Source organism: Pedobacter arcticus A12 (assembly GCF_000302595.1).
GTDB lineage: Bacteria > Bacteroidota > Bacteroidia > Sphingobacteriales > Sphingobacteriaceae > Pseudopedobacter > Pseudopedobacter arcticus.
Map to the genome: position 1 here is coordinate 921,998 of NZ_JH947125.1, position 57,671 is coordinate 979,668.

Here is a 57,671-nt window from a genome sequence, read left to right on the forward strand (position 1 = left end):
GGGTTTTTTAAGCTTACGGAAACAACTGCATTACAATACGAAACCGAAGCGGATAGGCAAACAGCAGAGCTTTTTAAAAGCATCGTAAAAGAGAAACAAGGATTTGAGCTGGTTTTAGCCAAGAATTTTATCCAAGCTCCCGAAAGTATGATTTCGTTTAACTCAGCTAACCCTGCAGGTTTTGCGCCAGAAGCTTATGTTTTAGACGTAAACGCAAACCGCATACAATTAACTGGAACCAGTAAGGGTGTTTTTTACGCAACACAGAGTTTAATTCAGCTTTATTTAAACGGGTTAGAAAACCACCAGATCCAGCAATGTAAAATTGTAGATCAGCCTCGTTACGCTTACCGCGGATTACATTTAGACGTTGGACGGCATTATTTCCCTGTTGATTTTATCAAAAAATATTTGGATTTAATGGCAATGTACAAGCTTAATAATTTCCATTGGCATTTAACAGAAGATCAAGGCTGGCGTATCGAAATTAAAAAATATCCAAAATTAACGCAGGTAGGTGCCTACAGAGCGCAAACTATTATTGGTAACTACCATGATAGAAACCCACAGTGGTTTGATGGAAACAGCTATGGTGCGTTTTACACCCAAGAAGAGGTTAAGGATATTGTTGCATATGCTACTAAAAAATACATCAATGTAATTCCAGAAATTGAAATGCCTGGGCATGCGGTGGCCGCTTTAGCATCATACCCCGAATTAGGCTGCGGTATAAATCCTGGTCCATATCAAGTTGAACAGAAATGGGGCGTATTTCCAGATATTTATTGTGCCGGTAAAGAGCATACTTTCGACTTTTTAGAAGATGTATTAACGGAAGTAATGGCACTTTTTCCATCACAAAACATTCATATAGGTGGCGATGAGGCACCAAAAACCAGGTGGAAAACTTGTCCGTTTTGCCAGAAACGAATGAAGAAAGAAAAACTTAAAAACGAAGAAGAACTTCAGTCGTACTTTATTCATCGCATAGAAAAATTTGTGAATAAAAAAGGTAGATCAATAATTGGTTGGGATGAAATTTTGGAAGGTGGTTTAGCACCAAATGCAACCGTTATGAGTTGGAGGGGAGTACAGGGCGGGATTTCAGCTGCAAAGCAGAATCATTACGTAATTATGTCGCCAAGTACAGATGGACTTTATTTAGATCATACGCAAGGTTTGTCATCTTTAGAACCTGTAAGCATTGGTGGTGATGGAAGAATTCAGAAAATTTACGATTATAACCCTACACCATCGGTTTTGCCAGTGGCACAGCAGAAATATATTTTAGGTGTACAGGCCAATTTATGGACAGAATATATTACAACGCCTGCGCATGCAGAATATATGTTGTTACCGCGTTTATTTGCGCTAGCAGAAACAGCTTGGACCAATCCTAACAATAAAAATTATAAAAATTTTAGCGAAACCCGCGTTCCCGTTCACCTATCATGGTTAGATGAAACGAATACGCTTTATCGTGTTCCAACAGTGATTGGAGCAAAGGATACAACCATAAATGTAAGTAGTAATTATACCTTCAATTACGCACCATCTGTAAAAGGAGCTAAAATTTATTATACCATTGATGGTTATCAGCCATATGAAACCACAACTTTATACAACCAGCCTTTTACGGTGAATGTTCCAAAAGGAGAGTACAGACCGGTAAAATCGGTAGTGATTACACCATCGGGTAAGCGAAGTGCAGTTACTACAACCATTTTACGTAATATGGATACGCTCAAAGCAGTTTCCAATACCGGCAACTTAAAGCAAGGCGGACTTAAATACCATTATGTTCCCGGCAAGTTTAAATACAGCTCAGAAATTGATACAGCTTTGGCCACTCAACGTGGTATTGCTCCGCAGATTTCCTTTGTTAAAGGATTGACCAGGGCAAGGGAATACGGAATGGTTTTTACTGGCTACATCAACGTAAATGAAAATGCAACTTTTGAATATTCACTTTACAGCGATGATGGCAGTAAGCTATATATTGATGATGAGTTGATTATTGATAACGATGGAGAGCATGCCCGTTACGAGAAATCGGCTGGCGTAGCTATGCAGGCTGGTTTGCACAAAATAAAAGTTACTTATTTTGATAATGGGCCTGGGTCAACTTTAAAAGTTTATGTAAAAGGAACAGATGGTAAGAAAATAGAAATACCGTCTGTGATGTTATTCAACTAGGTATGGTTAGCGTTCGTAATATTTGTTTTTTGTTAGGGATTTGTTTTCTGCTTTTTTCATGTAGAGAACAACAGCAAACTGATAACTCCAAAAAGAAAGTCGTTACAACGGAGCTGTCTGCTCCGTTTAAAAAGCATCTGAAAATTGAGATTGGTCCAGAGATTATTTTTGATGTTTTTGCTTGGGGCAGAGGTTCAGATTCATCCTCATCAATGTTAATTCTTCGTTCAGATTCTTTAAAGAATGATTTTACTGTTGCTTCCACCGATAATTTAGACGGTCATTTAGAGGAAGTTTTTAACACAGATATGGATAAAGACAGCAATCCAGAAATTGTAGTCTACTTTACCAAAAATGATAAATACCACACAGCTGACGTTTTTTGTTACGAGTTTAATGGCAAAAATGTCAACAAAATCACTTTTCCAGATTTAACATCAAAAACTCAAAAGCAGTACCGTGGAAATGATAAGTTTTATGTGAAAGAGGGAGAACTTTACAGAGAATTTAACGTCTTCGCTGATGCGGATAGTGCAAGTAAACCCAGTGGTAAAAGCTTTTGAAATACTTTTTAAAAGGAAATAAATTCGCTCTGGAAGAAATAGAATAGGTTAAATTGAGAAAACCGCGAGATTATCGCAAAATCTCGTGGTTTTTACTTTTATTAACGGGCAACAAGCTAAGAATTACAGAGATTTATACCTTAGAATAAGTAGATTGAACCAATTATTTCCCAATACTGGTAATCGTAAACTCAGTTCGTCTATTATTAGCCCTTCCTTCTTCCGTATTATTATCAGCCATCGGTGTTGATTCGCCGTAACCTTTATAAGTTAATCGCTTGCTGTTTATGCCGTTGCTTATTAAGTAATTGTAAACAGCTTTAGATCTGTTCTGAGACAAAATCAAGTTGGACTGATCATTCCCGATATCATCAGTATGTCCACTAATCTCAATCTCCGTTTTTGGGTTTTCTTTTAAAAACTCAATTAACTTTTGTAATTCTGTTTTAGATGCTGGCTTTAAATCGAACTTATTGCTATCGAAAAATATATTCTTAAGCACTACTTTTTTACCAATAGCAATTTTTTGTAAAGGCACTTCAATTATAATAGGTTTGCCAATCTGATTCTTTTCTATCGAAAAATTCTCGGAATAAAACAGGTAGCCATCTTTAGAAACATTGATGCTATATTCTTTCCCGGTTGATAGGGTAGTCAAAAATGTACCGTCAATTCTATCAGAATAAGAGATGTGCAAAGTTTTCTCATCTTGTAAATCACTAATATCTACTAAAGCACCCAGCCTTACTTTTGTTTCTGCATCAAAAACAACTCCTTTTACGTAGTTAACCGCAACCGGACGGATGTTTTCGGGTAAAGGGAATGAATAAATATCAAAACCACCGTAGCCGTTAAAATTATCAGACGAGAAATAAGCTTTTGTGCCACTGGCGTTAATCGTAAGGCCACTTTCTTCGCCATAAGTGTTAATGGGGTAACCCAAGTTTTTGGGCAAACCCCAGTTGCCAGCAGTGTCTAATCTCGAAATGAATAAATCTTTATTACCTAAACCTACCCAACCGTTTGAAGAAAAGTAAAGTGTTTGATTATCGGGATGTATAAATGGCGATTGCTCATCGTAAGGAGTATTGATGTTAGGACCTAAATTTACGGGCATTGCCCATTTTCCTTCCTCATCAATATCACTTTTCCAAATATCGTAACTTCCAAAACCGCCACGTCTATCACTTACAAAATAAAGCGTTTTACCGTCTGCAGATAACGAAGGTTGAGATTCCCACCCTTTGGTGTTGATTGGAAATCCTAAATTAACGGGCTTGCTCCAACCTTCACCTTCTTTTTGCGAAACGTAAATATCACACCTGCCCAAACCATCGGGTCTGTTGCAACCGGTAAAAAATAAAAATTGTCCGTCTGGCGATAAACATTGTGCGCCTTCGTTGTACGACGGTGTATTGATGTTATTACTTAAATAAGTAGCTTTTGTCCAGCTGTCCCCATTTTTATAGCTTCGATAAAAATCCTCATTACGGTTAATCTGGCGGGTGAAAATCAAGGTGTTTTCGTCGGTGGTGATTGTTGCTAAGTATTCTTGTTCTGCCGTATTTACGTTCGGACCCAGGTTTTCGGGTTTGAAAGGAACAGGGTTTTTTAGCGCTTCTATTGCAAACTCACAGTCTTTAATATACTTGTCAGCCAGTACAATCCGCTCAATAGATGGATTCCCTTGACTTTTATAAAGTTTATAGTGGTTTAATGCCTGCTCATAATCGCCGGTTTTTAGCTCACTTTCTGCAAAATAGTAATAACGCTCTGGCGCAAAATTCGGGTTAATTTTAAATGCTTGTTTATAGTTTTCTTTGGCTTTTAAATAATTAAACGTTACCCGATAAACATCTGCCAACAGTAAATGTGCTTCTATAAATTCTCCATCTTGTTTAATCGCAGCGATGAGTTCACTGCCGGCTTGTTCAAATTCGTTTAAATCTAATAATGACCTCGCTTTTTCGTAGCTTTTTATTGCATTTCTGCTGTTAGATGAATATTTAGTTTGTGACGCACCAACTTGGAAAGCTAAGAGTAAGATTACTAGGTGAGCGAGGCGTTTCATAAAATTGGTTTAACAATAAAGCTAAAAATTTTAAGGGATATTTAAGAATTTATGCGTTTGTAAAGATATTTCCCATTTGGGGTTGTTCATTACGTAGTCAATAATTAAGGGTGTCATCTCCGACGATTTAGACCACTCTGGCTGTAGGTACAATTTACAATTTGGTGATACCATTTCGGCATGCTCCTCTGCCCATAAAAAATCGCTTTTATTAAAAACAATCACTTTTAATTCATTTGCGAAAGGTGCAATATCTTTTCTAGGAGCTTTAAATTTCTTTGGCGATAAACAGATCCAGTCCCAAAATCCAGAAAGCGGATAAGCGCCCGAAGTTTCAATAAACGTTGCGATACCTTTCGCTTTAAGTTGTTGGGTAAGGTTGTCTAAATTATATAACAATGGTTCGCCTCCGGTTACTACAACAGCTTTTCCTGGATGTTTATCAGCGTTTTCAACAATGGTTTCTATAGGAGTAAGTGGGTGCAAATCTGCATCCCAGCTTTCTTTAACATCACACCAGTGGCAGCCTACATCGCAACCACCAAGTCTAATAAAATAGGCTGCTTTTCCAGAGTGGTAACCTTCTCCTTGTATGGTATAAAACTCTTCCATTAAAGGAAGCAATGTCCCGTCTTCAGGGATTATATTTTTCGTTTTCAATAGTACAAAGATAGGTTATTTTATAAATACAGGATGATTAGCATCATTTTTTGACATAATGTTACAAAACATAAAAGCTGATTATAGGTGCGGTTAGCCATAAATGACGTGTATTTTTTGTTGAACCTCGAAAACCTGGTAAACAATGTTTGCCTATCCATAATAGCAACAATACTTTACGGAGGTATTGACAAGCGATATAGGATACTTGCGAATGCATTTTACCAAACTTCGGTAAGAGATGGGAGGTAAAGCATTAAGGCGATGGATAAGAATTCGCCATATGTACAAGAAATGGCTGGGGTAAATTTACGGAAAAGTAGCATGAGTTAAACCAACAGCGATTCTACCGTTGGTTTAACTAATTTTTTTTAGGCAAAAAAGATCGTCTGGCGCAATCTTATTCTGCTACCCTAATCTTTATCACTAGTTTCTTTACTTTCTCTTGGTTTACCATAATGCTGGGGCGGTGTGTGGTGCCTGGGAAAAATAAATAGAAAGTACTTGAATCTGCTACATAAAATTTTCCGCCATTAATGTCAAAAATGGCAATATCATGCGCCGCATCATAAGGGCGGATTACTTTCTCATTTTCAAAAGATGCTTCTCCCATTTTTTCTTTTCCGCGGATAATATACTGCAGATCAATATATTTTTTATGCGCTTCCCATTTAGTGTCTTCAAACCGTTTGTCCACAGATTCCGTAATGGATGCAAAAACGTTTTCGCCATCAATCGGGTATTTCCCCGGAGCTAATTCTTCTAAATTATGCGTCGCCATAAACTGAAATGCTTTGTCCCAAGTGCTTTTGTTTGCATAATATTGTTTCTGAAATTCTGTAAGGTCTACATCTTTGTAAACTACAGGTTTTAAAGTCATTGCAGATGGTTGCTTTTTAAGCCAGTGTTGAGCTTTGTTTGTACTACAGGCAGCTAGTAGGGTAGTTGCTAATAAAATAGCGGATATTTTGAGTCTCATAATTGTGTATTTCGGTATTAAAAGTACGACGAAATGTATTTAATATTTTAAATTTCTTCATTTTAATTGTGTAAATCTTTTTGAATGGCCACATCATTGTGAACAACTCGATAAGCCCAACGCAATTCTAATTGTTGGTGATATTTGTAAAAATTAGTTAATTTCACGATTTATAATAATATTTAAGCATGAAATTGTTGGAAGGAAAAACTGCTCTAATTACCGGAGCTTCTAAAGGAATTGGTCGTAAAATCGCTGAAAAATTTGCAGAACATGGAGCAAATGTTGCTTTCACGTATCTATCGTCTGTTGAAAAGGGTTTGGCTTTAGAAGAAGAGTTGAAATCTTTTGGAACGCAGATTAAAGGTTACCGTTCTGACGCTTCAAAATTTGCAGAGGCAGAACAATTGATTAATGATATTGTTGCAGATTTTGGCACTTTAGATATCGTAATCAATAACGCAGGGATTACAAAAGATGGATTGCTAATGCGTATGAGCGAGCAAAATTTCGACGACGTAATTGAAGTGAACCTGAAGTCCGTTTTTAATACTACAAAAGCGGCTTCGAAAATAATGATGAAGAACCGTAAAGGTGTATTTATCAATATGAGCTCTATTGTTGGTGTTCAAGGAAATGCCGGTCAAGCTAATTATGCGGCTTCAAAAGCCGGTATTATTGGTTTTACAAAGTCAGTAGCTAAAGAATTAGGTTCAAGAAACATTAGGGCAAACGTGGTTGCGCCAGGGTTTATTAAAACCGAAATGACAGAAGTTTTAGATCCTAAAGTTGTAGAAGGTTGGGAGAAAGATATTCCGTTAAAAAGAGCTGGAGAAACAGAGGATATTGCAAATGTATGCGTGTTCTTAGCGTCTGATATGAGCGCTTACGTTACCGGGCAAGTACTTAGTGTTTGTGGCGGAATGCTTTAAGCTAAGAAGCAGAAAGTTAAAATCTTTCTGATAATCGGAAATAATAAAAAGAGCAAAGTACTAAATTTTGCTCTTTTTAGTTTTAGAAGTAATTATTAAATTTATAAAATGAAAAACAGATTTATATTACCAGCAATAATTATGGGCGTTTCGGCTATTATCGTTGCTTTTGTACTCGCCAAAGGGTTGAAAAACATTAAATCGGACCAAACAATAAATGTAACTGGTTCGGCAAAGCAACTTATTGTTTCTGATTTGGGGATATTAAAAGGTAATTTTAATATCGAAGCGTCAACAGCTCCGGAAGCATATAATGAATTGTCTCGTCAGCGACCATTAGTGGTGCAGTTTTTAAAATCGAAAGGGTTTAAGGATGCAGATATTGATCTAAAAACAATTAATGTTTATCCGCAATATAATTACAATAATGGCGGGCAACAGCTAGGAGTGAGGGCGTATAGTATAAACCAGTCTCTAGAAGTTAGTTCAACTGATGTGAACAAAATTAAGGATGTTTCAATAGCTATTGCTTCCTTGTTTGCGCAAGGTTTAAACTTTAATGTTAACGCACCAGAATATTATTATACAAAACTGAGCGATGTTAAAGTGGATATCCAAGCGGCTGCGGCAAAAGATGCAATGATCCGTGGAGAAAAAGTAGCCGAAGCAACAAACCGAAGTTTAGGAACTTTAACAAATGCGAGAATGGGCGTTTTACAAATTACTCCAGAGAATTCAAACATGACTTCTGACTATGGGATAAATGATGTGAGCTCTATCCGTAAAGAAATTACAGCGGTGGTTAATGCCAATTTTGAGATTGAGTAGTTTTTTTAGTTAGTCGACTCTACTGTAAAGTCTGCATTGACAAACAATTTTAATGTGACAGTAATTTCAGATGGACACACTACAGCAGACAGACCATCTCTAACAGCCAAGCAAGTTATTGCACATTATAATTGGGTTTGGAAAGAGATGACACCTGCGAGAGGACAAATTGAAATAATTACCTGTAATGAATATTTAGAAAAAAGCAAAAACGTTCTATAAACATAGGTTCGAATCATTTCGGGCCATAACTTTCAATCCGTTACTTCTTTTTATTGAATTTTGCCAGCAGACACAGGTTCTGCATTAAAATTACAATTTTTCAAACCTTCCAATCGTTTGGTTCTTCTCATAAAAAACGAAAAGCCCTCAAATTGATTATTCGTCCGAGGGCTTTTTAATTTTGAAGCTAAGCTTTTTTAATTTTTTAAACTCGCCATATCAATTACAAATCGGTAATGTACATCACCATTTAATGTGCGCTCATAAGCTTCATTAACCTGGTCAATATTAATCAGTTCAATATCCGAAACAATATTATGCTCGGCACAGTAATCCAGCATTTCTTGGGTTTCCTTAATTCCGCCGACTAAAGATCCAACTAAACTTCTGCGGCCTAATATTAAACTAAATGCCGAAACAGGTAACGGTTCTGGTGGCGCACCCAACAAAACCATAGTTCCGTTAGTTTTAAGCAAGCTCAAATATTCGTTGTAATCATGTTTGGCAGATACGGTATTTATAATCAGATCAAATGAACTTGCCATTTTCTCCATATTACCTTTATCGGTGGTCAGTTTAAAATGGTGTGCACCTAGTTCTCTTGCATCCTTTTCTTTTTCTGGAGAACGGCTCAACATGGTAACTTCTGCACCCATAGACGATGCAATTTTAACTGCCATATGTCCTAAACCACCCAAACCTACAACAGCTACTTTATCCCCTTTTTTACAGTTCCAATGCTTTAATGGCGAGTAAGTGGTGATCCCAGCACACAAAAGCGGTGCAACAGCTGCTAAATCTAACTTGTCAGAAACTTTTAAAACAAATTTTTCTGTCACTACAATATGGCTCGAGTATCCACCGTAAGTAATCGTTTTTTTATCTTGTAAATGGGAATTGTATGTCTGCGAATGACCATTTTCGCAATACTGTTCTAAATCATCTTCGCAATTTCCACAATGCCCGCAAGAATCTACAAAGCAACCAACACCCACTGTATCACCAATCTTATGCGATTTAACTTTTGAGCCTATTTTGCTTACTTTTCCAACAATTTCGTGACCTGGAACTACAGGATACATTGTTCCGCCCCATTCATTACGGGCAGTATGAATATCGGAATGGCAAACGCCACAAAATAAAATTTCAATTTCCACGTCATTTTCGCTTACACCTCTTCTGTCTAGCTGAAAAGGGGCTAATGGTTTATCTGCTTTCTCAGCAGCATATGCTTTTACTTGAGTCATAAATCTTTTGTTATACTTTTAAAACGTTTAAATTGGGTTTTAGTTTTTCTGATGTGAATAAAAAGGAGCGGTAAACGCAAACTCCTGTAAAATTGAATACTGCGAAACTTTATTTATCAATACTAAAGCCGCATCTTTACAGTCAGATATGCCTTTACTGTTTTCTTTAGTTTTTAACGATTTAAGCGTTTGGTGGCTAATACCTTGTGTTGGCTTAGGCTTTCTTTACGCTTGGCTTTTTTATCAGAAATCGGTGATAGAAAATCGAGCGTTGAAAAATTCACTGTTTATAATGCGATCGGTTACGGTGGGTTTATTGGCTATTCTGTTACTCTCCCCTTTAATAAAAACCGTTAAACAACGTTTACAAAAGCCGTTGATATTCATCGCTCAAGATGCGTCTGCGTCAGTAGCTTTACTACAAAAAACCGGCTTCGATTCAATAGCTTATCATCAAAATCTACAGCATTTAGCCAAAAAATTAAGTGATGATTATGAGGTGAAACTCCTGAATTTTAGCGACCAAGCTAAAGCTGGTTTTAATTTTGAACAAAGCGGAAAGCAAACAGATATTTCAAGCGTTCTGGATTTTATTGATGGGCAAAGTCCAGATCAAAATATCGGTGCATTGATATTAGCCACAGATGGCATCTACAATAAGGGCAAAGATCCTATCACACAAATTTCTGATAAGCGATTTCCCATTTATACGGTAGCCTTAGGCGATACCATTTCCAAGCGAGATCTGGTGTTGATGCCTCCCACTTATAACCAATTGGTTTATTTAGGCAACAGCCACGAAGTTGAAATTTCTGCCAAAGCCTTTGGTGTAAAAGGTGTAGCTACAACGCTAAAAGTAAGCACTAATGATGGGCAGTTAAAACAGCAACAGGTGTCTTTTGGTAAAGATGACGAAACAAAAACCTTTAAATTTACGCTTGACGCGAAAAAGAAAGGCATTCAGAAAATAACACTTTATTTAACGCCTATAGCTAACGAGGTTTCAACGGAAAACAATAAACAAACGATATATGTTGAAGTATTAGATGGTAGAGAAAAGGTTTTGCTTATTGCTGATGCACCACATCCAGATATCAGCGCTTTAAAGCAAGCAATATCAACGAATAAGAACTATGAAGTAAACGTCGCTTTCGCTGATGATTTTCCCGCGACAATAACAGATTATGGTTTGATTATCTTACATAATCTACCTTCTACCACACATAATATTGGCGCTTTTTTAAACAGTATTAAACAAAAAAGTAAATGGTTTATTATTGGAACGCAGACTGATATAAATACCTTAAACAAGCAACAGTCCGTTTTAGAAATATCCGGAGGCAATCAGACACAAGCCTATTCCTCCATTCTAAATCCTGATTTTTACGCGTTTACGTTGAGCGCCGGTACTCAAAGTAATTTACAAAGCCTTGCACCCATTTTTGCCCCTTTTGCAAATTATAAGCTTAAATCGGCTGGCAAAACACTGTTGAAACAACAAATTGGTAATGTAGAAACCGAGGCGTCTTTATTGGTTTTTGATGATGCAGGTGCAACGAAGACTGCAATATTAACAGGTGAAGGAATTTGGCGCTGGAGAATGGAGGACTTTGAGCGCAATAACAATACGGAGGCTTTTGATGAGTTGATTAATAAATCTGTACAGTATTTAAGTGCAAAAGAAGACAGACGTAAATTTAGAGTGCAAAGCAATGAAAGTAGGTATTTGGAAAATGAAGCTGTTTTGCTGAATGGCGAGCTTTACAATGATGCTTACGAACTTGTTAATGAACCCGAAGTAAGTTTAGAGCTAAAAAGCGCCGAAGGTAAAAAATATAGTTATGTGTTTTCTAGAGTTGGCAATGCTTACGAATTGAATACAGGATTTTTGCCCGTAGGAGCATATGATTTTGTAGCGAAAACAAAACTGGGCTCTATGTCATATACTGCAAAGGGTGGTTTTTTAGTAGAGGCCTTAAATGTTGAGTTAATGGAAAGTAGAGCAAACCATCAATTGCTATACAATATAAGTGAAACAACAGGCGGGATAATGGTTTATCCTGAGGATATGATGAGCTTGATTGAAAAGATTAAGACCAACGAAAAGGTGAAAACGATAAGCTATCAGGAGAAAAATTACGACCCATTAATTAATTTGAACTGGATTTTTGCATTGATTATAATATTGCTGAGCTTTGAGTGGTTTTTGAGAAAAAGAAATGGAGCAGTATAATCTTTTGATTGGTGACGTAATTACCATTTGTGGTACATTCTCTTTTGCCGTTTCGGGTGCTTTTGCAGCCATGCAAAAGCGTTTAGATGCATTTGGAGTTTTGATTGTTGCCTTTGTAACAGCCGTTGGTGGTGGTACATTGCGAGATTTGTTGATAGGCGCTACGCCGGTATTTTGGTTAAAGGATGCAAATTATTCTTTGCTGATTATTGTTACCGCAATTGTAGCTATGATTTTTTGGAAGCGAATAAAATCCCTTAAAATCACTTTGTTTCTGTTCGACTCTTTAGGTTTGGGGTTCTTTACCATATTGGGTGTACAAAAAGGCTTAACTTATGATTTGAGTCCCGGAGTATGCGTTGCTTTAGGTACAGTTACCGGCTGTTTTGGTGGTATAACCCGTGATATTTTACTGAATAATATTCCCTTAATCTTTAGAAAAGAAATTTATGCAACTGCCTGTATTTTAGGAGGTGTGATGTTTTTGATATTAAGATACTGGGGAGTTGATGATACCGTCGTAAAAGTGACATCTGTTGCGGTAGTTTTTCTGATTAGGATAATCGCTGTAAAGTATAAATTATCCCTACCTCGTATTTATTGACAGTTACTGCTTTGCCAGTTTATCATCCATAACTACATATACGTCTTCGTTCTCACGTTTCATATAATAACGCTCACGGGCAAATTTCTCTAAACTTTGAATGTTGGTGGTTAATTCTTTAAGTTCAGTGTCTGCTTTTGTAATTTCTGAGGTATAAAATTCTTTTTCTTCTTCTAGCTTTTGCACCCTGGTACGATATTCATATTGCGAGGCTAAGTCATTTCTATCAAAGAAAAGCATCCAAACTATAAATGCCATCCCTGCTATGAAAAACTTGTTTTTAAGAAGATTTAATAAATTTTTCATTGTTTAAAAAAGACGGCTAATTTTTACAATTCAATAATTTAAAGCAATTGATATTAACAATAGTCGCTATCAATTGCTTTAATAATATGATGTTAAATTCCTTATAAAGTGTGTGCTGGTGCATGCACTTCTTCCTGGTCTTTAGTGGAGATTAACGCACAAAGAGCAACCAAAACACATAAAGCCACTAAAATCCAAAACCAATTAGTGTTCAAAAGCTCTGCACCACCTAAATTTGTAAGCGATGATCTGGAAACATATACATCTGGAATTTTTGCTGATGCAAACGATAGGCTGTTTGTTAAAACTAAAGCAAAAAACAACATTGCAGATTTCAATAACGTTTTCATATAATATTTTATTAAGTGATTTTACGATTAATATTCCAAAAATAGTAAGCTTTAGGCAATATTAGAAGTTTAATTCAAATTAATCTTCTAATTTCTCTAATTCCAATTTTACAAAATCCATCAGTTCTTTAATATAAGTTGCGCTGAAATTAAATTCGATGCCTGCGGTTTTATAAATTTCTTTAATGTTTTTAGTATAACCCAATTTTAAAGCAGCAATGTAATTTGCTAAACCTTTCTCTGGATTTTGTTTGTAGTTTTTCCACATTGCAATAGCACCTAATTGAGCAATTGCATATTCGATATAGTAAAAAGGAACTTCAAAAATGTGCAATTGCTTTTGCCAAAGGTTTTCTAAAGCTTCCTGGTGGTCTGTCCAGTCCACAAAGTTTGCACCGAAGCGGTTGAAAATCTCAGTCCAAGCTTTAGTTCTTTCGGCAGTTGTATGCGTTGGGTTGGTGTAAATCCAATGTTGAAAAGCATCTACAACAGCTACCCAAGGCAAGGTTTTTAAAACGTCACGTAATTGGTAGCGTTTTGCTCTTTTTAATTCCTCGGGGTCTTTAAAAAACTCATCCCAATGATCCATAGAAATCAACTCCATACTCATTGATGCCAATTCTGCAACTTCAGACGGGCAATGTTTAAAGTCGTTCAACTCTAAATCAGCGGTTAAAAAAGTATGTACTGCATGGCCACCTTCATGCACCATAGTGGTTAAATCTCTAAAAGAATTTGCCGAATTCATGAATATGAAAGGTGCACCAGTTTCTGCTAATGGATAATTATATCCTCCTGGAGCTTTTCCTTTTCTGCTTTCTACATCAAAAAGTCCATTAGCTTTCATGATTTCTAAGCGAGAACCCAAATAAGCATCCAATTTATTGAAGCACTTAGTCGATTTTTCGATGAGCTCTTCGCCATTGTTAAATGGTTTCAACGGATTTTTTCCAGAAGTATCAACTTCGGTATCCCAAGGCTTTAACTCCTGTAATTTTAAAAGCGTTTTTCTTTCTTCCGCTTGCGCTGATAATAACGGAACAACTTCCTTTTCTATGGCATCATGGAAATCGAAACAATCTTTAGCAGTGTAGTCAAATCTGCCTAAAGCGGCAAACATATAATCTCTAAAATTATCGAAATCGGCGTTTACTGCAACTTGGTGACGTAGCGTTTTTAGCTTGTTGAATAAATCGTTTAACGCGTCCTTATCATGCAAACGTCTTTCTGTAATGCTTTCCCAAGCTTCTTGCCTAACGTTGCGGTTTAAATCTTTTAAAAAATTAGCAGCCTGTTCTAATGTATATTCCTGCCCGTTTAAAGTAACAGACATGGCGCCGGTTATCCCTTGGTATTTTTGCTGTTCAACTTGTAACTCTGTTTGTAAGGGAATGTTTTTCTCTCTAAAAAGCTCAAGCGATTTTTTTATGGCTCGCAGGTAAACAAAATATTTTTCTTGGTTCAGTTCTTTTACGTAATCGCAATCAATCAGTTTTTTGTTAAGCTCATTTGCGATAGGTGCAATTTTAGGCTCAATTTCCGTCGCAAAATATTGGAACGATTTTACTAAATCGTCATTTGCAGTGTCGCAGCTCATTTTTATGTATCGCCATGCAAAATCTTCTTCTAAAGCAGCTTCAACTTCACTTTTATCTTTTAGCCATTTTTCTAATTCTATTACAGAATTTATTTTTCTGTTTAATAGTTCATTTAATATAGGTTCTAACGTATCCCAGTCTATGTTTATATTTTCTGAGAGATAATTTCTTTGGGCTTTTTGTAAAATCATAGGTGTGTACGGTAATAAATATCAAATAAGAAAGATACAGCAAAAGCTACAGACGCTATGCCATTTGTAGTCATAAAAGCAAAGTTTACCCTGCTTAAATCATTTGGTTTAACTAACTGGTGCTGGTAAATCAACATTCCAATAAAAATTAATAAACCAATATAATAAGGCCAGCTTAAAGGGGTGAAAAATAAGGGAGCGATTACAAAAAGTGCGGCAAAAACATGTAATATGTTACTTGCCAATAATGCGTTTTTTTTACCCAAATAGGAGGGGATGGAGTGCAGGTTTTCTTCCCGATCAAAATCTTCGTCTTGCAATGCGTAAATAATATCAAATCCGCTCACCCAGCATAAAACAGCCAGAGAGAACAAAACGGGTAGTAAAGCAAACTCGCCTGTGACCACCAGATAAGCGCCAATTGGTGCTAAAGACAACCCTAAACCTAAAACCAAGTGGCACAAAGCGGTAAAGCGTTTGGTTACGCTATAACCTAAAACCACCAATAAGGCAATTGGTGAAAGCATAAAGCACAGGCTGTTGATAAAGTACGTTGTAACTATAAATAGTAAGCAATTGATAATGGTAAAAACCAAAGCATTTTTTGCAGTAATTCGCCCGGCGGGGATATCTCTTACTTTTGTGCGAGGATTTTTGGCGTCAATATCTCTGTCAAGATACCTATTAAAGGCCATTGCCGAGTTGCGGGCAAATACCATACACAAAACCATAAACAACAATTTATACCATAAAAAAGGTTCATTTGTAGTGTTTATCGCCAAAAAAAAGCCAATAAAGGCGAAAGGCATTGCGAAAATAGTATGCGAGAATGTGACTAATGAAAGGTATTTTTTCATTCAGTAAATAGCTTAGTCAAATGTTTTATAATCTGGAATTTCAAAAACCTGATTGATTTGATCAACCAGTTTCAAAATCTCATCTTTTCCCTGTTTGTTTTCTGCTGAAGTTAAAATCATCTCTGGCACTTCCTCAAAATATGCAGACAGTTCTTTTTTAAACTGTGCCATGTGCTGTTGCGATTTAACCTGACCTTGCTTGTCAGATTTGGTGAAGATTAAAAAGAACGGAATTCCTTTCTCTCCTAACGAACAGCAAAACTCGATATCTATTTTCTGAGGTTCTAATCGGCTATCTATCAATACAAAAACGCATTGCAAACTTTCCCGCTTTTCTAGATAATGTTTGATGAATTTCGCCCATTCCAGGCGGTTGCTTTTTGAACTTTTAGCGTAACCGTAACCGGGTAAATCAACGATATACCAGCTTTTATTAATCAAAAAGTGATTGATCAATTGTGTTTTTCCGGGTTTTTGGGATGTTTTAGCTAAGCCTTTTACATCAACCAGCATATTTATTAAAGAAGACTTCCCTACGTTTGAACGGCCAATAAATGCGTATTCTGGCAATTGGGGAACAGGAAGCTTGCTTATTTTTGTATTACTAACAGTAAATTCTGCAGATTTTATAATCATGCCCAAAATTACGATTATTTATAGTTTACAGGTAAATAAGTTTTTGCCTTTGAATAAGAAGCTATTATCTTCGCCAAAAAAGATATGAGAAAGTATATTACATTAGTTTTAGCGATTTTAGCTGTAACATACGGTTTTGCACAAGACAAAGTTGAAGAGAAAAAAGATGGTTGGGTAAAGAATGGGAATTTCTCTTTCCTGCTGAACCAATCTACTTTTAGCAACTGGCAAGCCGGTGGCGAGAATAACTTGTCGGGTAATCTTGGTGTTAATTACGACTTTAATTATAAAAAAGGCGATTTAAACTGGGACAATAAGGTGATAGCATCTTACGGACTGGTTAAGACAAAAACGAGTGCTTTTACACAAAAAACTGATGACCGGATGGAGTTTAATTCTCTAATTGGTAAAAAAGCGACTGGTAATTGGTTTTATTCAGGGATTTTAAACTTTAAAACGCAGTTTACAAAAGGTTATAACTATAGCAAAGTAGCAGGGGTTGAAACACGAACTGCTTATACTAACTTTTTTTCTCCGGCATATTTAAACGTAGGTCCGGGTATGTTATGGAAAAAGTCAGACAATTTGAAAGTGAATATATCTCCGGCATCGTCTAAATTTATTTTCGTGGATAAAGCTTTTACGCTACCAAACGCTGCATATTTTGGTGTTGATGAAGGGAAAAGTTTTAGGTATGAGCTTGGTTTTTACACCTCGGCTTATTACAAGTTTAACATTATAGAAAATGTATCAGTCGAAAATATATTGAACTTATATTCTAATTATTTAGAAGATCCTCAGAATGTTGATTTAGATTATCAATTAAACATTGTATTGAAAGTGAACAAGTATTTATCAACCAACATTGCCTTCCAAACGATATATGATGACAATGCTTTTGCAGGTTTTCAAACTCGGCAGGTTTTTGGTTTAGCTGCGAATATTAAATTTTAAAGCTATTCGAGATAATTTAGACTTATATTTGGGTCTAGATTATTGTTTACCCAGGTGGCGAAATTGGTAGACGCACCAGCTTGAGGGGCTGGCGCCCTTATGGGTGTGGGAGTTCGAATCTCCTCTTGGGTACTAAAAAATATAAAAACAGCGTTTAAATTAGTTTAAACGCTGTTTTTGGTTTTAAATTATTTTTTTAATAGTTCTCTTAAACCTATTGAAGGACGTTTTCTTAAAGATGTTTCCTAATTTAAACCAAAAAACAGAAACATTAAACTGTATTTATTTTATAAGATAATCGGAATATTTCCGATTATCTTATTTATTTTATACATTTGATTGTGGATTTAATAGAGAACCTTCGTTTATATAAAAATCAGCCAATTACTCATCAGTTATTGATGGATTCTCTGGCGGAATATAAAAGGCCAAACGACAAAGTTTACGAGCTGCTTAAAAGTGGCGTTTTAAAAGCTGTAAAGAGAGGGATATATTTGCCAGGTCCGATTTTAGGAAATCAGCAACCAGAGCCCTTTTTATTGGCAAATCATATTTTAGGGCCAAGCTATGTTTCTTTTGATGCTGCACTTGCCTACCATGGCTTAATTCCCGAACGGGTTTTTGAAGTATCTTCTGCAACTACTAAGGCAACCAGAAAATTTAATACACAGGTTGGCGTGTATAGCTATATACATTTACCACTTCCTTATTATTCGTTTGGAATTAATCATGTAGCTTTTGGAGATAAACAATATGGAATGGTGGCCTCGCCAGAAAAAGCCTTATTTGATAAAATAATTGGTTCTGCTGGTGTTGTGTTAAGAAGTGCTGTAACTGCCTATGATTATTTACTGGAAAGCTTACGAATGGATGAAGAAAGGTTAAAAGAACTTAATATAGATGAAATGGAGAGTTGGTTGCCAAATTCTCCAAAAAAAGAAAGTTTATTGATGATTATTAAAATGATTAAAGCCTTATGATAAAGGAATGGTTGGATAGTTACGAGCCAGCAAATCAATATGATGCATTACAGGCTTTACGAGAAATTATGCAAGAAATTGCTCTTGCCGGATTATATAGGGCGGGTTTTTTTGAGAAAGCGGCTTTTTACGGAGGGACAGCTTTACGTATTTTTCATAAGCTTGACCGATTTTCTGAGGATTTGGATTTCTCTTTGTTAGTGCCCAATGAAGATTTTTCACTCGCGAAATATTTAGATGCAATTCTGGTAGAATTCGCCTCGCAAGGAATGGAAGTATCTGTAAAAGAAAAGAAAAAATCTGTACAGACCAATATAGATTCTGCGTTTTTAAAGTCGGAAACTATTTGGAAGGAACTGGTTTTAGAAGGCATTATTCCACAAAGTGGTATAAAACAGATTGCCAATATTAAAATTAAGCTCGAAGTTGATAAAAAGCCACCTTTGGGTTTTACAACAGAAGAGAAGCTGTTGCTGCGCCCGTTTTCATTTTATGTAAAATGTTTTGTAATTACCGATTTATTTGCGGGTAAAATGCATGCTTTACTTTTTAGAAAATGGGGCGAAAATGTGAAAGGAAGGGACTGGTATGATATGGAATGGTATATCAAAAAAGGTGTCGCTTTAAACCTTGATCATTTTTTGTTGCGAGCAAAAGATAGTGGAGATTGGCAACAGGAAAATATTACAGAGTTAGAATTTAGGGATTTATTGTTAACCAAGATTGATTCGGTTAATATGCAACGTGTAAAGGCCGACATCAGTAGATTTATAGCAGATCCAGATTCTTTAAATATATGGTCTGATGATTATTTTAAGGATCTGATAAATCACCTTAAAGTTGGTTAAAGCATTTAGCGAAACAAAAGTAAAACAAAAAAAGCTATTCATTATTGAACAGCTTTTTTTGTTTCACGAGTAAATTTAAATCAAGGATTTTATGAGTGTTTCTAACTCTTCCAAATCAAATGGTTTTGCTAAATGTGCATCAGCACCCGCTTTTTCGGCTAAACTTTTAATATCGTTGTTTGCAGAGAAGTAGATTACCGGGATGTGGTTAAACTGTGGGTTTTTCTTAAGAATTCTAGTGGCTTCTATCCCTCCAATGTCCGGAATCCAGTTGTCCATTAAAATAACATCCGGATTTGTTTCTGTAACTTTTTCTATAATATCGTGTGACGTTTCCGATGTTGCAACCTCATAACCACACTCCGTTAAAATAATAGAACATAATTCTAAAATATTTACGTCGTCATCAAAAATTAGTACTGTTTTTTTCAAGGATAAAAAATTGGGGGTTAAAAATTATTTATAGCGGCTATAATTTCGTCAACGTTAGCTATAAAGTCAGGTTTAAATAATTTTAAAGCTTCTTTAGGCATTGTATCTATCTCCGAACTAACTGGATCTTGTACAATAGTTGTTCCATTTTTCTGATTAACATATAATAAACCTTCGGCACCGTCAGAATTTGCGCCCGAAAGTAGTATAGCTGCCATTTTATCCCCGTATAAATCTGCTGCAACTTTAAAAGTAACATCTATAGATGGTCTGGAATAGTTCATTTTTTCAGAATAATCTAAAGAAAATGTATGGTCGTTTTCAATTAAAAGGTGGTAATCTGCTGGTGCAAAGTAAATATTGCCCGCAATAATAGGGTCTTTATCCTCGCACTCAAAAACATTGATTTCTGTTTTTAAGTTGAAAACTTCGCTAATACTTGTAGTTGATCCGCTTTTGCGATGCAAAACAACAATTATAGCAAAATTGATAGGGGTTTTAAGTTTTGGTATGAGTGCTAATAGTACGTTGAAAGAACCCGCAGAACCCCCAATTACCAACAGTTCAATTTTACTTTTTAGGTCACTTTTCTCCATATCTTTTCTTTTTCGATTTGCTGATAGCGATTTTCAAGCTCCGAAAATTTGATTGTTTCTTTTGAACCCAGCGCTAAATAACCCAAACTTTCTAAGCTTGAATCAAATAACTTGAAAACCTTTTCTTGTAAATTTTTATCAAAATAGATCAAAACGTTACGGCACAAGATAAGTTGAAACTCATTGAAAGAACTATCTGATACTAAATTATGAGTGGCAAAAATCATGCGCTCTCTTAATTTGCCAATAAACCTTACGTGGTCATAATTTGCAGTGTAATAAGTGCTGAAATCAGTTGTTCCCCCGCTGTTGATATAGTTTTCTGAGTAGTTGCGCATTAAACCAATTGGATAAACGCCGTGTTTGGCGGTTTCTAATACGCTTGGATTAATATCTGTAGCATAAATTATAGCTTTGTGTGCTAAATTTGCTTCATGTAATAAAATAGAAAGTGAATAAGCTTCTTCACCGGTAGAGCAACCTGCCAACCAAATTTTAATGTAAGAGTTTACGCCAAGCTGAGGGATTATTTGTTCCCTTAAAGTTTTGTAGAAATGCCTATCTCTAAACATTTCTGTAACGTTTACCGTAATTTCTTCAACAAACCTTCCGAAATAATTTTCATCGTTGGTTATTCTGTAACGTAGTTCCGCAAAGCTGGTGAACTTATCTAAAGCACACAGCCTGTTTACTCTTCTTTTAATTGATGCTTTGCTGTATTCTGTAAAATCGTACCCGTACTTGTTGGCTACATCATTTAGTAAAATCTCTAGCTCCTCATCGTCAACTAAATTGTAACCAAGCATTTTATAGGTATTTTTCAATATAAACCATAAGGTGGTCAATATTAACCGGTTTTGCAACGTACCCGTCTGCACCTGCTGCGATACATTTTTCTTTATCGCCTGTCATAGCTTGCGCTGTAAGGGCAATTATAGGTATTTCACTGCCTTCTTTTTTTAATAGATCAATAGCTTGATAGCCATCCGTTTCTGGCATCATCATATCCATCAAAATCAACGCAACATTATTGTTGGCATTCAAAATCTCTTTTGCGTCTTTAAAACTTAACGCCGTTTGGCACTGAAGCTTTCTTGCTTGAAGAACCATCTTTAACGCAAAAATGTTTCGGTAATCATCATCAATGATTAATATTTCTTTTTTGTGCATAAAAAAACTAGCCTTTATATAACCACACTCTTAGTAAAGACAATAATTGGTCGATGTCAACCGGTTTAGAAATGTAATCCGACGCACCAACCTTAATACATTTTTCTCTGTCGCCAATCATCGCTTTAGCGGTAACCGCAAAAATTGGCAAATTTTTATACTTCGGATTTTCTCTAATTGCGCTTATAGTTTCGTAGCCATCCATCTCAGGCATCATAATATCCATCAGAATAATATCAACCTGTGGGTTTTCTGCTAACTTTTCAATCGCTTGCTTTCCATCAATAGCACTTATAACTTTCATGCCATTTTTCTCCAGCGCTTTTGACAGCGAGAAGATATTTCTTACATCGTCATCAGCAATTAAAACCGTTTTGTTTTTAATCACTTCAGTTAGAGTTCCTAATCTCACCGTGGAGTTCTCTTTTTTAGGTTTTTTACTTTCATCTATCAGGTGTAAAAATAAACCAACCTCATCTAGTACTCTTTGGTAGGAGTGCGCTGTTTTGATGATGATAGAGTCAGCATACTTTTTGATTTTCAGTTCCTCAACCTTGGAAATGTTTTTTCCGGTGAAGATAATAATCGGCAAACTCTCTAAACCAGGGTTTTTTCGAATGGTTTCTAGTGTTTCGTAAGCAGTTTCATACGGAACGCCCATATCTAATATTACACAGTCAACAGCTTCTTGCTGTAATGCATCGGCACTTTCAGAAATGGTGGTTTTTATCTCTGTACTGATGTCAAAGTTGCCTAAGAAATAAGAAAGTGCATTCGCATGCTTATTGTTTTCCTCGATAATAAGCACCTTTCTTGATCCTTTATTTAACGCATCTTCAATCTTCTTAAATACATCGCCCATCTCTGAAATAGCGAACGGTTTGTTTATGAAATCTACAGCACCTTTCAGTAAACTTTCTTTTTTCGCCTGTAAAGACGACATAATGTGTACCGGGATATGCTTGGTTTGTGCATTGGATTTTAATTGGTCCATCACCATCCAACCGTCCATAATTGGTAACTGGATATCTAAAAGTATGGCTTTGGGACTAAACTCTAACGCCGCTTTTAATGCGAAATCTCCCTGTACTACTACTACGCCTTTATAATTTTGCTTTCTAGCAAAACTTAATAGTGTTTTTGCAAAAACGGTATCATCTTCAACAATTAAAATAACATTGTCTTCTTCTTTAATGGAAGCTCTATCATCGTCTACTTGAGCCGGAATAATATCAATCACGTAATTGGAAGGTGCGTAGTTTACATGCTGACTCTGTAATAGCTCAGGTTGAGGCGTGGTCAATACAGTTTCGATAACAATGTCTTCTTTGTTTAGCGGAAAACTGGCTGTAAACCGACTTCCTTTTCCCAAATTACTTTCCACACTTATTTTACCACCTAAAAGCTTTACTAGTTCGCGACTAATTGATAAGCCTAAACCTGTGCCACCGAATTTTCTCCGGGTAGTGCCATCCGCTTGCTGAAAAGCTTCGAATATGATCCGTTGTTTATCTTCTCGTATCCCAATACCAGTATCTGTAACTTTAAATACAATATTTTTGTTTTTATCGCTAATATCTAAGGTTACACTTCCTTTGTCGGTGAATTTAATGGCATTAGAAATAAGGTTTTTAAGTACTTGGCCTAACCTTACAAAGTCCGTATCTATTTCTTTTAATTCTGTGTTTTTATTGATTATGAAATCAATGTTTTTGTCTTTGGCTGCAGGTGCAAAGAGGTTTTTCAGTTCGGTAGTAATCGTACTTATTGGCGTTGGCTCAATATGTATATCCATTTTTCCCGACTCTATTTTAGATAGGTCAAGTATTTCGTCAATTAAGGATAATAAACCGTTTCCTGAGCTCTGGATTACTTTAGCCGATTCAATTTGGTCTTCATTTAAGTTCCCGTCTGGATTTTCGGCCGTTAATCTGGAAAGTAAAAGAATAGAGTTTAGCGGTGTTCTTAGCTCGTGAGACATGTTTGCTAAAAACTCTGATTTATACTTTGTACTTAGTTCAAGCTGTTCTGCTTTTTGCTGGATTTCATTATTCCTTTCTATAATTTCAGAATTTTTTTCTTCCAATTGTGTAGAACGTTCTTCAAGCTCTTTGTTTGATTGTAGCAATTCTTCTTGTTGTACTCTTAATTCTTCTTCAGATGCTTGCAGTTTTTGAGTTTGCGCTTCTAATTCAGTGTTTAAGTTCTCCAATTCACTGTGTTGTGATTGCAATTCCTCGGTTTGACTCTGAGTCTCTTCTAGTAAATCTTGTATATGTCTGCGAGATTTTGCACTGCTTATTGAAACTCCAATATTTTCTGCAACTCGTAAATGAAATTGCATATCAACATCAGTAAAACTGTCGGTGCATCCTATTTCAATTACGCCAATAGGGGTATTCTCAATCATTATTGGGCAAATCAACAGGTTTGATAGTTCGATGACCCCGCTGGCTGTAGCTATGGTATAGCTTTTATCTAGGTTACTTAAAACTTTTGGCTGCTTATCCTTAAAAACCTGCCCAATTAAACCTTCTCCTTCGTTAAAGAACGGTTTCATAAAAGCTTCATGTGCATAAGCCTTTCTCATAACTAATTTTCCGTCTTCGTAAAGGTAAATGGCACCGTTTGCACATTGCCCATATTGCACCATATGGTTAATGGTTTCTTGGCAAATGATATCAACGGTTTTGTTGCCGCTCAACTTTTCGTTTAGGTCTACTAGGCCTTTTTGTAGCCACTCGTTATCGTTCAGTTTATTGAACGATGTTTCTAACGAAGCCGCCATGTCATTTAATGAGTTGCTTAACTTACTCAATATGCCTAAGTTTTCGCTTACTACTCGCGTACTATAGTTTCCTAGAGAAATCTGGTCAGCAATTTCTGCTATTTTTAATATACTATCGCTAGTGTCTTTGTCTTTATTAATTAAAGTAGCTTTTAATTTCTCTCGCTCTGTAAAATCATCTTTAATTCTGATGTAGAACACAAGCGTAATGATCAAAGAAATTATTGCTGATATGAGTAAAAGTATGGGCGTAAGGGTAGAAGACTGCTTACTGGCCAAAAGCCGTTCTTCTAACAAATCTCGTTCAACGGCTTTCATTCTAATGATTTGCACTTGAACACGTTCCATTAACTCCCGACCAAGGTCAATTTGTGCAGCGGTGTTAACTATGCGGTTTTCCGTGTGATTAATCAATCCCTCTAAAATTGCATCATAATCCGAAAACTGGCTCGAAAGAAGCTTTAAATTTTCGACCTGAACAGAATTATCAGATATTTGGGAACCCAGTGAATTCAGTAAAGAATCTTTTGAAAGTTTGCTTGCATAGTATGGTCTTACATATTTTTCGTTCTTAGTTAACAAAAAACCTCTCATACCTATCACTTTGTCTTTCAGGTTTAGATGCACATCGTCTAGGGTTTTTATAACATTTAGAGAGTGCTTAACCCATCCTTGGTTGTCAACTAATTTTGTAATTGAGAAGTAAGATGCACTAGAGCTAATGATTAATAGTATGAAAGATACTGTAAAGCCTATTTGCAAATTTCTAATAAACTTAGATGCCATAATTTTTTTATTGGGATTTTAGTTAATTGGGATAGAGAAATAAAATTCTGAGCCGTTTGCTGGCGAACTGTTTACTCCAACGTTGCCATTGTGTTTTTTGATGATTTCTGCAGAAATATAAAGCCCAATGCCTAAACCTTGAAACTTTAGTGAAGATTCTTCAACTCTGTAAAATTTAGAGAAAATATCTTTTTGTTTGTCTGCCGGGATTCCAATTCCGCTGTCTTTAACTTTTACTATTAAATTGTTATCGGCAGTTTCTCTACTTACCCGTAAAAACTGGCTTTCTGGGGAGTATTTGAGAGCGTTGGTGAGGTAATTGATCAGCACCTGCTCAATCCGGTTTTCGTCGCCGTTGATGAGTAAAGGGCTTTCATTGCCTACAACTTCAAGTGTGAAATTATTGTGTGTTTGCTGTATGGTTTCAATGCAAGATTCAATGAGTTTTTTTGCGTCAAACGGTTGCTTATTTAGCTTTAGCTCTCCGTTTTCAATTTTAGAAACATCCAACAGATCAGATATAAGTTCGTTTAATTTTCCAACCTGTAGGTGAGCTTTTTCTATATAGCCCTTAACCTGTTCAGATTCGTGGTTTTTTAAAGATCGTGAAAGTAACTGAATATAAGCTTTAACGCTGGTTAAAGGCGTCTTTAACTCATGGCTGGTGATACTCAGAAACTCATCTTTCTTTTTCTCGATTTGTTTTCGATCTTCAATATCGGTGAATGTGCCAATCCATTTAGAAACCTTTTTATTTTCAAAAATCGGTACAATACGTAAAAGATGATACTTGTACTTAGCACTGTTTAATTCTTTAATGCGTACCTCAAGCTCCAAATTCTGCTTTTTGGGGATTATCTGATGCCAAGCTTCTGCAATATTTATTTCATTATCAAAAGTTTGCGGAAACTGATCAGTTGTTAAAGAATAATTAAACCACTTTTGATTTACAAATTCAATTTCTCCTTTTTCATTAGCGGTGAATGCAATTAATGGGAGTGCCTCTAACGTATATTGTAATTCTTCCACCCGTTCTTTAAGTTCCGACTGAACCTTTTTTCGGATATCTATTTCTGCCCGTAAAGCGTGTTGTGTATCTTGTAGTTCTTTGGTTTGTTTATAAAGCCGAACAAAAGTGTTCACTTTTAGTAACAAAATTTCTGGATCAAAGGGTTTTACTACGTAATCAATTCCGCCAGACTCGTACCCTTTATTGATAAACTCATTATTGGTGTTTACGGCAGATAAAAATATGATTGGTATATCTTTTGTTTTGTTAAAACCACTTAAAGTTTCGGCTACCTCAAAACCATCCATGGATGGCATTTGAACGTCCAAAATTATTAATGCATAATCTGTATTAAGCACTTTTTTTAAACCTTCTTCCCCAGATAGTGCGGTATCAACGCTAAATCCCTTTGATTCTAGTAGTTTTTTTAAAGAATAAATATTCTCTTGTTTGTCATCAACTATTAGGATCATTTAAAATTTCGTATTTGTAAAATCAATATAAAGTTTATTTTAAATCAATAGCATAGTGCATCAATAACTACACCAGAAATTGCTATGATTTTTGTTTTTTTCTTTAATTTATTATGCTTGCATAATAAATTAAAGATTTCTATATTTGGAATGCTACTACGTTAAGTGTAGTAAGCGCAAATCAACCTAAAAACTTAAAAGTATCAAATTTAATGAAACATCAGGAAACGATTGATTATCATTTAAAAATAACATGGCAAAATATTGCCAATAGATATAATCAGTTAGCGTCAGAATTTGGGATTACCCAATCAATCGGTTACCTGTTAATGAATATTGACGAAGAGAACGGGACTACAGTTTCTGAAATGGCTGCATTACTGGGATTAAAATCTACTAGCTTAAGCAGAATGCTTAACAATTTAGAAGTAATCGGTCTAATTTATAGAGAAGGGCATTTAACAGATAAAAGATCAGTTAAATTATATCTCACAGATTTAGGAAAAGAAAAAAGGCACCTTGCTAGGGTGGTGGTTAAAAAGTTTAATGATTATTTAGATCTTAACCTTAGCGATGATGATAGAATGCAATTAGTTAAGTCTTTAAAGTTAATTAACGAGTTAACTACCAATTACAAACCTTGATATTTTAATTTTTATGAAAAGATCAATCAAAAAAGTAGCAGTACTGGGATCCGGAATTATGGGCTCTCGGATCGCTTGTCACTTTGCAAATATTGGAGTAGAAGTTTTGCTTTTGGATATCGTACCAAAAGAATTAAATGATAAAGAGCAAGCGAAAGGTTTAACCTTAGCTAGTCCATTGGTGCGCAACAGAATTGTAAACGATGCTTTAATATTCGCTGCAAAATCTAGTCCTTCACCGGTTTATAACAAAGAAGTTTTAAATAAAATAAAGACTGGGAATTTTGAAGACAACATGAAAGATATTGCCAGTTGCGACTGGACGATTGAGGTTGTAGTTGAAAATTTAAAAATAAAAAAGATTGTTTACGATCAAGTAGAGCAGTTTAGAAGACCTGGGACCTTAATCACCTCAAATACTTCGGGAATTCCGATTCATTTAATGGCAGAAGGCCGTTCAGATGATTTTAAAAAGTATTTCTGCGGAACGCATTTTTTTAATCCACCACGTTATTTACGTTTATTAGAGATTATCCCAACACCAGATACCGACAAAGAAATCATTAATTTCTTAATGCATTATGGAGATAAATTTTTAGGTAAAACTACAGTTTTATGTAAGGATACTCCGGCTTTTATCGCAAATAGAGTCGGCGTTTATTCTATCATGGCATTATTGCATTTGGTAGAAAAAATGGATCTAACGGTTGAAGAAGTAGATAAATTTACCGGTCCAGCTTTAGGCCGACCAAAATCTGCTACTTTCCGTACTACGGATGTTGTTGGTTTGGATACCATGATTAATGTAGCCAATGGTTTGTCTGAAAATGCACCTAACGACGAGCAAAAAGAAGTTTTTGTTTTGCCGGATTATGTAAAGAAAATGCAGGAGAACAAATGGCTGGGTGATAAAACTGGTCAGGGTTTCTATAAAAAAACAAAAGATAAAGAGGGTAAAACAGAGATTTTAGCTTTAGACTTAAAAACTTTAGAATATCGTCCACAAAATAAAATAAAATCAGCGACGCTTGATGCGACAAAGCCTATAGAAAATCTGCGTGAACGAATGAAGGTTTACGCGGCCGGAAAAGATAAAGCAGCAGAGTTTTTCAGAGTTTCTTTTTCAGGATTGTTTGAATATGTGTCGAACAGAATTCCAGAAATTTCTGATGAAACATATCGTATTGACGATGCCATGCGAGCTGGTTTTGGCTGGGAATTAGGCCCATTTGAAGTTTGGGATGCTTTAGGAGTGAAAGAAGGAGTGGAGATGATGAAAGCCAATGGCAAAACTCCAGAAAAATGGATAACCGAGATGCTGGAAGCGGGAAATACTTCATTTTATAAAATAGAAAACGGCAACAAAACCTATTACGATATCCCATCAAAATCTTACAAAGCAGTTCCTGGTCAGGATGCGTTTATTGTTTTGGATAACATTAGAGCGAGTAAAACCATTTGGAAGAACTCAGGAACTACCTTAACTGACTTAGGCGACGGTATTTTAAACTTAGAATTCCATACCAAAATGAACACTATCGGTGGCGAAGTTTTAGCTGGAATTAACAAAGCCATTGACATTGCCGAGAAAGATTACCGTGGTTTAGTCATAGGTAATGATGGAACCAATTTCTCTGCCGGAGCAAACGTGGGGATGATTTTTATGATGGCGGTTGAGCAGGAATGGGACGAGGTGAATATGGCAATTAAAATGTTTCAAAATACTTCCATGCGGATTCGTTATTCTTCCATCCCAGTGGTAGTTGCACCACACAATTTGACTTTAGGCGGTGGTTGCGAGTTTGCTTTACATGCCGATCACGTTCAGCTAAATGCAGAAACTTATATGGGTTTGGTTGAGTTTGGCGTCGGGTTAATTCCTGGTGGCGGCGGAACCAAAGAAATGACTTTGAGAGCATCAGACGAATTCCATGCGGAACAAATTGAGCAAAACGTGTTAAAAGAAAAGTTTTTGACGATTGCAATGGCAAAAGTTTCTACATCAGCTTTAGAAGCATATGATTTAGGTTATTTATTGAAAGATAAGTTCTCTATTTCGATGAATAGAAGTAGGCTTATCGCCGATGCAAAAGAGAAAGCTTTAGAACTCGCTAACGCAGGATATACCCAACCAGTGCGGAGAAGCGATATCAAAGTTCTTGGTAAATACGGATTAGGGATGGTTTACGCCGGAGCAAACACCATGCGTTCTGGAAACTACATTTCGGACCACGACCAAAAAATCTCTCAGAAATTAGGTTACGTAATGTGCGGAGGAGATTTATCTGCACCAACTTTAGTGACTGAACAATATTTATTGGATTTAGAGAGAGAGGCATTTTTGAGTTTGTGTGGAGAGAAGAAAACATTGGAGAGAATTCAGAGTATCATAACTAAGGGAAAGCCGTTGCGTAATTAGTAGTGAGATATGAGTATTGGGTATTGAGAACTTTTAGAATTGATTAAAGAAATAAAATGCACAACATTAAGGAATTGAAAATCTGGAATAAAGCAATGGATTTAGCGGTTAAAGTTTATGAACTGTCTGCTAAGTTTCCTTCAGATGAAAGATTCGGTTTAACCTCGCAAGTGAGAAGATGTGCAGTTTCGATTCCATCAAATATTTCAGAAGGAGCTGGAAGAAATACAAAAGGTGAATTTAAGCAATTTTTAGGAATCGCAAATGGTTCAGCTTACGAATTACAAACTCAACTCATTATTGCGCATAAGTTGAATTTCATTGATGAAAGCTCTACTAATGAGATTTTGGAAAGCATTGATGAAATTCAGAAAATGAATTATAGACTTCAATTATCATTAAGTAAATAGAATATAGTAATACGATTTGAGTATTGGTTAACGAGAACTTTTAAAATGGGAATAAGCAAGTCATCTCAATACTCAATACGCTCTACTCAATACTAAACGAAAAAAATATGGAAGCATACATCATAGCAGGATACAGAACAGCAGTTGGGAAAGCGCCAAGAGGTGTTTTTCGTTTCACACGGGCAGACGATTTAGCAACAGACGTTATTAAAGCATTAATCGCATCACTCCCAAACCTCGATCCAACTCAAATCGACGATGTTATCGTAGGAAATGCTACACCAGAAGCAGAGCAAGGTTTAAACATTGCCCGCATGATTTCGTTAATGGCTTTGGATACTGATAAAGTTCCGGGCGTAACTGTTAATCGTTATTGTGCATCAGGTTTGGAAACCATCGCGACAGCCGTAGCTAAAATTAAAGCTGGAATGGCAGATTGTATTGTTGCCGGTGGGGTAGAAGTAATGAGCGGAATGCCTTTCGGTGGATGGAAAGTGGTTCCAAACCCAGAAGTCGCGGTAAAAAATCCGGATTGGTATTGGGGAATGGGCTTAACCGCAGAAGCAGTTGCTAAAGAATACAATGTAACTCGCGAAGACCAAGATGAGTTTTCATTCAAATCTCACCAAAAAGCAATTGAAGCTATTAAAAACGGTCATCTAAAAGACGGAGTTTTACCAATCACGGTTAAGGAAAACTATTTGGATACCAACATGAAAAAGAAAACCCGTGAATATGTGGTTGATACCGACGAAGGACCGAGAGCGGATACTTCTTTGGCTGCGTTAGCTAAATTGAAACCTGTTTTTGCAGCCGGAGGCTCAGTAACAGCGGGGAATTCTTCTCAAACTTCAGACGGTGCTGCTTTTGTTTTAGTGGTTTCAGAAAAAATGTTGAAGCAATTAAATGTAGAGCCTATCGCAAGGTTGGTAAGCTATTCCGTTGCAGGTGTTCCTCCACATTTGATGGGAATTGGTCCAATAGAAGCTATACCAAAAGCGTTGAAACAAGCCGGAATGAGTTTAGATAAAATCGATTTAATCGAGTTGAACGAAGCATTTGCATCACAGTCTTTAGCCGTCATCAGAACCTTAGGTTTAGATAAAGAAAAAGTCAATGTTAATGGTGGCGCAATAGCCTTAGGCCATCCGCTGGGTTGTACCGGAGCAAAACTATCCGTTCAAATTTTTAACGAATTAAAAAGAACAAATCAAAAATATGGAATGGTTACCATGTGCGTAGGTAGCGGACAAGGTGCAGCGGGGATATTTGAGATGTTGTAAGGAGTCTCTCACCCAACCTCTCCGAAGGAGAGGAGTTAGCATGGAAAGCTGGATTACATAAAAAAAGTATAAAAATAATATTACACCATCTAGGTAAGTCCCTGTTCGAAGGAGAGGGATTTTGGGTGGGGCAAATAAATTTAATATTCACATAATATAAGCAAGTCCTTCTCCTTCGGAGAAGGATTTAGGATGAGGCAATATGAAAAAATCAACAAAAGGTGGGGAGTTCATCATCTCCGAAACTAGCTATCAGGATGTGTTTATCCCTGAGGAATTTGATGAAGAACAGTTAATGATCCAGAAAACCTGTGAAGATTTTTTGGCTGCGGAGGTTACTCCTAATCTGGAAAGAATCGACAAGCAAGAAGAAGGCTTGATGGAATCTTTGATGGATAAGGCAGGAGAATTGGGGCTATTAGCTGTTTCCATTCCAGAAGAATATGGCGGTTTTGGAAAAAATTTCAATACGTCCATGTTGGTAACAGATGCAATTGGTGCGGGACACTCTTTTGCGGTGGCACTTTCGGCACATACCGGAATTGGTACTTTGCCAATTTTGTATTATGGAGATAAGGAACAGAAAGATAAATACATCCCAAAATTAGCTTCGGGCGAGTGGAAAGCAAGTTATTGCTTAACCGAACCCAATGCCGGTTCTGATGCCAACTCTGGGAAAACCAAAGCAGTTTTGAATGCTGAAGGAACGCATTACATCATCAACGGACAAAAAATGTGGATCACCAATGGTGGTTTCGCCGATATTTTTATTGTCTTCGCTAAAATTGATGATGATAAAAACCTTTCTGCATTTATTGTGGAGAAAGGTTTTGGTGGCATAACCATGAATCCCGAAGAACATAAAATGGGGATCAAAGGCTCTTCTACACGTCAGGTTTTCTTTAACGATTGTCCGGTGCCAAAAGAGAATCTACTTTCAGAACGAGAGAACGGTTTCAAGATAGCGGTAAATATCCTAAATATTGGTAGAATTAAGTTAGGTGCTGCTGCAATTGGTTCTTCACGTAAAGTGTTGGATCATGCCATCAATTATTCAAACGAAAGGGTCCAGTTTGGTTTAAATATTTCAAAATTTGGAGCAATCCGTTATAAGTTGGCAGAAATGGCGACTCGTAATTTCGCGGTAGAAAGCGCAGCTTATCGAGCCGGGCAAAATATCGACGATGCTTACGATGCGTTGGTTGCCGGAGGAATGGATATTGGTAAAGCCAAGTTGAAATCTACCGAACAGTTTGCAGTAGAGTGTGCCATTATCAAAGTTTGGGGTTCGGAAGTGTTGGATTATATTACTGATGAAGGCGTACAGATTTATGGTGGAATGGGCTTTAGTGCCGATGCACCGATGGACAGAGCTTATCGCGATAGCCGTATCAACCGTATTTTTGAAGGAACCAACGAGATTAACCGCTTGTTAATTGTGGATATGCTTTTAAAAAGAGCATTAAAAGGCGAACTGGATTTAATGACTCCTGCTACGGCAGTCGCCGGAGAATTAATGTCGATTCCGGAGTTTGGAGATGAAGATGATTCTTTATTTGCAGCAGAGAAAAAAGCGCTTAAAAACTTAAAGAAGGCAGGGTTAATGATTGCAGGTTCTGCAGTTCAAAAACTGATGATGAGCCTTTCTAAAGAGCAGGAAGTTTTGATGAACATCGCCGACATTATCGGTTCTGTTTACGTTGCAGAATCTGTTATTTTAAGAGTTGAGAAACTGGTTTCAATGCGTGGCGAAGAAGCATGCGCAGGTCAGTTAGATATGATGCGGATTTACGTACAGGAAGCGGTTGATAAAACTTATATGGCAGGTAAAGAAGCATTAAACTCTTTTGCCGAAGGCGATGAACTTAACATGATGTTGATGGGCTTACGCCGATTTACAAAAGTTGCCGCATTTAATATCAAAGATGCTCGTCAGCGAGTTGCTAAACAACTGATTGAAGCAAATAAATATTGTTTTTAAGATTCAGTTTTTTTGATTGAGGATAAGCCGTTCAAATTTTTTTTTGGACGGCTTTTTTTATGATTTAGAAGAATTTTGGCCCGTTACTTCCCGATAGGTTGAGAGCCCTTGGCTTTTAAACAGCTTATACCGTTTCTGTAAAACGAACAAAACCGATACAGCCTGATTATTATATCAATCCGTATCGGTTTAAACGAATATTTATCTCAATTATAATTTAGCAGTATTGCTCAAAAGCACCGATCAAATTGTCGGCGATCATCTGTGCCGGGCGACCTTCTATTTGGTGGCGCTCAATCATATGCACCAACTTGCCGTCTTTAAATAAAGCCATTGATGGAGACGAAGCAGGAAAAGGCAACATGTAACCTCTTACAGCATCTACGGCTTCTTTTTCCATACCTGCAAATACAGTTACTAGTTTGTCTGGGTTTTTTGAGCTTGAAGCTGCAATTTTAGCTGCGGGGCGAGCATTTGCTGCAGCGCATCCACATACCGAATTGATAATTACAAATGTTGTACCTTCTGTACCAATTGCATTTTTCACTTCTTCAGCGTTCTTTAATTCTTGGAAACCTGCGTCTGTTAATTCTGAACGCATTGGGGCAACTAAATATTCTGGATACATTTATTTTGTTTTAGTTTTTAATCAATATTTTAACAAAAATCTATACGACTTTGAAACGTTACAAAACTAAACTTTTAGATTGAGCGCTACAATTTTGCCCATCAATTATTTGTCATAAATAAAAGAGATTTATATCACTTTTATAATCTAACCGTTTTTTACGATACTTAAACGCATCACAATTTATGGAAGAAAACTGCCGAATAAAAAGCAAAAAAACACTGTTTAAGTTTGTTTTAGAGAGCTTCATAAACGTTTTATGATTTAGTGTTTATTAATCGTTAAAGAAAGATAACCAATATTAACCTGGTTCGTAGCAAAAATATAATGCAATTTTATTAGCTGATTTGACTTGCATAAATAAAACAAAACAACGATGTTTGATTCTATAAAAGATAAAAAGGTCTTTATTGCTTAATTTGATTGCCATGATTGAAAAAACACAGACAGAAGAGTTGGATATGCGAGTGCTTATCCCGATTGAAAGACATAAAAAATTGATACAGCTATTTAAAGAATTGCCCGTTGAGGAAAGTTTTGTTTTTATTAATGACCATGATCCCATTCCGCTTTATTACGAGTTCCGTTCTATTTACGGCGATGTGGTTGGCTGGGAATACTTAAATAGGGGCGGTAGAGAATGGAAAGTGAAGGTTACCCGTATTGAGGCTTCGCAGGGACGAGAGTTTACAGATATATCTACTTTGCTTGATCTAAGAAAGGCAAATGAGCATGAGTGGAAGCAAATTGTTTTTCACCGTTACGGGATGATGGAACAGGGAGACACCATGGAAATTATCGCTGCCGAAGATCCCAAAGAGATTCACGGTATTTTTGTGCAGAAATTTGAAGGGCAACATGCTTGGATTTATAAAAAGCAGGAACCAAACGAGTATGTGGTACATATCACTAAAAAAGACAGTAGCGGTTTGGGCGACGATGGCTTTTCGGTAGTGAACGAGTTCGATTTACGTCCGTTTCCGCCAACAGAACGCCACGAGATGTTTTATAAAGCTTTTGCTGATATAAAGCCCGGTGAAGCTTTTGAATTTATCAACGACCACGACCCGAAACCTTTGTATTACCAGATGGAGGCAGAAAGCAAGGAGCCGTTTAACTGGGAATATTTAGAAAAAGGCCCTGAACAGTGGAAAGTAAGGGTTATTAAAACCAATAAATAATTTTTTAAGGAGAGCTGTAATGGCTCTCCTTTTTTGTTTGTTAATTTTCAGTTGGTTTTTTTGAGGTTGAAAGTGGCGGGCTTTAATATATAGATTTTGTATCTACCATTGATTTTTTATGTAGATAATTGTTAACTAAGCCGTTAAAAGTAGAGTGGTTTTGTATTGCTCTTACCTGAAAATCCATCCTGCTTACTGTAGCCATTCTTGCTTCGTAATAGTCGTTTTCGAGAAGTATTTCAATTTCGTTTAAAGGCATCTGTGTAAACTGTTTTGCCAATGCAAATATATTTGCCATACGAGCACCTGAAAACTTATGTTCAAGACCTTCATGTCTGAAAAAACGTTGAACGTTTTCAAGTTCAGCTGTTGTTTGAAAAGCTGAAAGTTGGGTAAGAAACTGTTCTGCAGTTAAGGTAGAAGCTTTTTCAGTCATTTATTTTTACCATACACTTTACCATTTCTTTATTGTTCGAATACCATTCCACACAATATCCCTGTGGATCAATGTTGGTTTGTGATAGCAGTTTCTCGAAAGCCCTGCCGATTGCAGCTATATCAGCTCTGAAATCATCAACCTCTATGCAATAATATACTCCCTTTTTTACAATCAATTCTTGTAAGTCGAGTTTATTCAAATCGCCCACTTCTATTTCCGTTGCTCCCGCTCTGTAAACTATTTTGCTGTTTTCTTCTGGTCGGGAAATATTTATATACCTTCTGTTTACTGAGAATGGAATTAACGAGTGTAATTTTTGTATTGCATCAGAAATTCCGTTCGGATATGATGTGGCTGTTACATAAAATATTCTGAGGTCTTTTTCTATCTCTACTTTTTTCATAGCATTTTATTTAAACGTTCACTAATGTTTCAATATCAAACTTTGTCATCTGCATAAATGCCTGAACAACTTTTGGAGCTTTTTCTGGATCAGACATCAGCTTTTCTAAAATTGCAGGAACGATTTGCCACGACACGCCAAACTTGTCGTCCAACCAACCGCATTGATTGTAAACTCCGCCTTCGCCTAGTTTTCCCCAATAATGGTCAATTTCGGATTGGGTTTTGCAGGTAATAACGTAAGAATTTGCAGGTGAAAACTTATAGTTTGGACCTCCGTTTAAACCCATAAACTTGTTTCCATTTAATTCAAAGTTCACCACCATCGGATTTTCTGACGTAATTTTTGAATTAGGAAAAATGTTGCAATAATGGTCTGCCGCTTCTTTGGCTGTGCCGTTAAACCATAAGCAAGGATAAATTTTGTTTGACATTTTATTTATATTTAAGGTACAGCACAAAATTATTTCATTAAGTAGAACCAAAATAGAATAAAGCCGACAAAATGTATCAGGTGCGAGTACCGTAGTTTAGATATTCTGTTGGAGTAAGGTTTGTAAATTCTCTGAACGTTCTGATAAAATGGCTTTGGTCTGCGTAGCCATTTTGAAATGTTATTTCGGTTAAGTTTTTGGTGCGTTTTCTGTTGAGTTGCTGAAATGCGTTGTTAAACTGGCAGATCCTGCGATACTGATTAGGAGATGTGCCAATATCTCGTTCAAACATTCGCTGAAAAGTTCGTTCAGTTATACAAAGTTCGTTTTGCATTTCTCTAAGAATTTTATAATGCGGATTTTGAACGATTTTATTTGTAGCATACTTTACCAAAGGAGTAGCTACTTTAATTTTGGTTGATAGGTTAAACAGGTAATCGTTTAACAATGCAAGCATTTGTGTTGTTGAAGTGGCGTTTAATAATTGTTCTTGAATATTAGCCGTTTTACAATGCGAAAGTAAATTCAAGTCAATAGGATTGTTTGTGAGTTCCTGTGCCGAAATACCAAACAGCGAAACAAGAGCGTGGGGTTTTAGAAAGTAAGCTACCAAAGTAAAGTTGTCGTTAATGATGAGCCTATCCGGAAAAATGGTTTGTCCAAACAGCGTTAAATAGTTTGAGCTGTTTTTAATCCGTCCTTTTGCCGTTTGAAAAAGCAATGTAGGTGTTCCGTTGGCAAATAATGGCAACACAAAGGGGACTGCCACCCAATGGTTTTCAATCACAAGGATTTCCTGAACATATTCAGAAACTTTGTCTGCTGGTTTTAAGTAATATGCATTCATTTCTGCTAAACCAGTTTTACAGTGGCGTTATTTGGCATGGTGTTTTTGTCGATTTGGGAAATACTATCTAAGGTAACTTGGGCAATTTCTTGCAACGCTTCTTTAGTAAAAAACGCTTGATGGGCGGTGAGTAATACATTTGGGAAACTCATTAAGCGTTGGATTTGATCGTCGCCGATGATTTCTAAAGAAAGATCTTTAAAGAATAACGTTTCTTCCTGTTCGTAAACATCAATACAAAGCGCTGCAATTTTTTTGGTTTTTAAAGCCTCGATAATATCTGCGGTGTTAATCAAAGCGCCTCGGCTGGTATTCAAAAGTGTGACGCCGGGTTGCATCTGGTTGATTGTTTTGTTGTTGATGAGGTAATGATTTTCGGCCGTTAACGGACAGTGTAGCGATATAATGTTGGATTGTTGAAGGAGTTTTTCTAGCGGAACATAATCCACGCCTTTTGCTTCAATGGAAGGGTCGGGATAAATATCATAAGCAAGAACTTTACAACCAAAACCCAACATGATATTGATAAACGCTTTACCAATTTTACCGGTGCCAATTACGCCTACTGTTTTACCAAAAAGGTTATAGCCTAAAAGTCCGTCGAGCGAAAAATTTTGCTCACGCACTCGATTATAAGCCTTATGTGTTTTTCTGTTGATGGTTAAAAGCATGGCGACAGCGTGTTCTGCAACGGCTTCTGGAGAGTAACTTGGAACGCGACAAACGGCAATGTTGAATTCTTTTGCTGCCTGGAGATCAACATTGTTAAAGCCTGCACAACGCAAGGCAATTATTTTCACACCTTTTGCTGCCAGTACTTCAATTACTGCCCGCGTTAATTTATCGTTCACAAATACGCAAACTGCTTCCGCATCTTTAATTAAATCTACAATATGTGGACCCAAATGTGTTTCGTGATAGTTGATGTCAAAGCTGTACGCCTTGTTTGCTTCATCGAAAAATAATTTGTCGTATTTTTTAGCAGAGAAGAATTCTATTTTCATGTATTGGCTTTATTGATGCGCATTGCGATATTACGCTTTTTTAAGCTGATAATTTTAAATATTCAAATTCTTCTTAACTGTGTTTTTTTGAAAAAATTGGTCGGCTTTGTAACTTTAGGTAATCTTTGGAAGTTTTGGTTTTTAATGATCTACATTTCTATTTTTCATTGTGCTACTTAGAAAACCTTTTGCAATCTGTGAAACTATGGAATGATTAGCATTCCAAGCATTATAAACTTCTTCTGTCCAGCTTTTAATTAATTCAACACATTCATCATCTGTTGTTGCTTTGACCAAGTCTTTTGCGGTGATATTTCCCCTTTCCAATGGCTTGGGTGGCAGAAGAAATTCATTCGGTCTGTTTAGTTTATATTCATTCAAATAGTTACTTAATAGCGGTGATATTTTATAGTCCCATTTTACTTTTTCTTCAAGTATTAAATTTAATCGTGTAAGGTGAAAATGATTGCTCCAGCGTCCGTGAATTTCTGGATGTTGTAAGGCGTGTGAATCAACACTCAAAAATCTCGGAACGAGATGGTCGGGATTGTTGAAGTCTAAAAGTTCGATACCATTATTATAGTTTTCCATACAATCAAATATCCCTCTATCATAGTCAGCACCACAAAATTGGCATTTGCCTTTGTTGAGCAATGGTACTTCGTTTTTTTCTGCTTGGTCAATAAAATCTTGCATTATTTGTGTGGTTATTAATACTTGGGTAATGCTGTGCCATGTTATAAAACCGATGTTCTATAAACAACTGTTCTGTTTCAAATTTTATATCAAACACTTTATAAAAGTTCTTCAGTTTAAAATGGATGTTACTAATTGCTTGAATTCTTGATAGTCTGTATATAAATGAACATCAATATCTACTGCCTTTGCTACGGAAATATTCTCTTAAAGTAAGCTTACACCGCTAGTGCTTTGTTAAAGTTGAATAAAAATATTCACAAAAGGTTGTCAGAATTAATTTTGACAACCTTTTATTTAGAAGTTTATGCTACAGAATATATTTTAACGTCGGGGTTGGCGCTTAAAAGTGGGGATAATTGTTTTACAACATCATTTTTAAACAATTCACTTTTTAAGTATGCATTCGCATTTTCAACGGTATCAAAGCCGTGTAAAACTTGCACATCTTCGTCTCTTACCAATAGTTCTTTGGAAAAAGCTCCTTGAATGTTATTCAAAAACGGTTGCTTGTATTTTGTATAAACTGCACCGGCTGATGCCCTGTTTTCAGCATTGATTGTTAATGTAATTTCTAAATATGTCTTTGTCATTTTTAATGTTTTATTTACCGGTGAATACTGTATAAATTCTTACTTCGGGTGAAGCTTTTAAAAATGGTTTTAGAGCGGAAACAATGTCGTTGTTGAAGAAGTCCGTTTTTAAATAGGCTTCTGCATCAACTTGTGTTTTAAAGCCATGAAGCACCTGCACATCATCAGTTCTAATTAATAATTCTTTTGAAACTGCACCATTTATCTGTTTCAAAAAGGGTTGCTTGTACTTTAAATAAACGCCAGCAGCACTTGCTCTGTCGGCATCGTTTATTTTTAGTGTGATCTCTAAATAAGCACCTGCAACTTGTTTATTGGTTTTTTGTGCAAATGTTGCCGATGTAAAAGCAGTAGCAATTACCGTTAAGCAAACCATGAGATTTCTTTTGAATTTTGTCATTCGTTATTTTTTAGTTGTTATGTCATTATCGACAGTGCAAAGGTGCATTGCTAACACATCAACTAAAATGGACAAAGAGGAAATTGAATGGTAAATTTAGGAAACTGCTTTTCTGAACTCGCTTGGTGATTTTTTTGTTTGCCTTTTAAAGAATTTAACAAAGTATGACGGGTCTTCATACCCTAATTGAAAACCAATTTCATTAATATTTAAACTCGAATGTGAAAGCAATCGTTTCGCTTCAAGGGTTATTCTATCATTAATGAGTTGTAATGGCGTTTTTAGCGCAATTTCTGTTGTATGATTGGTGAGTGTTTTTGAGGAAATGTTTAGGATATTAGCATACTCTTTAACCGTATGGATATTTTTAAAGTTGAGTTCAAGTGATTGCTTAAATTTTAAAAGTGTAATATTCTGTTGATTGCTGATTGAAGAGTTTTTACAATTATTTCTTTCCCCAAGTCGTTGTATTGAAATTAAAAATAATTTCAGAAAATGTTTCAGAAAATCTTTATGCGCAAAATTATTTGGACTTACAATTTCGTTTTTAAGATTGGATACTAAAAATGAAAAGTTTTCTATCGCAACCAAAGGGATTGTAAATACAGGTTCATTTTCAAAATCATTGAAGATATTTTATTTTAAAAATATGTCAACATTGTTTTCGTTGTCCATTAAAAAGCTTTCGTTAAAATGAATGATTACGCCTTCATAATTTGGGTAATTGTCAAAATAATGGATCTGATTTTTTGAGATGAAAAACATTTTGTTAGCAGATGCTTCAAATTCATTAAAATCAACAAAATGTTTGCCTTCGCCTTTAGTGAACCATATAATTTGGTAGAAGCTATGCATATGTGGCTTCTCTGTATGTCCTATGTTTTTAGTGAGGTAATTGTTCAAAGAATAGAGTTCAAATTGCAGTTTCTCTGGTTGGTCTTTGTGCAAATGATACTGTTCTATTTTTGTTTTGCTTTTTGTAAAGTTAGCCATTCAATTTCGTGTGTTCATTGGGGTTTACTGGTGTTGGCAATAACGGTTTTCTAAGTTTAAGCTGTGCTCAAATTATTGCACAACTTTTTGCTTTGGCACAAACATGATTAATTTGCAGAAAAGTAAGTGCACAGGTCTATTTGATTATAAGGCGTTTTTTTATAAAGATATTGGATTTACTTTTATTTGTGCGCCAACAGCCTTTAACACTTTCATAATAGTTGAAAATTGTGGTTTGGCTCCATTAGAAAATGCTTTGTATAGACTTTGTCTGCTCATTCCGGTTTGTTGCTCTATTTTGGTCATGCCAATTGCCTTAGCAATATACCCAATTGCAGTCACAATTTCAGTATCACTCCCTTCTTCCATAACAGCATTTAAATATTCGGCGATCATCTCGTTGCTGTCTAACTATGACCGCTAACGATTGGCGACCGCTAACGATTGGCGGGTTTGTGTTGTAATGGGTTAGAAAGCAAAAACTTGTCTGCCCATATAAATTTAGTTAATCGCGGTGAAATAACGTAAAGCAGTTCAGCGATTATAATACAAATTTGTGGTTACCACTATTACTTTTTTTCTAGAGTTCTATTGAAATGTTGACTTTTCCGCCCAGACCTTTTTCAACAATGTCAAACAGAGTTTTTAGGGTCAGATTGCTTCCATTATTTTCAATTCTAGAAATATATTCACGTTTTCTGTCGACTAGTTCAGCCAGTTCGGATTGGGTCAAATGTTTGTCTTCCCTTGCTTTTCGCAAAAGCAAACCAATTTTGAAGCTTTCAAAATCTCTTTCTAATTCGTCTCTTCGGTCGGTTCCCTTTATTCCGTAAACGTCGTTCTTGATTTCTTTCCAGCTTTTAGTTTCCATTTCTTCTTCCTTTTTGGTCGTGATATTCAGTCATTAATTTAAGAGCTTTTTCAATTTCATTCTTCGGAGTCTTCTGCGTTTTCTTCTGAAAGCCGTTCAGCAAAATAACAAGCTTGTCGTTGTCGAAAAAACAGAACACACGCCAAATATTAGAACCTAATTGAATTCTTGCTTCATAAAGGCCATTAGTTCCTACCAAAAATTTAAGATAGTTTGAAGGAACTCTTTCCAGAGTTTCAATAGCTTCGATTATCTTGAAAATTTTGTCTTGAACCTTTTGAGGTTGAGATTTCAAGAAATTTTCAAAATAATCTTTATAAGCTATAACTTCCCTGAAGTTCATTAATCAAAGGTAACTTATAAGTTACTATAAAACAAAATAAATTTTCAAGTTCCGTCGAGCGATTTTGTCGGTGAGTATTAGTGGTAACTTATATATATGTGCCCCCCCCTATATACGTCCATATTTAGATGGCTTGTGGGGGATATTTATGTAAAACATTTTTTCGTAAAAATATATAAATTATCACTTATTTATTCGATTTTAATAAATATTTAAAATTTATTCTAACAGCCTTGTAGACCAACAATGTTCTCCGAAGTGCTAATTTTAATTAACCAGCTTCCTTAACTTAATCCTCCTGCTTTTTTACTAGTAAAAACCAATCATTTTCCAAGGCTAAATAACCATAATCGTAACAGAAAATATAAACAGCACCTTTGGCTGTTTGGTACTGATTTGTAAAATACAGAAAGTTAAATCCGGCCTTCTCGAGCTTATTTTTCGATACCTTGGTTTTTCCTTCGGGGTTTAATTTTACCAGAATTTTTCGGTTCTTAAACAGAATAGCGTTGATCCGTTTCACTTCCTTGCTATCGTCTGCCTTTAATCTGTTATTGTAATTACTTCGACATTGGTCATCGCAAAACTTTTTGTCTGCCCTGCCTTTTATAGTTGCGCTACAATCCAAACATAATTTATCCATAAGTTTATGGTTAATAATGGTTTATGGAGTAAATATAAAAACATTATCCGTGTTTACACGATTATATACGGATATAATTGTTTAACATCCGACTGTTTTTTGAGACTGTTTGCACCTTTGTTCTGTCGGTTAGCCACGATGGTTAGTCGTTCGTTAAAAAGTATTTACAATTTAAATTTTAAAATCATGAGTAATTTAAGAAACAGTGTAAGATTAATCGGTTTTTTAGGCGGAGCGCCGGAGGTAAAAGAGATCTCTAAAACCAAAAAATTAGCTAAAATGAGTATTGCCACGAATGAAAGTTACAAAAATGAAAAAGGCGAGAAAGTTGAAGAAACGCATTGGCATAATTTAGTGCTTTGGGATAAACAGGCAGATATTGCAGCCAAATACTTGGTTAAAGGTAGCGAGATTGCAATTGAAGGGAAATTAGCTACAAAAAGTTACTCCGATAAAGATGGTGTTAAAAGATATTACACAGAAATTGTAGTTAACGAAGTGCTTATGCTTGGTAAAAATAAATCTTAAGCTTTTATTTTAGCTTTAAGGAGAAGAACAGAAGCCTACTAAATTTTAAATTGTAGGCTTTTGTTTAACATATCATTTCTAGTGAACAACTAGCATAGATTTATTTTAGAACATATGTTTTAGATTCTGTTAAAGATGATAGATTATATTTGATACTCGACCTTTGTATTGGGGATTTTTTACAGTAGAGATTTTGGCTGAAATCCTTTTTGCTTTTCTTCAGAAAGGTTGCTCCAGAAAACCTACTGAGACTTACTGCCGATTATAATACTGTTTTTTAGACCCAGATTTAAAATACTATAGCCTCAAATCCAGAATTGCGTTATGCTTTAGTATGCTGAATCTACTTGTTTACACTTGAAGAAAGGTTTCTGAAATTACGAGCCTTGTCATAGATAGTTTCATCAGCTTCTAAGGTTTTGGAAACGATAGAATGAATTACATCATCCAGCTCTTGGGTAGCTTTGCGCAAATACTCTATGATGATGCCATTATTATCATCTGCTAAATTTTCACTGTTGAATAAACTAATCAGTCCTAGAATACTGGTAACTGGTCGGCGTAATTCATGAGAGCTGATTTGTGCAATTTCTTTGAGTTTATTGTTTTGGATGGTAATCTCGATTTCTCTTTCTTTTAACCCGCTGATATCTTGTATAGCACCGATAATCGACATTGGCGTATTTTGGCTATCATAAAGGATATAACCTCGATTATACACATGCTTGAAAATGCCGTTTGCGCACTTAAGTCTATATTCAGCTACCCAGCCCGATTTTTTGTCTTTTAAGCACTTTTTTAATAAACTAATGGTTTCGTTTCGGTCATCTTTGTGGATATGATTGATCCACCAGTTTTTTGTTTGCTGTGCTTCTGCAGGTGTAAAGCCAAAAATATTAAAAAGGTTCTCACTCCAATAAACGCGTTTGGTTTTTAAGTCCCAATCGTAAATAGCATCGTTTGTTGCCATGGTAACCATTTCATATCGATTGTTCATCAATAGAATAGTATCATCTTGCTTTAAATTTTCAAATATAATTTTAATGATATTACATAAACGGGCAATGCTCTTTAGTTCGTTTTGAGTAGGTAGTAAATTTTCTTTGGTATAAATCGCAAAAGTTGCCATTACTTCCGAGCTTTTGTTGCTTAATATCGGGAAAGACCAACAAGATTTATAACCAAAAGGTTGTATGTGTTGAAAAAAAGCGGTCCATTTTTGATCGGTTTCTATATCAAAACTAATAACACTTTTTTTATAATAAGCTGCTGCTCCGCAAGAGCCCTGATCTGGTCCAATTGTCTCCCCATCTATTGCCCAGCAAAATTTCAGGGGTAATCTCGGACTTACCACGTGAACTATTTTTTCATTTTCTATTTTTAAAATAGAAGCATGTAAATGTGGGTAAAGCCCTTCAAAGCCTTCTAATAAACTTAAAAGTACTTCTGCAATAGGTTTGTTCTTGGCAATGTTTAATTCAAATGTCTTCAGTTCGAGCTCATTTATTTTCTGATCAATAATTCTATCCGAAATATCATTGACCAAAATATTTAAGTCGTTTTCATAAGGTAAAACATCAATATCAAACCAACAGTTAAGTATGGGCGAAAACTCTACAAACCTTAAATGAGTATTTGTATTTAATGCGCTGGTAAAATGATCAAAAAACTTCCGGTTGGTCTCTTCCGGAAAACTCCCAAAAAAAATATTGCTTTCATCTTTAAACTGAGGATGCGTAAATGTTTTGATCGCGGCTTTGTTTTGGAAGATAATGTTGAAATCGCTGTCTAACAAAAAAAAGCAATCAGAAGCATTGTCCACCACTGTTTTAAATCTTTTGTCCGTATTGATAAGTGGACTATTTACAAGCGTTTTCGAAAAAACCCCTCTAATGATTGTTAAATTTTCAAATTTCGAAAATCGCCATGAAACCGAGTGCAAACGACCATCCGTATCTTTTATATTATTGTTAAACTGGCTTTCGTGTTGAAATGCTAATACTGCGTTATACAGTAACTCATTTAACTTTTTATTTTGATCAGAAAAAATGGTTTGAATTGATATTCCAACAAGTTCTGTTGCAACCTTGCCTGTGTTTTCTGCAAACCTCTTATTTATTTTTACAACTGTTCCTTTATCATTGCAGATACAAATCAAGTCTGCGCTCTCAGCAATTAAGTGATCAATTAACGAAGATTGTTGATGTTCTACCATTGAACGGTTTGCTAAATTTATTTTTTGAATTCAAAGTCGGAACGTTTAAAAGTTCCTGGTGATGCATGGTCGCCGGTTGCAAAATCAAAGTTTACAAATGTAACACCCGGAATCTGCGTAAAGGAATAAGTGCATTCGGCCATATAAATCTCTGCACCCATTGATCCAGAACCTTGCGTAAGGTAGCTTGCATCTTTTATTTTTATAAAAACGGTATCACCTTTCTGCGTAGGTTCTGTGATGGTTATTTCAGGATATTTCCGGTTTAAAGATTCGGTAACGTTAGCTAGGTTCAAATCTTCATCATTAACACCAACGGTTTGTTGCATGCTTATTTTTTGCGATGTAGAATCTAAAACTGCAGCCCAGGGTACGTCAAAAAGCTTTTCAGGTTGGGTTTTGGCTGTGCTGGTTGTTTCCTGCGTATGGTCTACGTTCTCTGTGTTTTTAGTGTCGCTAGTGCAGGCAAATATTAAACACATTCCAGCAAGGTATAATATTGTTTTTTTCATGTTTTTAAGGTGTTGTTACTGCAACCGGTAAAATTTTACCATTAAAAAAACGATGACCGGTTAAAGCAAAGTCTGCAATATATTTGCCCATTTCGAAAGCCATTACTGGCGATTCGTAGCCGGGAAACGCTTTTTCTAACATTTCTGTTTGTGCAGAACCCAAGGCTAGGCAGTTTACTTTTATCTTATCTTCAAGCAATTCTTGTGCTAAAGATTCTGTTAAATTATGCAGGGCGGCTTTGCTGGCAGAGTATGCAACCAACCCAGGGAATTTCGAACTTCCTTGAAAACCGCCCATTGAACCAATGTTTAATATATGAGATTGTGGTGCCAACAATGGTTTCAAAGCTTTAATCATTCTAAAATGGCTCAATACATTGCTCTGGAACATTTCTGCCATGTCAAATTCTGTGAGTTCCATAAAGGATTTGTTGATGAGGGTGCCGGCATTGTTTATTAAAATGTTAAAAGTACCCCATTGCTGTTTGACAAAATTTACAAGTGCTATTTCTTCGTCATTCAAGATGTCAAATACCACCGGAAAAATAACTGCTTCGGGATTTAAATCTGTAACAAGCTTTTTTAGATTCTGCAATTTCTCTTTCGATCTCGCTATTGCAATAACTTCATGTCCTTTGGTTGCAAGTTCTATTGCTGCTTCAAAACCAATACCGCTACTTGCCCCGGTAATAATAATTTTTTGAGGTAAAAGTTGGTCGTCAAATGAAGTGCTCTGCATAAAATGATGTGTTTTTAAATGTTGTTTTGATGTGTTACCAATTGCTTTTTACGGATTGTGATCAATGTTGATGTAAAAAACAGCCGATGTGCTAAGATAAATGATTATTTTCTTTACTCATGATATTTAGGTATGTTTCTTATTTATGGTTTCAAACGCAAGATTCGCTTTTTTTGAACTAGCTGAATGCTTAACAAATAATCGGAAATTTATTTCCAATTATAAAACAGTAGACCTACTAAATTATAAATGCAAAATTAAAGAAATTGATGCGCAATTTTGCTTAAACGCTGTAATCTTTTTATTGCATGGGCAATCAAAACTGGCTGTACAATATTTTTAAATAAAGCATTTTCTTGGAGTAATCCCCTCGTTTTTAAAATTAATTATTTTGTACCTTTGAATCTTAATGGGGTTTCTCTTTCCTGAGTTTCTTTTTTGCCTAGTTTTAGTTGCCATTCCGGTAATTATTCACCTCTTCAATTTCAAACGTTTTAAAAAAGTTTATTTTACAAATATTAACTTTTTAACAGCTGTCCAGCTACAAACTGCCACTGCTAAAAACCTAAAGGAGTGTTTGGTTTTGTTGTGCCGTATTTTGGCAATCGTTTTTTTTGTGCTTGCCTTTGCTCAACCTTTTATTAAAAATAATCAGCAACAACAAGGTTTTCAAAAAAACGTAGTCAGTATTTATTTAGACAATTCTTTTTCGATGGCTGCAGTGAACAAAAACGGCACTTTGCTGGATGAAGGAAAGCGAAAGGTTAAAGATTTGGTAAATGCTTATGGGTTAAATGATCGGTTTCAACTGTTAACCAATAATTTTGGCGCTGCGTCTCAGCGTTTGTTAGCTAAAGACGAACTTTTGGACGAACTGGATAACGTAACTGTTGAGCCCCTTTCAAGCAGTTATCAGCAAATTATCAATAAACAAGCAGACTTTTTAAATGCGCAGCAACAAGTTAACCGAACTGCTTATTTGATTTCCGATTTTCAAAAACAACCTAATTTTAAGCAAGTTTTACAGAAAGATACCGCAATTAGTTTTACGCTAGTTCCACTTTTATCTAATAATCTGCCCAATATTTCTGTCGATTCGGTTTACTTTTTAAATCCTTTTCATCAAGCGCAACAATCAGAAAGTCTGGTTTATAAACTCAGTAACCATTTTGATAAGGATGTAGAAAATATATCGCTCAGCTTAAAAATTAATGGAGTACAAAAAGCAATTGGCAATAGTAGTATTAAAGCAAATTCGTATGTTTTGGATACCTTACTGTTTTCTGGTTTAACCGGGAATTGGCAAAAAGCAACCTTAAGTATAAAAGATTATCCCATTACTTTTGACGACGAGCTAAATTTTGTTTTCAAAATTCAAGACCATTCAAATATTACCGCAATTTACGATGGCAAGCCAGTAAAGAGTATAGGCGTAGCTTACAGAACAGATCCGTTTTTTAAACTTTCTGAAATTGACCAAGCACAGCTAAATTACAGCAGTTTGGCTAGCCAACAACTGGTTGTTCTAGAGAATTTAACACAAGTGCCAGCTGGTTTGGCCCAACAACTAAAAATATACGTTAAAAACGGAGGCAATTTAAGTGTTTTTATCCCGCTTAAAGCGGATTTACTGAGCTATAAAGCTTTTCTGCAAGGGTTAGAAACTGATATCCCTTTAAGTTTAGAAACTACAGAAAATAAAGTGGCCAAACTAAATTTAGCACATCCACTTTTTAAAGATTTATTTGATCAATATCCAAAAAATATAGATTTACCCATTGCAAAGCAGTTTTTTAAAGCATCAAACTTTACCAAAACAACCAGACAGTTGCTGTTTAGCGGAACAGCGTCTAACAATTTATTAAGCGCCTACCAATTGGGTAAAGGGAAAATTTATATTTCGTTTTTACCTTTAGAAAACGAAGCAAGCAATTTCTCTCAGCATGCGCTTTTTTTACCCATTTTATTCAAAAGTGCGTTGGTAGGATTTAATTCGCCAGCTTTATTTTATACTTTGGGCGATGTTAAAAACGTATCGATGCCCAGTATTCCGCTAGCAGAGAATCAGAATATAAAAATTGTAGGAAATGGGGTAGATGTTATTCCATCTTATCAAAATAATGGTTTAAATAGCAGTATTTACTTTGCCGATCAGCTTAAGAAACCAGGTTTTTACGATGTTTTTTACAGAGATTCCATCGTTAATATTTTTGCACTTAACCAAAGTAGGGCAGAGTCGGATTTAAGTTTTTATAGTCAAACAGAGCTCGAAAGCAAGTTTCAGATACCTGCTAAAAGTATTATCAGCTCAAAAGAAAAAATCACTGATCAGCAAATAAAAGAAGTCAATTTAGGCACATCCTTATGGAAACTTTGTCTAATTTTGACCCTAATATTTTTGGCGGCAGAAATTCTGCTCATCAGGTTTTACAAAAAGCCAGTGCTCAATCAAAAAGAAAAGATATAAAACAGCAAAATAGTCATGCTCAAAAACATCATTATTAAATCCTGCACAATAGTAAATCCACAATCAAAACACCATTTAAAAGTTGTAGATGTCATCGTCAACAACGGAATTATCGAAAAGATAGGCGCTAATTTAAAGACTGATGCTGAAGTGGTAGACGGAAAAGGGAAGTTTTTGGCAACTGGTTTTTTTGATATGAATGTAAGCTTTGGCGAACCAGGTTTAGAGACCAAAGAAGACTTTGAGACGGGAAGCAAAGCAGCAATGGCTGGCGGATTTACAGGCGTAGCGCTGATGCCACATAACCAACCAACCACAGATTCTAAATCGCAGGTTGAGTTTTTGATCAATAAAGCCAAAGGAAATTTAGTTGATATTTTTCCTTACGGATGCATATCGCAGAAGCGTGAAGGGAAAGATTTGGCAGAAATGTACGACATGCAGAAATCTGGAGCTGTTGCATTTACCGATGGCAATAAAGCAGTGCAAGATGCCGGATTAATGGAGCGGGCTTTATTGTATGCCAAAGGTTTTGATGCGCTGATTTTATCGTACCCAGAAGATGCTTCTATAGCGGGCAATGCAAAAATGAACGAGGGTGCAATGAGCACTTATTTAGGGATGAAAGGCATACCTAATTTAGCCGAGGAACTCATGATTATCCGTGATTTATATTTGGCGGCCTACACCGAATCAAGGGTTCACTTTTCTACGGTATCTACGGCCCACGCGGTTGAGTTGATTAAAGATGCTAAAAAGAAAGGAGCCAAAGTAAGTTGCGATGTTGCAGCGCATCATTTGGTTTTAACCGATGAAGCTATCGCTGATTTCGACAGTAATTATAAAGTGAAACCGCCTTTACGAACAAGTAAAGACGTAAAAGCGCTTATAAAAGGGCTCAAAGATGGGACTATTGACGCAGTAGTTTCTCAACATCAGCCACAGGAAATAGAATTTAAGGAAGTAGAATTTGAGATTGCAAAATACGGTATCATCGGTTTACAAACTGCATTGCCATTGCTTTATCAAGCGGGTTTAACTGAAGAAGAAATTGTACAGAAACTAGCTACAAGTCCACGCGAAGTATTAGGATTAAAAGCACCAAGTATAACCGAGGGCGAGCAAGCAAACTTAGTTTTATTTGATAAAAGTGAATGGGTTTATACCAAAGAGAACAACCTTTCCAAATCTGCAAATAGCCCTTTCTTAACCCAGAAATTAAAAGGGAAAGTTTGGTTAACTTGCAATAATCAACAAATGTATATAGCTAATTGAAAAATATAAATATTATGGATATTAAAGTAAAAAATGCCTTAGAGAATCTTTTTAATACGTTTTCTGCTTTAGAGAATGTAGCCGGTCAAAAAGATCTTGCAAAGTTAATCGCTATTTTTTCTAGCGAACAGGATTTCATGAGTAAGGTAGCTGCAATGGATGCTGTTTTTGATGATGCACCACAATTAGAGCCTTTAACGGAGGTTACATTTGATTTGTTAATGATTAATTTCTTTGCAGAAGATACCAAAAAACTAAATGTTGACTATTTGGACTCTCCGGAATGGGAACAGATTGAGGAGGAAACTTTAGATCGTGGTACCGAACTTTTAAACTTGTTGCTTTACCTAAACGAGTGCGAGGACGAAGATATTGAGCCATCTTTAGACGACTTTTTAAAGGAGTTTTTATTGGTTGAAGAAGATGAATTTCAAGACGAGCACCGTATTTACGAAGACATTATTGCCAACCAAATTTTAATGGAAAGCAATTTGGAAGAGATTGCCCGTGTTTCTAAAACTTTAGATCCAGCGTCGGAAATACGCGATATATTTTACCCATTAATGGCTTATTTTTACGATACAGAGCCAGATGCCGAAGGAATTAAAGAATTTAAAGATTTAAGCGAAGACCCTGCCTTTGATGCTGCAATTTTATCTTTAATTTTAAATTTCAAAGCTTAAAATCATGAATAAGGAATTAAATAAATTCGCACTAAGCAACGGAATTATTATAGCCATAATTACTATCGCTATACAGTTGGTTACCTATTATGCAGTACCAAATCTTTTGGGTGCAACTTGGTACGGTCTCATGATTACTTTAGTTTCTTTAGGGATTTATATATTTTTTGCAATTGATTTAAGAAAGAAAATTGGCGGTTATTGGTCTTTTAAGGAAGCACTAAGCGGAGTTTTCATCATGTCGTTGGTCGCAAATTTAGCTTCAAGTGTTTTTAATTTTGTGTTTTATCGGTTTATTGAGCCGAACGCATATGATAAAGTAAAAGGCTATGTTGCCGACGGAATGACTGGGACTTTTGAGAAAATGGGGATGAGCGGTGATGCTTTAGATGATGCAATTGAGAAAGCAACCGAAAGTTTAAAATCACAATATATGCCTTCAATTGGCGATTTCTTTAGAAATTTAGTAATTGCAATTTTAGTTGGTTTTGTGCTTTCGCTGATTTTTGCTGCGGTACTCAAAAAAAATCCACCCATGTTTTCTCCGGTAGAAGAAGAAAACTAGTAGTTGTGAGGCTGAGCGGAGTCGAAGCCTAATGCTAAACTTGCGGTGTTGAAATGTTTCCAGTTTGGATTTTATTTTCAAGTTCAATGCAATTTATTATTTGACAGAGTTATTGTTGCAAATAAAAAAAACGCTTCTTTTGTATAACGAGCGTTTTTTTATTTGGATTTCAAGGCTTTAAGCTTTTAGCCTTTTGCTTTAAGCTAAAACAAACGAGCTTTTAAAAGCTTTTAGCTAAATAAAAACAAATGAATATTTCGGTTGTAGTACCCGCATATAACGAGGTTGAATCTTTGCCAGAACTAACAGACTGGATTAGGGAAGTGATGCATAAAAATCAGTTTTCTTACGAGATTATATTGATAGATGACGGTAGCAACGACGGTACTTGGGAGAAAATTGAAGAACTGCATCAAAGTCATGCTGCCGTTAAGGGCTTTAAGTTTAGGAGAAATTACGGAAAATCTGCAGCGCTAAATGTTGGGTTCGATGCTGCAAATGGGGATGTAATTATTACCATGGACGCGGATCTGCAGGATTCTCCTGATGAAATTCCAGAGCTTTACCGTAGGATCAAGGAAGAAAAACTGGACTTAATTTCTGGCTGGAAAAAGAAACGTTACGACCCTTTGACCAAAACCATTCCTACTAAATTTTTTAATGCGGCAACTCGCAGAATGTCGGGTATAAATAATTTACATGATTTTAATTGTGGCTTAAAAGCGTACCGAAAAGAAGTAGTCAAAAATATTGAGGTGTATGGCGAAATGCATCGTTATATACCGGTTTTGGCCAAATGGGCAGGTTTTCAGAAAATCGAAGAACAGGTTGTGGAGCATAGGGCTCGCAAGTACGGAACTACCAAATTCGGCTTCAGCAGGTTTATCAATGGCTTTTTAGATTTACTATCTATCTTTTTTGTGGGTAAATTTGGTAAACGCCCGATGCATTTTTTTGGCTCAATGGGTGTTTTAAGTTTTTTGATCGGAACCATTATGGCTTTATGGATCATCGGCGAAAAGCTGTACAATATTGCAAAGCATGTTAAAGTAGCAAGAGAAGTTACCGACCAGCCTTTGTTTTACATTGCTTTGGTTGCGGTAATTGTAGGTTCTCAGCTGTTTTTAACTGGTTTTGTGGCAGAGTTGGTTTCTAGAAACTCGCCAACGCGAAACAATTATCAGATAGAAAAGGAAGTGGTTTAGTAGAGGGAGTTCATCGGTAGAAGGAGTTCATCAGTTCATTAGCTGTCATTAGTAGGATTAGTTCATTGGTCATTAGTAAAGGGAGTTCAGTCATTGGTTCATTAGTTAGTCATTAGTAAAAGGAGTACAATTAGTCATTAGCGGTAGCAGGTAACTCCCTCTCCTTCGGAGAGGGTTGGGGTGAGGCTAAACATTTAAAACGAAAAACATGGATAATGACGTAGAGAAATTACTGATAGCCAACAGTGATCAAATCAGAAAGCTTCAAGAAATTGTTAAAAAAGTAATTGAAGATGAAAAGCTAATTACCAATAATTTATTGAACCCACCTCGGGAGGTGATTACAAAAGGCCAAAGCATTTCAGATCACGTTGCGAAATTTGGAGGAAGCTGGGCATTCATTATTTCCTTTTTTGTTATTTTGGTAGTGTGGATTTTGTTTAACACCATCACGCCCATTAGAGATAACTTTGATCCTTATCCTTTCATTTTAATGAATTTAATTCTTTCTTGTATCGCGGCTTTGCAAGCGCCTATTATTATGATGAGCCAGAACCGCCAAGAAGAAAAAGACAGAAAACGAAGCGAAAACGACTACATGGTTAACCTAAAAGCAGAGTTGGAAATTAATGCACTTAACCAGAAAATCGATTTTTTGTTAGAAGAGCAAATTAAAACCTTATTTGAAAGCCAGGCAAAACAGTTGGAGATTTTAAAGAAGCTGGAACAGAAAATTGATAATTGAATCAACCATTTATCCGAAATTGTTGTATTTATTCTCATTTGACTGATTTTTGCGCTACAGTTTGTTTTTGCAGTTATAGAATAAGTTATTATTTAAAATGAAGAATAGTATCGATCTCCCTTTTCTTGAGAATATAAAGCAACTGCTTCGAGATGTACAAATGAAGCTTGTAAAACAAGTGAACCAAGTGATGGTGCAAACTTATTTTGAACTTGGAAAGCAGATTGTTGAACAAGAGCAAAGTGGTGAAAATGGAGCGGAATATGGGGCTTTTCTTCTCCAAGAGTTATCAAACATACTCAAAACAGAATTTGGAAAAGGCTATTCTAAACGCAACCTAGAGTTGATACGGAAATTTTATATTGCTTATAAGAATGCGAAATCACTGATTTCGCAAAGTTTAAGCTGGACACATTATATCCACCTAATGAGGATAGCAGACTTAGAGGAGCGAAACTTTTATCAAACCGAAGCAGAAAATAATTTATGGAGCGTACGAGAGTTGGAGCGACAAATAAACTCCGCATTGTTTCACAGACTTTTAATATCTAAAGATAAAGAGCGCCTTAAAATATTAGCCAAAAAAGGTCAAATTATAGAAAAGCCGATTGATGCTATAAAAGACCCTTACGTACTAGAATTTTTAAATCTACCGCAAAAGCATAATTACTCCGAAACTGATTTAGAGCAGGCGCTTATTGATAAAATTGAAAACTTCTTATTAGAGCTTGGCAAAGGATTTACTTTTGTGGGTAGGCAAGTAAAATTTACTTTTGATGAAGAGCATTTTAGAGTAGATTTAGTATTTTACAATCGCTTGCTGAGGTGTTTTGTATTATTGGATCTGAAAATTGGAAAGTTGAAACATCAGGATTTAGGACAAATGCAAATGTATGTGAATTACTATGATCGCTTTGTGAAATCTGAAGACGAATTGCCAACTATCGGGATTATTCTGTGTAAGGACAAGAAAGATACACTAGTAGAAATTACATTGCCAAAAGACAATAAGCAAATTTTTGCCAGTAAATATCTTCTTTATTTGCCTAAAGAAGAGGATTTGAAACAATTGATAGAACAGGGCCACCAAAAAACCGAATCAGATAATGAATAGTATGGTGGGTTGTTTTTTCATTTTAGATAGGTGTATTCACAAACTGATAAAATATAAATTATGGTCTGCCAGAAACAGGCCGTGGATAAACCTTAAAACAAGAAAATAATCGATCACAAACAACCCGAAAATGTTTTTCTCCATCATCATCCCACTTTATAATCGCCCACAGGAAATCAAAGAGCTACTAGAAACCCTGGTGCAACAAACCTATATGGCTTTTGAGGTTTTGGTGATCGAGGATGGCTCAACCTTGGTAGCTGAAAAAATTGTTGCATCGTTCAAGGAACAACTTGATATAAAATATTTTGTAAAGCCAAACGAGGGGCAAGGCTTTGCCCGCAACTATGGTTTCGAAAGAGCAAAAGGCGATTATTTTATCATTTTTGATTCCGATTGTTTAATTCCTACGGATTACTTAGAGAACGTAAAAAATCACCTTTACAACAATCCTTTAGATGCTTTTGGTGGACCAGACGATGCACACCCAAGTTTTACGCCATTACAAAAAGCCATCAGCTATTCCATGACATCGGTTTTTACAACAGGTGGCATCCGTGGGAAATCAAAAAATGCCGGCGGACAGTTTCATCCGCGTAGCTTTAACATGGGGCTTTCTCGTAAAGTTTGGGAAAAAGTTGGTGGCTTTATCATCACCCGATTAGGCGAGGATATTGAATATTCCATCAGAATTCACCAAGCTGGTTTCAAAATCGGTTTAATTCCAAATGCTAAAGTTTATCATAAAAGACGTACAAGCTTTAAAGCTTTTTGGAAACAGTTGCATTTTTTTGGCCGAGCAAGAATTAACATTACCAAATTTTTTCCTGCCACCCTAAAACTGGTTCATTTCTTCCCTGCAATATTTACGTTAGGCTTGCTTTTTAGCTTTTTAGCCAACGTTTTCTGCTGGTCAATTGCACCGGCTTGTAATTTTTTTATCATTATTTATTTTCTTTCGGTATTTTTCGACTCCTGGAGTAAAAATAAGTCGTTAAATGTTGCATTTTTGAGCATCTTTACCTCTCTAATTCAGCTTACTGCTTATGGCATGGGTTTTATGCAGGATTATGTGAGGAAGATTATTTTTAGTAGATGATAGAATTTTTAAGACAGACCACTTTTTCGGTAAATGAAGTAATTGCCAAGGCTTGGCATATTACAAAACACCACTATTTTTCGTTGGCCTTGTTGTGTTTTTTAATGTTTGCCACACTGAGTTTTTCTAGCTTATTGGCTATTTTTTTAAAGGATATTAATCAGTTTTTAAACGTAGCGCTTTTCCTAGTTTTTATATCTACTTATCTGCTTTGTGCATTATCACTGTTTAAGTTTATTTTTCACTTATTAGATCACGAGGCCGAAGAGTTAAGCTTAGCAGAAACATTGCCTACCAAAAAGCAAATGATCAATTTTTTGATTGCTAGTTTTTACTTTACCCTTTGTGTATTGGGGGTTTATATGGTGGTTGCTTTGTTGGTTTTCCCGTTTATATATACGGGTATTAACTTTCAGTTATTAACCAATTTGGCTATTTCTGTAGGGTTGGGAGCTATTTTTATTACTTGGTTACGTATTTCGTTTTTCCCGTTTTTTATTATAGATAAAAATGAGCAACCATTTAAATCATTGAAATTAAGTTTGGCTATTACAAAAGGTAATTTCTTTAAAATTTTGTTGTTGCTTTTTATACTTGGCTTTTTTCAAGTGATGTACCTGGTTTTAAACTATTTTCAGCTTACCGTTATCGCAACGTTTGTAAATATCTTAAGCTCTTTTATAATTATCCCGCTTTCTAGCGTGGCTTTAACAGTGGCATACCGCAAAATGACTGATGAGTATAAAGGCGACCAAGAACCAGAAATTTTAGCAAATATTATATAAAATTAGGCTAAACAGGTTATGGGGTTAAAAGGATTGATAAGTAAACCGTTTGCAGCTTTCGCCGTAAGGCAAATGAATAAATGGAAGTATAACGCCGTTGATGCGCAAAACAGAGTCCTCCAAAACTTAATTAAAACTGCTCAAAACACGGTTTTTGGTAAAGATCATCAGTTTAACGAAATCAAAACCTTTCAAGATTTTAAAAAACGCGTTGCTGTTAACGATTATGAGGATATTAAACCTTATATCGAGAAAGTTGTAAAAGGCGAAGAAAATATACTGTGGCCCGGTAAGCCTATCTATTTTGCCAAAACATCTGGTACAACATCAGGCGTAAAGTACATCCCAATTTCTAAAGAGTCGATGCCAGAGCATATTAAAGCGGCTCGTAATGCACTGTTATCTTACATTCACGAAACTGGCAAAACCGATTTTGTTAACGGTAAAATGATTTTTTTACAAGGAAGCCCAGAAATGGACAAAAAGGCCGGGATTTCTTTTGGTCGTTTATCCGGAATTGTAGCCAACCATGTTCCTGCATATCTTCAAAAAAACAGGTTGCCAAGTTATGAAACCAATTGCATTGAAGATTGGGAACAAAAAGTGGATGCGATAGTTGAAGAAACCCTTAATGCCGATATGCGATTGATATCGGGCATTCCGCCATGGTGTCAAATGTATTTCGATAGACTGATAGCCAAAACGGGGAAACAAAAAATCAAAGACATTTTTCCAAACTTTAAGCTGTTTGTATACGGAGGTGTAAATTACGAACCTTACCGAGCAAGGTTAGAAGAAAGTTTAGGGTTTAAAATCGATAGTATCGAAACTTATCCAGCTTCAGAAGGATTTATCGCATTTCAGGACAGTCAGAAAGATAAATCTTTATTGCTTTTGGCAGATGCTGGTATTTTTTATGAGTTTATCCCTACAGAAACGTTTTTTGATGAAAAGCCAGTCCGTTTATCGCTGGGTGAAGTTGAGCTGAATAAAAATTACGCCATCGTAATGAGTACTAG

The 57,671-nt window shown here is 35.9% G+C and carries 59 protein-coding genes, 1 tRNA gene and 1 pseudogene (2 of these 61 running past the window's edge); 28 read left to right on the forward strand and 33 right to left on the reverse strand.

The features are described from left to right. Both B176_RS0105265 and B176_RS0105270 read left to right on the forward strand, forming a co-directional pair. Positions 1–2,196, forward strand: partial view of a family 20 glycosylhydrolase gene (locus B176_RS0105265; protein ID WP_026063166.1) — the 3' portion only. Its footprint begins 114 nt before the window's first position; the window shows 2,196 of its 2,310 coding nt (coding positions 115–2,310); its start codon lies off the left edge, out of view; it ends in the stop codon at positions 2,194–2,196. A gap of 29 nt (positions 2,197–2,225) precedes the next feature. Continuing rightward, on the forward strand, positions 2,226–2,759 hold the full coding sequence (locus tag B176_RS0105270; protein ID WP_017257740.1) for a hypothetical protein: 534 nt from the start codon (positions 2,226–2,228) through the stop codon (positions 2,757–2,759). A gap of 163 nt (positions 2,760–2,922) precedes the next feature. Here the strand turns inward: B176_RS0105270 and B176_RS0105275 are convergent, their stop codons facing one another. From B176_RS0105275 to B176_RS19040, 3 genes are all read right to left on the reverse strand, one after another. Further along, on the reverse strand, positions 2,923–4,830 hold the full coding sequence (locus B176_RS0105275; protein WP_017257741.1) for an OmpA family protein: 1,908 nt from the start codon (positions 4,828–4,830) through the stop codon (positions 2,923–2,925). Positions 4,831–4,860: 30 nt separating this feature from the next. Next, positions 4,861–5,442, reverse strand: a complete 582-nt coding sequence (locus tag B176_RS0105280) for a 7-carboxy-7-deazaguanine synthase QueE (protein ID WP_051130005.1) — start codon at positions 5,440–5,442, stop codon at positions 4,861–4,863. 448 nt (positions 5,443–5,890) lie between these two features. Beyond that, entirely contained in the window at positions 5,891–6,469 is a 579-nt protein-coding gene (locus tag B176_RS19040) for a YhcH/YjgK/YiaL family protein (RefSeq protein ID WP_017257743.1), read from the reverse strand. 188 nt (positions 6,470–6,657) lie between these two features. Here B176_RS19040 and fabG point away from each other — a divergent pair, with 188 nt between their 5' ends. From fabG to B176_RS0105300, 3 genes are all read left to right on the forward strand, one after another. Then, positions 6,658–7,401, forward strand: coding sequence for a 3-oxoacyl-[acyl-carrier-protein] reductase (fabG, locus tag B176_RS0105290; protein WP_017257744.1), 744 nt, complete (start codon positions 6,658–6,660; stop codon positions 7,399–7,401). Between the two features lie 108 nt (positions 7,402–7,509). Beyond that, on the forward strand, positions 7,510–8,229 hold the full coding sequence (locus tag B176_RS0105295; protein ID WP_017257745.1) for an SIMPL domain-containing protein: 720 nt from the start codon (positions 7,510–7,512) through the stop codon (positions 8,227–8,229). A 54-nt stretch (positions 8,230–8,283) separates the two neighbouring features. Further along, positions 8,284–8,451: a hypothetical protein gene (locus B176_RS0105300; protein ID WP_154647892.1), complete on the forward strand. Its 168-nt coding sequence runs from the start codon at positions 8,284–8,286 to the stop codon at positions 8,449–8,451. 197 nt (positions 8,452–8,648) lie between these two features. Here B176_RS0105300 and B176_RS0105305 read toward each other — a convergent pair whose 3' ends face one another. After that, positions 8,649–9,698, reverse strand: a complete 1,050-nt coding sequence (locus B176_RS0105305; protein WP_017257747.1) for an NAD(P)-dependent alcohol dehydrogenase — start codon at positions 9,696–9,698, stop codon at positions 8,649–8,651. Between the two features lie 148 nt (positions 9,699–9,846). Here B176_RS0105305 and B176_RS19045 point away from each other — a divergent pair, with 148 nt between their 5' ends. Then, positions 9,847–11,931 (forward strand): hypothetical protein, encoded by a 2,085-nt coding sequence (locus B176_RS19045; RefSeq protein WP_017257748.1) that lies wholly within the window; start codon positions 9,847–9,849, stop codon positions 11,929–11,931. Next, entirely contained in the window at positions 11,918–12,535 is a 618-nt protein-coding gene (locus B176_RS0105315) for a trimeric intracellular cation channel family protein (protein ID WP_017257749.1), read from the forward strand. Before B176_RS19045 ends, B176_RS0105315 begins: the two co-directional genes overlap by 14 nt. 3 nt (positions 12,536–12,538) lie before the next feature. Here the strand turns inward: B176_RS0105315 and B176_RS0105320 are convergent, their stop codons facing one another. The 5 genes from B176_RS0105320 to yihA form a co-directional block, all read right to left on the reverse strand. After that, positions 12,539–12,841: an FtsB family cell division protein gene (locus B176_RS0105320; RefSeq protein ID WP_017257750.1), complete on the reverse strand. Its 303-nt coding sequence runs from the start codon at positions 12,839–12,841 to the stop codon at positions 12,539–12,541. A gap of 101 nt (positions 12,842–12,942) precedes the next feature. Continuing rightward, entirely contained in the window at positions 12,943–13,191 is a 249-nt protein-coding gene (locus B176_RS0105325; RefSeq protein WP_017257751.1) for a hypothetical protein, read from the reverse strand. Between the two features lie 79 nt (positions 13,192–13,270). Further along, positions 13,271–14,980 carry a M3 family oligoendopeptidase gene (locus tag B176_RS0105330; RefSeq protein WP_017257752.1) on the reverse strand — a complete coding sequence of 570 codons (1,710 nt, stop codon included), beginning with the start codon at positions 14,978–14,980 and terminating at the stop codon, positions 13,271–13,273. Continuing rightward, entirely contained in the window at positions 14,977–15,837 is an 861-nt protein-coding gene (locus tag B176_RS0105335; RefSeq protein ID WP_026063167.1) for a UbiA-like polyprenyltransferase, read from the reverse strand. Before B176_RS0105335 ends, B176_RS0105330 begins: the two co-directional genes overlap by 4 nt. Positions 15,838–15,849: 12 nt before the next feature. Further along, entirely contained in the window at positions 15,850–16,473 is a 624-nt protein-coding gene (gene yihA / locus B176_RS0105340; protein ID WP_017257754.1) for a ribosome biogenesis GTP-binding protein YihA/YsxC, read from the reverse strand. Between the two features lie 84 nt (positions 16,474–16,557). On the opposite strand from yihA, the gene B176_RS0105350 reads away from it, so the two are divergent. The 4 genes from B176_RS0105350 to B176_RS0105365 all read left to right on the forward strand — a co-directional run bounded on the left by B176_RS0105350 (position 16,558) and on the right by B176_RS0105365 (position 19,255). Further along, complete coding sequence (locus B176_RS0105350) at positions 16,558–17,427, forward strand: DUF3078 domain-containing protein (RefSeq protein WP_017257756.1); 870 nt, start codon at positions 16,558–16,560, stop codon at positions 17,425–17,427. Between the two features lie 48 nt (positions 17,428–17,475). After that, positions 17,476–17,559, forward strand: a tRNA-Leu gene (locus B176_RS0105355). A 209-nt stretch (positions 17,560–17,768) separates the two neighbouring features. Continuing rightward, positions 17,769–18,407, forward strand: coding sequence for a type IV toxin-antitoxin system AbiEi family antitoxin domain-containing protein (locus tag B176_RS0105360; RefSeq protein WP_026063168.1), 639 nt, complete (start codon positions 17,769–17,771; stop codon positions 18,405–18,407). After that, positions 18,404–19,255 (forward strand): nucleotidyl transferase AbiEii/AbiGii toxin family protein, encoded by an 852-nt coding sequence (locus B176_RS0105365; RefSeq protein WP_017257758.1) that lies wholly within the window; start codon positions 18,404–18,406, stop codon positions 19,253–19,255. The genes B176_RS0105360 and B176_RS0105365 overlap by 4 nt, the downstream gene beginning before the upstream one ends. Before the next feature lie 75 nt (positions 19,256–19,330). Here B176_RS0105365 and B176_RS0105370 read toward each other — a convergent pair whose 3' ends face one another. Genes B176_RS0105370 through B176_RS0105395 form a run of 6 tightly spaced genes read right to left on the reverse strand, consistent with a single transcriptional unit; the run spans position 19,331 to position 26,509 of the window. Continuing rightward, positions 19,331–19,687, reverse strand: a complete 357-nt coding sequence (locus B176_RS0105370) for a response regulator (protein WP_017257759.1) — start codon at positions 19,685–19,687, stop codon at positions 19,331–19,333. A 17-nt stretch (positions 19,688–19,704) separates the two neighbouring features. Then, entirely contained in the window at positions 19,705–20,283 is a 579-nt protein-coding gene (locus tag B176_RS0105375; protein WP_017257760.1) for a chemotaxis protein CheB, read from the reverse strand. Further along, a complete protein-coding gene (locus tag B176_RS0105380) occupies positions 20,265–21,089 on the reverse strand; it encodes a CheR family methyltransferase (protein WP_026063169.1) in 825 nt (274 codons plus the stop codon). Before B176_RS0105380 ends, B176_RS0105375 begins: the two co-directional genes overlap by 19 nt. Before the next feature lies 1 nt (position 21,090). Next, positions 21,091–21,453, reverse strand: a complete 363-nt coding sequence (locus B176_RS0105385) for a response regulator (RefSeq protein WP_017257762.1) — start codon at positions 21,451–21,453, stop codon at positions 21,091–21,093. Positions 21,454–21,460: 7 nt separating this feature from the next. After that, a complete protein-coding gene (locus B176_RS0105390) occupies positions 21,461–25,027 on the reverse strand; it encodes a hybrid sensor histidine kinase/response regulator (protein WP_017257763.1) in 3,567 nt (1,188 codons plus the stop codon). Positions 25,028–25,045: 18 nt separating this feature from the next. Further along, positions 25,046–26,509 carry an ATP-binding response regulator gene (locus tag B176_RS0105395; RefSeq protein WP_017257764.1) on the reverse strand — a complete coding sequence of 488 codons (1,464 nt, stop codon included), beginning with the start codon at positions 26,507–26,509 and terminating at the stop codon, positions 25,046–25,048. Positions 26,510–26,721: 212 nt separating this feature from the next. On the opposite strand from B176_RS0105395, the gene B176_RS0105400 reads away from it, so the two are divergent. From B176_RS0105400 to B176_RS0105420, 5 genes are all read left to right on the forward strand, one after another. Continuing rightward, positions 26,722–27,153: a MarR family winged helix-turn-helix transcriptional regulator gene (locus B176_RS0105400; RefSeq protein ID WP_017257765.1), complete on the forward strand. Its 432-nt coding sequence runs from the start codon at positions 26,722–26,724 to the stop codon at positions 27,151–27,153. 13 nt (positions 27,154–27,166) lie between these two features. After that, complete coding sequence (locus B176_RS0105405) at positions 27,167–29,572, forward strand: 3-hydroxyacyl-CoA dehydrogenase/enoyl-CoA hydratase family protein (RefSeq protein ID WP_017257766.1); 2,406 nt, start codon at positions 27,167–27,169, stop codon at positions 29,570–29,572. Positions 29,573–29,628: 56 nt separating this feature from the next. Beyond that, positions 29,629–29,982, forward strand: a complete 354-nt coding sequence (locus tag B176_RS0105410; protein ID WP_017257767.1) for a four helix bundle protein — start codon at positions 29,629–29,631, stop codon at positions 29,980–29,982. 107 nt (positions 29,983–30,089) lie between these two features. After that, positions 30,090–31,265, forward strand: a complete 1,176-nt coding sequence (locus B176_RS0105415) for an acetyl-CoA C-acyltransferase (RefSeq protein ID WP_017257768.1) — start codon at positions 30,090–30,092, stop codon at positions 31,263–31,265. A gap of 202 nt (positions 31,266–31,467) precedes the next feature. Continuing rightward, positions 31,468–33,246, forward strand: coding sequence for an acyl-CoA dehydrogenase family protein (locus B176_RS0105420; protein WP_017257769.1), 1,779 nt, complete (start codon positions 31,468–31,470; stop codon positions 33,244–33,246). 217 nt (positions 33,247–33,463) lie between these two features. On the opposite strand, the gene B176_RS0105425 is transcribed toward B176_RS0105420, so the two are convergent. After that, positions 33,464–33,874 carry a BrxA/BrxB family bacilliredoxin gene (locus B176_RS0105425; RefSeq protein WP_017257770.1) on the reverse strand — a complete coding sequence of 137 codons (411 nt, stop codon included), beginning with the start codon at positions 33,872–33,874 and terminating at the stop codon, positions 33,464–33,466. Positions 33,875–34,302: 428 nt separating this feature from the next. Between B176_RS0105425 and B176_RS0105435 the strand changes: the two genes are divergently transcribed. After that, complete coding sequence (locus tag B176_RS0105435; RefSeq protein WP_017257772.1) at positions 34,303–35,055, forward strand: DUF2249 domain-containing protein; 753 nt, start codon at positions 34,303–34,305, stop codon at positions 35,053–35,055. 82 nt (positions 35,056–35,137) lie between these two features. Here the strand turns inward: B176_RS0105435 and B176_RS19050 are convergent, their stop codons facing one another. The 14 genes and pseudogenes from B176_RS19050 to B176_RS0105505 all read right to left on the reverse strand — a co-directional run bounded on the left by B176_RS19050 (position 35,138) and on the right by B176_RS0105505 (position 42,720). Further along, on the reverse strand, positions 35,138–35,491 hold the full coding sequence (locus B176_RS19050; protein WP_017257773.1) for a DNA alkylation repair protein: 354 nt from the start codon (positions 35,489–35,491) through the stop codon (positions 35,138–35,140). Then, positions 35,484–35,897 carry a hypothetical protein gene (locus tag B176_RS0105445; RefSeq protein ID WP_017257774.1) on the reverse strand — a complete coding sequence of 138 codons (414 nt, stop codon included), beginning with the start codon at positions 35,895–35,897 and terminating at the stop codon, positions 35,484–35,486. The genes B176_RS19050 and B176_RS0105445 overlap by 8 nt, the downstream gene beginning before the upstream one ends. Before the next feature lie 10 nt (positions 35,898–35,907). Beyond that, positions 35,908–36,330 (reverse strand): VOC family protein, encoded by a 423-nt coding sequence (locus B176_RS0105450; protein WP_017257775.1) that lies wholly within the window; start codon positions 36,328–36,330, stop codon positions 35,908–35,910. A gap of 76 nt (positions 36,331–36,406) precedes the next feature. After that, positions 36,407–37,177, reverse strand: a complete 771-nt coding sequence (locus tag B176_RS0105455) for a helix-turn-helix domain-containing protein (protein WP_017257776.1) — start codon at positions 37,175–37,177, stop codon at positions 36,407–36,409. A 5-nt stretch (positions 37,178–37,182) separates the two neighbouring features. After that, positions 37,183–38,181: a 2-hydroxyacid dehydrogenase gene (locus B176_RS0105460; RefSeq protein WP_017257777.1), complete on the reverse strand. Its 999-nt coding sequence runs from the start codon at positions 38,179–38,181 to the stop codon at positions 37,183–37,185. Between the two features lie 141 nt (positions 38,182–38,322). Further along, complete coding sequence (locus B176_RS0105465) at positions 38,323–38,877, reverse strand: DUF5946 family protein (protein WP_017257778.1); 555 nt, start codon at positions 38,875–38,877, stop codon at positions 38,323–38,325. 305 nt (positions 38,878–39,182) lie between these two features. Beyond that, positions 39,183–39,470, reverse strand: coding sequence for a hypothetical protein (locus B176_RS0105470; protein ID WP_017257779.1), 288 nt, complete (start codon positions 39,468–39,470; stop codon positions 39,183–39,185). Between the two features lie 10 nt (positions 39,471–39,480). Then, positions 39,481–39,870 carry a hypothetical protein gene (locus B176_RS0105475; protein ID WP_237739800.1) on the reverse strand — a complete coding sequence of 130 codons (390 nt, stop codon included), beginning with the start codon at positions 39,868–39,870 and terminating at the stop codon, positions 39,481–39,483. Positions 39,871–39,966: 96 nt separating this feature from the next. Then, on the reverse strand, positions 39,967–40,461 hold the full coding sequence (locus B176_RS21575) for a helix-turn-helix domain-containing protein (protein WP_017257781.1): 495 nt from the start codon (positions 40,459–40,461) through the stop codon (positions 39,967–39,969). 45 nt (positions 40,462–40,506) lie between these two features. After that, positions 40,507–40,863 (reverse strand): cupin domain-containing protein, encoded by a 357-nt coding sequence (locus B176_RS20150; RefSeq protein WP_017257782.1) that lies wholly within the window; start codon positions 40,861–40,863, stop codon positions 40,507–40,509. Positions 40,864–41,022: 159 nt separating this feature from the next. After that, positions 41,023–41,262 (reverse strand): annotated as a pseudogene (locus B176_RS19060) (addiction module antidote protein); the annotation flags it as partial. 181 nt (positions 41,263–41,443) lie between these two features. After that, positions 41,444–41,734, reverse strand: coding sequence for a helix-turn-helix domain-containing protein (locus B176_RS0105495; RefSeq protein ID WP_017257785.1), 291 nt, complete (start codon positions 41,732–41,734; stop codon positions 41,444–41,446). Then, entirely contained in the window at positions 41,724–42,077 is a 354-nt protein-coding gene (locus tag B176_RS0105500; protein WP_017257786.1) for a type II toxin-antitoxin system RelE/ParE family toxin, read from the reverse strand. Before B176_RS0105500 ends, B176_RS0105495 begins: the two co-directional genes overlap by 11 nt. Positions 42,078–42,366: 289 nt before the next feature. Beyond that, entirely contained in the window at positions 42,367–42,720 is a 354-nt protein-coding gene (locus tag B176_RS0105505) for a hypothetical protein (RefSeq protein WP_017257787.1), read from the reverse strand. 186 nt (positions 42,721–42,906) lie between these two features. Here B176_RS0105505 and B176_RS0105510 point away from each other — a divergent pair, with 186 nt between their 5' ends. Next, positions 42,907–43,248, forward strand: a complete 342-nt coding sequence (locus B176_RS0105510; protein WP_026063171.1) for a single-stranded DNA-binding protein — start codon at positions 42,907–42,909, stop codon at positions 43,246–43,248. A gap of 343 nt (positions 43,249–43,591) precedes the next feature. Here the strand turns inward: B176_RS0105510 and B176_RS0105515 are convergent, their stop codons facing one another. The 3 genes from B176_RS0105515 to B176_RS0105525 are packed head-to-tail and all read right to left on the reverse strand — an operon-like array spanning position 43,592 to position 46,714. Further along, positions 43,592–45,463: a PAS domain S-box protein gene (locus tag B176_RS0105515; RefSeq protein WP_017257789.1), complete on the reverse strand. Its 1,872-nt coding sequence runs from the start codon at positions 45,461–45,463 to the stop codon at positions 43,592–43,594. A gap of 17 nt (positions 45,464–45,480) precedes the next feature. Next, complete coding sequence (locus B176_RS0105520) at positions 45,481–45,975, reverse strand: hypothetical protein (protein ID WP_017257790.1); 495 nt, start codon at positions 45,973–45,975, stop codon at positions 45,481–45,483. 4 nt (positions 45,976–45,979) lie between these two features. Further along, positions 45,980–46,714: an SDR family NAD(P)-dependent oxidoreductase gene (locus tag B176_RS0105525; protein ID WP_017257791.1), complete on the reverse strand. Its 735-nt coding sequence runs from the start codon at positions 46,712–46,714 to the stop codon at positions 45,980–45,982. A gap of 409 nt (positions 46,715–47,123) precedes the next feature. On the opposite strand from B176_RS0105525, the gene B176_RS0105535 reads away from it, so the two are divergent. The 10 genes from B176_RS0105535 to B176_RS0105580 form a co-directional block, all read left to right on the forward strand. Next, positions 47,124–49,181 (forward strand): BatA domain-containing protein, encoded by a 2,058-nt coding sequence (locus tag B176_RS0105535; protein ID WP_017257793.1) that lies wholly within the window; start codon positions 47,124–47,126, stop codon positions 49,179–49,181. A gap of 15 nt (positions 49,182–49,196) precedes the next feature. Next, positions 49,197–50,456, forward strand: coding sequence for a dihydroorotase (locus tag B176_RS0105540; protein ID WP_017257794.1), 1,260 nt, complete (start codon positions 49,197–49,199; stop codon positions 50,454–50,456). Between the two features lie 14 nt (positions 50,457–50,470). After that, entirely contained in the window at positions 50,471–51,139 is a 669-nt protein-coding gene (locus B176_RS0105545; RefSeq protein WP_026063173.1) for a hypothetical protein, read from the forward strand. Positions 51,140–51,143: 4 nt separating this feature from the next. Next, positions 51,144–51,704: a DUF4199 domain-containing protein gene (locus tag B176_RS0105550; protein WP_017257796.1), complete on the forward strand. Its 561-nt coding sequence runs from the start codon at positions 51,144–51,146 to the stop codon at positions 51,702–51,704. 248 nt (positions 51,705–51,952) lie between these two features. Further along, positions 51,953–52,909, forward strand: coding sequence for a glycosyltransferase family 2 protein (locus B176_RS0105555; protein ID WP_017257797.1), 957 nt, complete (start codon positions 51,953–51,955; stop codon positions 52,907–52,909). A gap of 208 nt (positions 52,910–53,117) precedes the next feature. Beyond that, positions 53,118–53,654 (forward strand): DUF1003 domain-containing protein, encoded by a 537-nt coding sequence (locus B176_RS0105560; protein ID WP_017257798.1) that lies wholly within the window; start codon positions 53,118–53,120, stop codon positions 53,652–53,654. Positions 53,655–53,751: 97 nt separating this feature from the next. After that, entirely contained in the window at positions 53,752–54,768 is a 1,017-nt protein-coding gene (locus tag B176_RS0105565) for a PDDEXK nuclease domain-containing protein (RefSeq protein WP_017257799.1), read from the forward strand. Positions 54,769–54,898: 130 nt separating this feature from the next. Next, complete coding sequence (locus tag B176_RS0105570; protein WP_017257800.1) at positions 54,899–55,867, forward strand: glycosyltransferase; 969 nt, start codon at positions 54,899–54,901, stop codon at positions 55,865–55,867. After that, positions 55,864–56,652 (forward strand): hypothetical protein, encoded by a 789-nt coding sequence (locus B176_RS0105575; protein WP_017257801.1) that lies wholly within the window; start codon positions 55,864–55,866, stop codon positions 56,650–56,652. The genes B176_RS0105570 and B176_RS0105575 overlap by 4 nt, the downstream gene beginning before the upstream one ends. An 18-nt stretch (positions 56,653–56,670) precedes the next feature. Beyond that, positions 56,671–57,671, forward strand: partial view of a GH3 auxin-responsive promoter family protein gene (locus B176_RS0105580; protein WP_017257802.1) — the 5' portion only. 511 nt of this gene lie beyond the right edge of the window; 1,001 of the gene's 1,512 nt are visible here — the first part of the coding sequence; it begins with the start codon at positions 56,671–56,673; the stop codon falls past the right edge of the window.

Coding starts and splice junctions, on each gene's coding strand:
- B176_RS0105275 (WP_017257741.1), bottom strand. CDS start 4,830: ATGAAACGCCTCGCTCACCTAGTAATCTTACTCTTAGCTTTCCAAGTT.
- B176_RS0105280 (WP_051130005.1), bottom strand. CDS start 5,442: ATGGAAGAGTTTTATACCATACAAGGAGAAGGTTACCACTCTGGAAAA.
- B176_RS19040 (WP_017257743.1), bottom strand. CDS start 6,469: ATGAGACTCAAAATATCCGCTATTTTATTAGCAACTACCCTACTAGCT.
- fabG (WP_017257744.1), top strand. CDS start 6,658: ATGAAATTGTTGGAAGGAAAAACTGCTCTAATTACCGGAGCTTCTAAA.
- B176_RS0105295 (WP_017257745.1), top strand. CDS start 7,510: ATGAAAAACAGATTTATATTACCAGCAATAATTATGGGCGTTTCGGCT.
- B176_RS0105305 (WP_017257747.1), bottom strand. CDS start 9,698: ATGACTCAAGTAAAAGCATATGCTGCTGAGAAAGCAGATAAACCATTA.
- B176_RS19045 (WP_017257748.1), top strand. CDS start 9,847: ATGCCTTTACTGTTTTCTTTAGTTTTTAACGATTTAAGCGTTTGGTGG.
- B176_RS0105315 (WP_017257749.1), top strand. CDS start 11,918: ATGGAGCAGTATAATCTTTTGATTGGTGACGTAATTACCATTTGTGGT.
- B176_RS0105320 (WP_017257750.1), bottom strand. CDS start 12,841: ATGAAAAATTTATTAAATCTTCTTAAAAACAAGTTTTTCATAGCAGGG.
- B176_RS0105325 (WP_017257751.1), bottom strand. CDS start 13,191: ATGAAAACGTTATTGAAATCTGCAATGTTGTTTTTTGCTTTAGTTTTA.
- B176_RS0105330 (WP_017257752.1), bottom strand. CDS start 14,980: ATGATTTTACAAAAAGCCCAAAGAAATTATCTCTCAGAAAATATAAAC.
- B176_RS0105335 (WP_026063167.1), bottom strand. CDS start 15,837: ATGAAAAAATACCTTTCATTAGTCACATTCTCGCATACTATTTTCGCA.
- yihA (WP_017257754.1), bottom strand. CDS start 16,473: ATGATTATAAAATCTGCAGAATTTACTGTTAGTAATACAAAAATAAGC.
- B176_RS0105350 (WP_017257756.1), top strand. CDS start 16,558: ATGAGAAAGTATATTACATTAGTTTTAGCGATTTTAGCTGTAACATAC.
- B176_RS0105365 (WP_017257758.1), top strand. CDS start 18,404: ATGATAAAGGAATGGTTGGATAGTTACGAGCCAGCAAATCAATATGAT.
- B176_RS0105375 (WP_017257760.1), bottom strand. CDS start 20,283: ATGGAGAAAAGTGACCTAAAAAGTAAAATTGAACTGTTGGTAATTGGG.
- B176_RS0105380 (WP_026063169.1), bottom strand. CDS start 21,089: ATGCTTGGTTACAATTTAGTTGACGATGAGGAGCTAGAGATTTTACTA.
- B176_RS0105385 (WP_017257762.1), bottom strand. CDS start 21,453: ATGCACAAAAAAGAAATATTAATCATTGATGATGATTACCGAAACATT.
- B176_RS0105390 (WP_017257763.1), bottom strand. CDS start 25,027: ATGGCATCTAAGTTTATTAGAAATTTGCAAATAGGCTTTACAGTATCT.
- B176_RS0105395 (WP_017257764.1), bottom strand. CDS start 26,509: ATGATCCTAATAGTTGATGACAAACAAGAGAATATTTATTCTTTAAAA.
- B176_RS0105400 (WP_017257765.1), top strand. CDS start 26,722: ATGAAACATCAGGAAACGATTGATTATCATTTAAAAATAACATGGCAA.
- B176_RS0105405 (WP_017257766.1), top strand. CDS start 27,167: ATGAAAAGATCAATCAAAAAAGTAGCAGTACTGGGATCCGGAATTATG.
- B176_RS0105410 (WP_017257767.1), top strand. CDS start 29,629: ATGCACAACATTAAGGAATTGAAAATCTGGAATAAAGCAATGGATTTA.
- B176_RS0105415 (WP_017257768.1), top strand. CDS start 30,090: ATGGAAGCATACATCATAGCAGGATACAGAACAGCAGTTGGGAAAGCG.
- B176_RS0105420 (WP_017257769.1), top strand. CDS start 31,468: ATGAAAAAATCAACAAAAGGTGGGGAGTTCATCATCTCCGAAACTAGC.
- B176_RS0105425 (WP_017257770.1), bottom strand. CDS start 33,874: ATGTATCCAGAATATTTAGTTGCCCCAATGCGTTCAGAATTAACAGAC.
- B176_RS0105435 (WP_017257772.1), top strand. CDS start 34,303: ATGATTGAAAAAACACAGACAGAAGAGTTGGATATGCGAGTGCTTATC.
- B176_RS19050 (WP_017257773.1), bottom strand. CDS start 35,491: ATGACTGAAAAAGCTTCTACCTTAACTGCAGAACAGTTTCTTACCCAA.
- B176_RS0105445 (WP_017257774.1), bottom strand. CDS start 35,897: ATGAAAAAAGTAGAGATAGAAAAAGACCTCAGAATATTTTATGTAACA.
- B176_RS0105450 (WP_017257775.1), bottom strand. CDS start 36,330: ATGTCAAACAAAATTTATCCTTGCTTATGGTTTAACGGCACAGCCAAA.
- B176_RS0105455 (WP_017257776.1), bottom strand. CDS start 37,177: ATGAATGCATATTACTTAAAACCAGCAGACAAAGTTTCTGAATATGTT.
- B176_RS0105460 (WP_017257777.1), bottom strand. CDS start 38,181: ATGAAAATAGAATTCTTCTCTGCTAAAAAATACGACAAATTATTTTTC.
- B176_RS0105465 (WP_017257778.1), bottom strand. CDS start 38,877: ATGCAAGATTTTATTGACCAAGCAGAAAAAAACGAAGTACCATTGCTC.
- B176_RS0105470 (WP_017257779.1), bottom strand. CDS start 39,470: ATGACAAAGACATATTTAGAAATTACATTAACAATCAATGCTGAAAAC.
- B176_RS0105475 (WP_237739800.1), bottom strand. CDS start 39,870: ATGACAAAATTCAAAAGAAATCTCATGGTTTGCTTAACGGTAATTGCT.
- B176_RS20150 (WP_017257782.1), bottom strand. CDS start 40,863: ATGGCTAACTTTACAAAAAGCAAAACAAAAATAGAACAGTATCATTTG.
- B176_RS0105495 (WP_017257785.1), bottom strand. CDS start 41,734: ATGGAAACTAAAAGCTGGAAAGAAATCAAGAACGACGTTTACGGAATA.
- B176_RS0105500 (WP_017257786.1), bottom strand. CDS start 42,077: ATGAACTTCAGGGAAGTTATAGCTTATAAAGATTATTTTGAAAATTTC.
- B176_RS0105505 (WP_017257787.1), bottom strand. CDS start 42,720: ATGGATAAATTATGTTTGGATTGTAGCGCAACTATAAAAGGCAGGGCA.
- B176_RS0105510 (WP_026063171.1), top strand. CDS start 42,907: ATGAGTAATTTAAGAAACAGTGTAAGATTAATCGGTTTTTTAGGCGGA.
- B176_RS0105515 (WP_017257789.1), bottom strand. CDS start 45,463: ATGGTAGAACATCAACAATCTTCGTTAATTGATCACTTAATTGCTGAG.
- B176_RS0105520 (WP_017257790.1), bottom strand. CDS start 45,975: ATGAAAAAAACAATATTATACCTTGCTGGAATGTGTTTAATATTTGCC.
- B176_RS0105525 (WP_017257791.1), bottom strand. CDS start 46,714: ATGCAGAGCACTTCATTTGACGACCAACTTTTACCTCAAAAAATTATT.
- B176_RS0105535 (WP_017257793.1), top strand. CDS start 47,124: ATGGGGTTTCTCTTTCCTGAGTTTCTTTTTTGCCTAGTTTTAGTTGCC.
- B176_RS0105540 (WP_017257794.1), top strand. CDS start 49,197: ATGCTCAAAAACATCATTATTAAATCCTGCACAATAGTAAATCCACAA.
- B176_RS0105545 (WP_026063173.1), top strand. CDS start 50,471: ATGGATATTAAAGTAAAAAATGCCTTAGAGAATCTTTTTAATACGTTT.
- B176_RS0105550 (WP_017257796.1), top strand. CDS start 51,144: ATGAATAAGGAATTAAATAAATTCGCACTAAGCAACGGAATTATTATA.
- B176_RS0105555 (WP_017257797.1), top strand. CDS start 51,953: ATGAATATTTCGGTTGTAGTACCCGCATATAACGAGGTTGAATCTTTG.
- B176_RS0105560 (WP_017257798.1), top strand. CDS start 53,118: ATGGATAATGACGTAGAGAAATTACTGATAGCCAACAGTGATCAAATC.
- B176_RS0105565 (WP_017257799.1), top strand. CDS start 53,752: ATGAAGAATAGTATCGATCTCCCTTTTCTTGAGAATATAAAGCAACTG.
- B176_RS0105570 (WP_017257800.1), top strand. CDS start 54,899: ATGTTTTTCTCCATCATCATCCCACTTTATAATCGCCCACAGGAAATC.
- B176_RS0105575 (WP_017257801.1), top strand. CDS start 55,864: ATGATAGAATTTTTAAGACAGACCACTTTTTCGGTAAATGAAGTAATT.